General features: G+C 41.3%; 39 protein-coding genes (1 of these 39 only partly in view). 26 read left to right on the top strand and 13 right to left on the bottom strand.

Annotation, left to right across the window (positions count from 1 at the left end):
- The first annotated feature begins 457 nt into the window (after positions 1-457).
- From BCU94_RS11295 to BCU94_RS11280, 4 genes are all read left to right on the top strand, one after another.
- Positions 458-1,243, top strand: a complete 786-nt coding sequence (locus tag BCU94_RS11295; RefSeq protein ID WP_198590879.1) for a glycine betaine ABC transporter substrate-binding protein — start codon at positions 458-460, stop codon at positions 1,241-1,243.
- Positions 1,244-1,387: 144 nt separating this feature from the next.
- Complete coding sequence (locus BCU94_RS11290) at positions 1,388-2,413, top strand: zinc-binding alcohol dehydrogenase family protein (RefSeq protein WP_102322246.1); 1,026 nt, start codon at positions 1,388-1,390, stop codon at positions 2,411-2,413.
- Between the two features lie 27 nt (positions 2,414-2,440).
- Positions 2,441-3,061 (top strand): glutaredoxin 2, encoded by a 621-nt coding sequence (gene grxB / locus BCU94_RS11285; protein ID WP_102367604.1) that lies wholly within the window; start codon positions 2,441-2,443, stop codon positions 3,059-3,061.
- A gap of 843 nt (positions 3,062-3,904) precedes the next feature.
- Positions 3,905-4,516, top strand: coding sequence for a pseudouridine synthase (locus BCU94_RS11280; RefSeq protein WP_102476449.1), 612 nt, complete (start codon positions 3,905-3,907; stop codon positions 4,514-4,516).
- 244 nt (positions 4,517-4,760) lie between these two features.
- Here BCU94_RS11280 and BCU94_RS11275 read toward each other — a convergent pair whose 3' ends face one another.
- Positions 4,761-5,252 carry a MarR family transcriptional regulator gene (locus BCU94_RS11275; protein WP_102476445.1) on the bottom strand — a complete coding sequence of 164 codons (492 nt, stop codon included), beginning with the start codon at positions 5,250-5,252 and terminating at the stop codon, positions 4,761-4,763.
- Positions 5,253-5,715: 463 nt separating this feature from the next.
- Between BCU94_RS11275 and putP the strand changes: the two genes are divergently transcribed.
- The 5 genes from putP (at position 5,716) to BCU94_RS11250 (ending at position 14,096) form a co-directional block, all read left to right on the top strand.
- On the top strand, positions 5,716-7,212 hold the full coding sequence (putP, locus tag BCU94_RS11270; protein ID WP_102476444.1) for a sodium/proline symporter PutP: 1,497 nt from the start codon (positions 5,716-5,718) through the stop codon (positions 7,210-7,212).
- Between the two features lie 9 nt (positions 7,213-7,221).
- Positions 7,222-8,322 (top strand): glutamate 5-kinase, encoded by a 1,101-nt coding sequence (gene proB, locus BCU94_RS11265; protein ID WP_102476443.1) that lies wholly within the window; start codon positions 7,222-7,224, stop codon positions 8,320-8,322.
- A gap of 339 nt (positions 8,323-8,661) precedes the next feature.
- Positions 8,662-10,098, top strand: coding sequence for an MBL fold metallo-hydrolase (locus BCU94_RS11260; RefSeq protein WP_102476442.1), 1,437 nt, complete (start codon positions 8,662-8,664; stop codon positions 10,096-10,098).
- Between the two features lie 210 nt (positions 10,099-10,308).
- Positions 10,309-12,864 (top strand): MMPL family transporter, encoded by a 2,556-nt coding sequence (locus BCU94_RS11255; protein WP_133149787.1) that lies wholly within the window; start codon positions 10,309-10,311, stop codon positions 12,862-12,864.
- 560 nt (positions 12,865-13,424) lie between these two features.
- The gene (locus BCU94_RS11250; RefSeq protein WP_102437072.1) at positions 13,425-14,096 is read left to right on the top strand and encodes an oligogalacturonate-specific porin KdgM family protein; all 672 of its coding nucleotides are present in this window, start codon (positions 13,425-13,427) and stop codon (positions 14,094-14,096) included.
- A 182-nt stretch (positions 14,097-14,278) separates the two neighbouring features.
- Here the strand turns inward: BCU94_RS11250 and BCU94_RS11245 are convergent, their stop codons facing one another.
- The 5 genes from BCU94_RS11245 to BCU94_RS11225 all read right to left on the bottom strand — a co-directional run bounded on the left by BCU94_RS11245 (position 14,279) and on the right by BCU94_RS11225 (position 23,409).
- Entirely contained in the window at positions 14,279-16,693 is a 2,415-nt protein-coding gene (locus BCU94_RS11245; RefSeq protein WP_241904992.1) for an EAL domain-containing protein, read from the bottom strand.
- Between the two features lie 231 nt (positions 16,694-16,924).
- Positions 16,925-17,872: a diguanylate cyclase gene (locus BCU94_RS11240; protein WP_102476439.1), complete on the bottom strand. Its 948-nt coding sequence runs from the start codon at positions 17,870-17,872 to the stop codon at positions 16,925-16,927.
- Positions 17,873-18,550: 678 nt separating this feature from the next.
- The gene (locus BCU94_RS11235) at positions 18,551-19,690 is read right to left on the bottom strand and encodes a DUF917 domain-containing protein (RefSeq protein ID WP_102476438.1); all 1,140 of its coding nucleotides are present in this window, start codon (positions 19,688-19,690) and stop codon (positions 18,551-18,553) included.
- Between the two features lie 112 nt (positions 19,691-19,802).
- Complete coding sequence (locus tag BCU94_RS11230; protein ID WP_102476437.1) at positions 19,803-21,191, bottom strand: cytosine permease; 1,389 nt, start codon at positions 21,189-21,191, stop codon at positions 19,803-19,805.
- Between the two features lie 64 nt (positions 21,192-21,255).
- The gene (locus tag BCU94_RS11225) at positions 21,256-23,409 is read right to left on the bottom strand and encodes a TonB-dependent receptor (RefSeq protein ID WP_102476436.1); all 2,154 of its coding nucleotides are present in this window, start codon (positions 23,407-23,409) and stop codon (positions 21,256-21,258) included.
- A 229-nt stretch (positions 23,410-23,638) separates the two neighbouring features.
- On the opposite strand from BCU94_RS11225, the gene BCU94_RS11220 reads away from it, so the two are divergent.
- Positions 23,639-24,166, top strand: coding sequence for an Lrp/AsnC family transcriptional regulator (locus BCU94_RS11220; protein WP_102437084.1), 528 nt, complete (start codon positions 23,639-23,641; stop codon positions 24,164-24,166).
- Positions 24,167-24,287: 121 nt separating this feature from the next.
- On the opposite strand, the gene BCU94_RS11215 is transcribed toward BCU94_RS11220, so the two are convergent.
- A complete protein-coding gene (locus tag BCU94_RS11215) occupies positions 24,288-25,649 on the bottom strand; it encodes a leucyl aminopeptidase family protein (RefSeq protein ID WP_102476435.1) in 1,362 nt (453 codons plus the stop codon).
- A 272-nt stretch (positions 25,650-25,921) separates the two neighbouring features.
- Entirely contained in the window at positions 25,922-26,317 is a 396-nt protein-coding gene (locus BCU94_RS11210) for a hypothetical protein (RefSeq protein WP_102437087.1), read from the bottom strand.
- Between the two features lie 670 nt (positions 26,318-26,987).
- On the opposite strand from BCU94_RS11210, the gene BCU94_RS11205 reads away from it, so the two are divergent.
- From BCU94_RS11205 to BCU94_RS11195, 4 genes are all read left to right on the top strand, one after another.
- Positions 26,988-28,154, top strand: coding sequence for a N(5)-(carboxyethyl)ornithine synthase (locus tag BCU94_RS11205; protein WP_102476434.1), 1,167 nt, complete (start codon positions 26,988-26,990; stop codon positions 28,152-28,154).
- A gap of 276 nt (positions 28,155-28,430) precedes the next feature.
- The gene (locus BCU94_RS11200) at positions 28,431-30,614 is read left to right on the top strand and encodes an OsmC domain/YcaO domain-containing protein (RefSeq protein ID WP_102476433.1); all 2,184 of its coding nucleotides are present in this window, start codon (positions 28,431-28,433) and stop codon (positions 30,612-30,614) included.
- Between the two features lie 185 nt (positions 30,615-30,799).
- Positions 30,800-30,946: a hypothetical protein gene (locus tag BCU94_RS19590; RefSeq protein WP_157937396.1), complete on the top strand. Its 147-nt coding sequence runs from the start codon at positions 30,800-30,802 to the stop codon at positions 30,944-30,946.
- 188 nt (positions 30,947-31,134) lie between these two features.
- The gene (locus BCU94_RS11195) at positions 31,135-33,075 is read left to right on the top strand and encodes a S9 family peptidase (protein ID WP_102476432.1); all 1,941 of its coding nucleotides are present in this window, start codon (positions 31,135-31,137) and stop codon (positions 33,073-33,075) included.
- A 100-nt stretch (positions 33,076-33,175) separates the two neighbouring features.
- Here the strand turns inward: BCU94_RS11195 and BCU94_RS11190 are convergent, their stop codons facing one another.
- From BCU94_RS11190 to BCU94_RS11175, 4 genes are all read right to left on the bottom strand, one after another.
- Positions 33,176-34,786, bottom strand: coding sequence for an ABC-F family ATPase (locus tag BCU94_RS11190; protein ID WP_102476431.1), 1,611 nt, complete (start codon positions 34,784-34,786; stop codon positions 33,176-33,178).
- A 255-nt stretch (positions 34,787-35,041) separates the two neighbouring features.
- A complete protein-coding gene (gene mepA, locus BCU94_RS11185; RefSeq protein ID WP_102476430.1) occupies positions 35,042-35,911 on the bottom strand; it encodes a penicillin-insensitive murein endopeptidase in 870 nt (289 codons plus the stop codon).
- A gap of 279 nt (positions 35,912-36,190) precedes the next feature.
- Positions 36,191-37,345: an alpha-hydroxy acid oxidase gene (locus BCU94_RS11180; RefSeq protein ID WP_102476429.1), complete on the bottom strand. Its 1,155-nt coding sequence runs from the start codon at positions 37,343-37,345 to the stop codon at positions 36,191-36,193.
- A 10-nt stretch (positions 37,346-37,355) separates the two neighbouring features.
- Positions 37,356-38,288 (bottom strand): D-glycerate dehydrogenase, encoded by a 933-nt coding sequence (locus BCU94_RS11175; protein WP_102476428.1) that lies wholly within the window; start codon positions 38,286-38,288, stop codon positions 37,356-37,358.
- A 391-nt stretch (positions 38,289-38,679) separates the two neighbouring features.
- Between BCU94_RS11175 and BCU94_RS11170 the strand changes: the two genes are divergently transcribed.
- The 9 genes from BCU94_RS11170 to BCU94_RS11130 all read left to right on the top strand — a co-directional run bounded on the left by BCU94_RS11170 (position 38,680) and on the right by BCU94_RS11130 (position 51,814).
- Positions 38,680-39,408, top strand: coding sequence for a Crp/Fnr family transcriptional regulator (locus BCU94_RS11170; RefSeq protein ID WP_102476427.1), 729 nt, complete (start codon positions 38,680-38,682; stop codon positions 39,406-39,408).
- Between the two features lie 202 nt (positions 39,409-39,610).
- A complete protein-coding gene (gene ilvD / locus BCU94_RS11165; protein ID WP_102437105.1) occupies positions 39,611-41,455 on the top strand; it encodes a dihydroxy-acid dehydratase in 1,845 nt (614 codons plus the stop codon).
- A gap of 14 nt (positions 41,456-41,469) precedes the next feature.
- Positions 41,470-42,828, top strand: coding sequence for a GntP family permease (locus BCU94_RS11160; RefSeq protein WP_241904991.1), 1,359 nt, complete (start codon positions 41,470-41,472; stop codon positions 42,826-42,828).
- Positions 42,829-43,147: 319 nt separating this feature from the next.
- Complete coding sequence (locus BCU94_RS11155) at positions 43,148-45,739, top strand: TonB-dependent receptor (RefSeq protein ID WP_102476425.1); 2,592 nt, start codon at positions 43,148-43,150, stop codon at positions 45,737-45,739.
- 788 nt (positions 45,740-46,527) lie between these two features.
- A complete protein-coding gene (locus BCU94_RS11150) occupies positions 46,528-46,941 on the top strand; it encodes a GNAT family N-acetyltransferase (RefSeq protein ID WP_102476424.1) in 414 nt (137 codons plus the stop codon).
- 43 nt (positions 46,942-46,984) lie between these two features.
- Positions 46,985-47,563 (top strand): HD domain-containing protein, encoded by a 579-nt coding sequence (locus tag BCU94_RS11145; protein ID WP_102476423.1) that lies wholly within the window; start codon positions 46,985-46,987, stop codon positions 47,561-47,563.
- 191 nt (positions 47,564-47,754) lie between these two features.
- Positions 47,755-48,945, top strand: coding sequence for a porin (locus BCU94_RS11140; RefSeq protein ID WP_102476422.1), 1,191 nt, complete (start codon positions 47,755-47,757; stop codon positions 48,943-48,945).
- Positions 48,946-49,393: 448 nt separating this feature from the next.
- The gene (locus BCU94_RS11135; RefSeq protein WP_198590878.1) at positions 49,394-51,019 is read left to right on the top strand and encodes a hypothetical protein; all 1,626 of its coding nucleotides are present in this window, start codon (positions 49,394-49,396) and stop codon (positions 51,017-51,019) included.
- 201 nt (positions 51,020-51,220) lie between these two features.
- Entirely contained in the window at positions 51,221-51,814 is a 594-nt protein-coding gene (locus tag BCU94_RS11130) for a pentapeptide repeat-containing protein (RefSeq protein WP_102476421.1), read from the top strand.
- 99 nt (positions 51,815-51,913) lie between these two features.
- Here BCU94_RS11130 and bioA read toward each other — a convergent pair whose 3' ends face one another.
- Positions 51,914-53,272, bottom strand: coding sequence for an adenosylmethionine--8-amino-7-oxononanoate transaminase (gene bioA / locus BCU94_RS11125; RefSeq protein WP_102476420.1), 1,359 nt, complete (start codon positions 53,270-53,272; stop codon positions 51,914-51,916).
- A 111-nt stretch (positions 53,273-53,383) separates the two neighbouring features.
- Between bioA and bioB the strand changes: the two genes are divergently transcribed.
- The 3 genes in view from bioB to BCU94_RS11110 are tightly spaced (at most 34 nt apart) and all read left to right on the top strand, a layout consistent with a single transcriptional unit that may run on beyond the window.
- The gene (gene bioB / locus BCU94_RS11120; RefSeq protein WP_102476419.1) at positions 53,384-54,436 is read left to right on the top strand and encodes a biotin synthase BioB; all 1,053 of its coding nucleotides are present in this window, start codon (positions 53,384-53,386) and stop codon (positions 54,434-54,436) included.
- A 34-nt stretch (positions 54,437-54,470) separates the two neighbouring features.
- Positions 54,471-55,655 (top strand): 8-amino-7-oxononanoate synthase, encoded by a 1,185-nt coding sequence (locus BCU94_RS11115; RefSeq protein ID WP_102476418.1) that lies wholly within the window; start codon positions 54,471-54,473, stop codon positions 55,653-55,655.
- On the top strand, positions 55,655-56,117 hold the 5' portion of the coding sequence (locus tag BCU94_RS11110) for a methyltransferase domain-containing protein (protein ID WP_102476417.1). Its footprint extends 329 nt past the window's final position; the window shows 463 of its 792 coding nt (coding positions 1-463); it begins with the start codon at positions 55,655-55,657; its stop codon lies off the right edge, out of view. Before BCU94_RS11115 ends, BCU94_RS11110 begins: the two co-directional genes overlap by 1 nt.

The raw sequence follows: 56,117 nt of genomic DNA, 5'->3' as shown, positions 1-56,117 counted from the left end.
GACCTAAAACGACGACAAGGCGCAGCTAACTGTCAGCGCTGGTTGTGCGCTTAATAAATCATTTCTTAATCTCAAATAAAAGCATTTCCCACTTGATTGATATCAAGCTTTTCTGCTGGATTGAATTTAGTTTATGAGTTAATTTTGGTGATTAATGATGAAATATTCAGTCCTTTGGCAGGAATAATCCCATCAGTAAATGAATGTTGGTGTTGGCAACTCAAAATGAAAGGCGTTATGTTATAACTTCAAAATAATGGGTGGCTATGTATTACTGACCGTAGATAGACACGTCAATATAAAGCGTATGTATTTCATCAATGCATACGCTTTTTTATTAAGTGTAAATCGGCATCTATCAATTTATTTTTGATAATTATTCAAAAATTAGGCTGTTTTTGATTGCTCTAGAGCCTTGTATTATCAATCTATCAGCAACGATAAGAGCGAAAGAACAATGAATAAAAAAATCACAATGGGTGTAACAGATTTATCATTCCATCGCACGACAGCTTCATTGGTTAGCAATGTATTGAAGACCATGGGCTTCGAAGTTGAGCGAATCTTTTCCCCTCATCAGGAAAATTTTGAAAAACTGAAAGCTGGTGAAATCGATATGCTCTCTTCTGCTTGGTTACCATCGAGCCATGGTATCTATAAGTCGGACGTTGAAAAAGTTGAGCCATTAATCGAGCTTGGACTTCATTACGAACCTTACGCACTGTGGGGTGTGCCGGATTACGTACCTGAAGAGATGGTCGCTGAAGTGGCGGATTTATTGAAGCCTGAAGTCGTCGAGCAAATGAGACCTAAAATTCAAGGTATTAATCCAGGAGCTGGAATCACTCGCTTCTCTATCCAGATGATGGAAGAGTACGGTTTAAGTAAAGCAGGCTATGAGTTTTTTACAGGCAGTGAAGACGACTGTTTTAGTGCTTTTGAAGATGCCGTCGCAAATAAAGAGTGGGTCATTGTGCCGCTATGGAAACCGCAATTTCTTCACTATCGTTATGATATTCGCGAGCTTATAGAGCCGAAAGGGCTGCTTGGAATTGTAGACCGAGCTGTACTGTTACTGAGAGATGATAAGAAAAATCTATTTACTGATGAACAGCTTAAAACCTTAGATTCATTACGTTTCTCCAACGATATTATTGCCGAGCTTGATTATAAAGTGTGCCGAGAGGGTAAACCGCAAGATGAAGTGACGTATGAATGGTTAGCTGCACAAGGTGTTATCTAACTAGGTTAACAGGTAAGTATCTCAACACTACCCGGTCGAGCAGTGTGATTATCAAAAATATATTGAATGTAATTAAAAGATTAGGCGGTTTATCTAGGGTAAAAAATCTCTATGATGAAGGTGTCCAATCAAAGGAGAAACAACATGCCAGCACCAACAACAATGAAAGCAATTGGTTTTACTCAATCACTAGCAATTACAGAGCAAGACAGCTTATTCGAGTTTGAAACAAGCCTGCCAGAGCTAAAAGACAATGACCTGCTGGTAAAAGTGAGTGCGACCTCGATTAACCCAGCAGATGCAAAAATACGTATCCGCAACGCACAAGATAAAACCCTAGAGCAGCCAAAAGTATTGGGCTATGACGCGGTGGGTGAAGTGGTTGCTAAAGGTGGCAATGTTTCAGGCTTCGAAATTGGTGACCGTGTTTATTACGCAGGTGATGTGACACGTATGGGTGCGAATGCTGAGTACCAAGCGGTCGATTACCGAATTACAGCTCACGCCCCAAAAAGCCTTTCTGACGAATCAGCAGCCGTTATGCCTCTCGCTACATTGACAGGTTGGGAAGCCTTGTTTGATCGCCTACGCGTTCGTCCAGAAGAGAAGAAATCTATTCTGATCATTGGTGGCGCAGGTGGTGTTGGTTCGATTACGGTTCAACTGGCGAAACAGCTTACTAACCTAACAGTGATTGCGACTGCTTCAAGACCAGAGACCGAGCAGTGGGTAAGAGATATGGGCGCTGACCATGTTGTGAATCACCGCAATCTGGTGGAGTCGGTACGTGAGCAAGGCATTCAGCATGTGGACTACATCTTCAACGTTGCAGATACCAAAGGCCATTGGGATGCAATGGTCGAGTTGATTGCTCCGCAAGGCATGATCAGTTCAATTGTAGAATTTGATGGTGGTGTTGATCTATCAAAACTACAAGGCAAATCAGCTGGATTCATCTGGGAACTGATGTTCACTCGCTCACTGTTTAACACTGACGATCTTCAGAAGCAGCAAGATATCCTATTCCAAGCTGCGAACTTGATTGATGCTGGCCGCATTAAGTCTACACTCACCACCACATTGAATGGTTTTAGTGTTGAGACGTTAAAAGACGCACACCAACGCATTGAAAGCAGCGCATCAATTGGCAAAACTGCGATTAAATACTAATTCAGACTTATAAAAACGGGATTTTTGATGAAACTGTATATCTACGAGCATTGTCCATTTTGTGCCCGTGTTGTTTATGTTGCTAATGCACTGAAGCTTAACGTTGAATACCAAGTTGTAGATTATGCTGATGCGCAAACTCTGATTGATTTAATCGGTCAAAAAATGGTGCCAGTTTTGGAGAAAACGGATGGCAGCGTGATGGCGGAAAGCATGGATATCATTGCTTACTTTATCGAGCAAGCTGGTATTGATGCGGTAGCCGCACCATCAGAAGAGACGTTGGCATTTCAGCGTGAGGCATTCCCTTTGATTCAAAGAATTGGCTACCCTCGCTGGACGAAACTGAATCTAAAAGAGTTCGCGACTGAAGCAAGTGTTACTGCATGGCAAGCGAAGAAAGAGACAGAAGAGCTGAACTTTGTTCGCCTGTTAGAAAGCACAGAGCAGATTGTTGCAGATGTAAACGCACAGTTGCTTAACGCTGAAGCGTTGATCCAACCGAATGCGGGTAAATCACCACTGCCTCTGGTTGATCAGGCTATCTACTTCTCGCTACTGCGCGGCTTCTTTGTTGAGCCCACCGTTACTTGGCCGCAAGAGCTCAAGTTATGGCTGGAAACAAACAGTAATGAGCTAAGGTGCTAGTATACTAACTTTCTAGACTGGTTGGACGAAAGCGTATTAATTAGGCCCGAGTTATCAAGATGGTAGCTCGTTTTTTTTATTAATATAACCAGTCAAACTTAAAAATAGTAAAACCTGTGATTCCTTTTTACTCATTACTATTCCTCTTCCCCTAGAAGTAACCTCAAGGCAGGTTGGAAATCTTTACGACGTGATTTTCCATACCTGTAGTTATTCATTTATTTCTAATTTAGCAAAATCCCAAACACGAAAATGTCCATAAATGAGTTAGTAGCTTAGCTAATTTTAAGAATTCTATGCATGGAATTACCATGTTTAATCATTAAGAATGTTGACTTTTTTGCCATTCAGAAATATAGTCAATCTTAGTTAGCAATTGCAGCTTCTATTTACACTATTTGATTGCAAGTAATTGAAACTAAGCGACTAATCTTGAATTTAATACGGAAGCCTTGGGTTCAAATCCCTATCTCTCCGCCATATTCAAGACGAAAGGCTCATCAGGAATGATGAGCCTTTTTTCGTTTAAATCACTAAAAATATTGAAGATTAATACTATTAATTCAAAATTGCTTTATTGCCTAGTATTTAAAGTGCCTGTTTTATAATCACTTATTTGCCTTGAGAAGATTGACTCAGTCAATGTCACTGCTTTTCATATGAGCAAGCCCCCAGTAATGTTTGCTCAATATGTTTATCCTCGTTTCTTCTAGCATTTTATGCGCTGATAAGAACATTTGCTTTTAAGCTATGTGTATTGGGGGCGTTTTAGATTATGTGCATCATGCTAAGACTCACCGTATAATGCCAACCTATACAGTTTTTACGATTAAAAGCCATATTATGCCAACTACTAACCAAACGGGTTTGCTAGCGCCTGCTGATAAGAGCGAAATTCATCAGCATTTTAAAATATTTAAACCGTATGGTTTTTTAAGCCAGTTTGTACCTGAAACCCGTAAGAAGAAACATCTACTGGGTGAGCTATTTAATTTCCCCGATAAAACCATGGCCATTGGTCGGTTAGATCATGACTCAGAAGGACTGTTATTACTCACCACTGATGGCATGATGAGTCATAAGATCAGAAGTAAAGGTATAGCGAAAGAATACTATGTACAGCTGGATGGTGATATTACTCCTGAGGCGATTTCATTACTGCAAAATGGGGTTGAAATTGGCATTAATGGTACTAAATATTTAACCTTGCCTTGTAAGGCGTTCAAATTAGATGAAGAACCTTCGCTTCCCTCTCGGGGTCGTAAAATTCGCGACCCAAGACATGGGCCAACAAGTTGGGTTTCTATTACGCTTTGTGAAGGTAAGAATCGTCAGATCAGAAAAATGACCGCTGCTGTTGGCTTTGCCACATTAAGGTTGGTAAGAGTGAGAATTGGCGATATTCATATTGATAATATGGCTGCTGGTGATGTTGTTAGGCTAACTCATTTATAATGCCGTACTTAATTGCTACCACTTTGTCAGTAACCTAGCCGATATTCTTACTGTCCGATCAATTGACCTCGCATAATAATCCTTAAGCAAGAGTTCAACCTATTACGAAGGGGTGTAGCGGAAAGGCTAAAGCTGTTAATGATTAAAGAGTCACAGCTTAAATAACTTGATAGAGGGATAACATACATTCCATTTTATCCCTCTATTTATATTATTTAGTTATATTCTCAATCCATTTTGATGTTTAATCAGCAGGTAATTCAGTACTTTTATAAATGGGATCGACCTCAAGTACTGGCGCTGCATCGAGTTCGTTAGCATCCATCATTGAACCAATACGTTGCATTGATGATAAAAGCTGAGATTGTTCCCATTCTTCTAATGCGCAGAAATTTTGAATAAAATGCTCCTGCAATGGCTTAGGTGCTTCAAGTAAACAAGCCTTGCCCTCATCAGATAAATATAAACTAACCCGTCTTTTATCTTGCTCACTTCGGACCCTTTGAATCAAATTTCTGCTTTCTAAGCGGTCTAAAATGTTAGTCACAGTTGCAGCGCTCAAGTTGATATTTTTAGCCACTTGACTCGCTGTAACACCATTAATACCGGCGATTTCTTGCATGATCATTAATTGAGGCCCGGTTATACCAGACTTTTTATTCAACTGTTTTGAGTGCAAATCAATTGCTCGAATCACTTTACGTATCGATATTAATAGTTCTTCGTATTTTTCCATTGCTTCTTCTAGTTATTAGCCATGAGTGTAGGATAACACTAACCTTATTTTTTATCAGTCCATATTGTCTATTAGCAATAAGTCTTAGCTGCTTTCGAGTCGAATACTAACCATTTTCGCTTTTAAACAATAACCACTTTTCAAAAATGGGATTAACTCAAATGATTTATTTTCATGTCGTAAGAATTAGCGGCCATTAAGCTACTGTAAAATATCAGCTTGGAATTTGCTCGGTTGATCTTAGTGTAATAAGTCTATAACATAATAGTTAGAGTACTAATTATTAGAGGTAGAATTAAATGCAAGGCGAAACCAGTTCATGTGACAGTCCCAGTTATCTGCAACAATTAACAACACGTTCATTTGAAATAGCGAAACATACAGTGGGATTAATATGTTTATGGTTAATTCTTAGTACTTATATTTTTTATCCGCTAACTAAAATAAATAAGGCTGGTAAATAATGGAATATACCTATATTTCATTAGGGGTTTATTTTGTACTCATGTTAGCTATCGGTATCTACGCCGCAAAAACATCCACAGCTAATCTTTCTGAATATATGCTTGGCGGCCGCCAAGTTAGCCCTCAAGTGACCGCATTATCTGCTGGTGCATCTGATATGAGTGGTTGGATGCTAATGGGATTACCCGGTGCCATTTTTGTTTCAGGGTTTGATACTATTTGGGTTGCACTAGGCTTAGTGATTGGCGCATGGGCTAACTATAAACTTGTGGCGCCTAAGCTGCGTTTGTACACCGAAAAAACCAATGACTCGTTAACCTTGCCAGATTTTTTTGGTAAACGATTTGATAAAGAAAATGGTGTTATCCGCCTCATTTCAGCTGTAGTCATCATCATATTTTTCACTTTATACACCTCAGCAGGTCTTGTTGGCGGTGGTAAGTTATTTGAAACCGCGTTTGCAATGAACTATCAAACTGGCGTTGTTATTACCATGCTAGTGGTGGTGGCTTATACCTTGATGGGCGGCTTTTTAGCCGTAAGTATGACAGACTTTGTCCAAGGTGTGATTATGTTTATTGCCCTTATTTTAGTGCCTGTTGTGGCGTTCACGCATTTTGATAGTCCATCAAGTATGATGAATTATTCACTTGAGACGATTCCTTCTTTTAGTGAAAGCTTATCTGGTTTAACTCTGGTATCGCTGCTATCTAGCTTGGCATGGGGACTGGGCTATTTTGGTCAACCGCATATTATTGTTCGATTTATGGCGATAGACTCTGTTAAAAATATCAAAACAGCTCGCCGGATTGGTATGAGCTGGATGACAGTGACCATTATTGGCGCTTTAGCGACGGGTTTAACGGGGGTGGCTTATACGCGTAAATTTGAAGTCACGCTTGCCGATCCTGAAACTATCTTTATTTTCTTTTCTGAAGTGTTATTTCATCCTTTAATTGGCGGTTTTTTATTAGCGGCAATTCTAGCGGCGGTAATGAGTACCATTTCTTCACAATTGCTAGTGTCTTCAAGTTCACTGACAGAAGATATCTATCGTGCTTACAGCAAAAAAGCAGTATCTGATAAAACAGCGGTGAATATTGGCCGACTGTGCGTATTTGGTGTAGCTGTTGTGGCATCTTTTATCGCAATGAACCCATCGAGTAGTATTTTATCTATTGTCAGTAATGCTTGGGCAGGCTTTGGCGCGGCATTTGGTCCGCTGATTTTATTTAGTTTGTTATGGCAAAAGGTGACTTATGAAGGGGCCTTAGCCGGCATAATTACTGGTACTGTGACGGTATTATTTTGGATTTTTGCACCTGTATTAGCTAATGGTGAAACCTTAAGCAGTGTAGTGTATGAAATGCTGCCGGGCTTTTTCATCAGTGCAGTATCGATTTGGTTAGTGAGTTTAATAACCAAAGCGCCATCTGCTGAGATCCAAAAAACATTTAAAGATGTTAATCATCAATTAATTCAACAATTATCATAAGGTCTACTCATGTCTATTAAATCCAATCAACGATTGGTGATAAAGGTGGGTAGTGCGTTAATTGCCCCTGAAAACAACGGTTGTAGTTCGCATCACCTGCTGAGTATTGCGCAATTTATACTTCGTTGTCGTAAGCAGGGAAAGCAAGTTATTTTGGTTTCTTCGGGTTCAGTTGCTGCTGGTCGTCAATGGATTGATATTAAATCACCGTCAATTGCCCTAAAAAAGGCCATGGCAGCAGCCGGACAAACCAATATGATGGCAGTTTGGGATAAGTTATTTGACTTTCCCACTGCGCAAATTCTTCTGACCCATGCTGATTTATGTAATAAAGAACGCTATGCCAGTATTAAAGAAACCATAGAATCCTTATTGGAGCATGGGGTATTACCTATCGTAAATGAAAACGATACGGTGACCTCTGAAGAGTTAAAAGTTGGCGATAACGATAATCTCGCCGCTATGGTTGCGGCATCAACAGGGGCAGATGGCTTAATCCTTTGTACTGACGTTGATGGATTGTTTGATAAAAACCCCCAGCAACATGCTGATGCTAAATTGATTAAAACCATTGATGTTATTGACGAGTCTATTTATCAAATGGCAGGCGGTGCAACCAGCTCAATGGGCACTGGCGGCATGCAAACCAAAATTGAGGCGGCTGAAAAAGCTGTGGCTCATGGCATTGATACTTATGTAGTTAATGGCTTTAATCATCAAACTTTTAGCGCCTTGCTGCAAGATGAAAACCCAGGCTCGCATTTTGTGTCTTGTAAAACCCCGATGTCACCAGAGCAGCATTGGATGACTCATACTGTCCGCGAGCGAGGTGAGGTGGTGATTGAAGATCAACATGCAGCGATTAGTCAGCATGATGATGTGATCACCAGTGCTAGTATTCTTTCGGTAAAAGGCGAGTTTGCAGTGGGTGATACTATTTTAATCCGCACTGATGATGGCTCACAAGTGGCAAAGGCCACATCTAATTACAGCAGTTGTTTGCTTAACTATCTCACTCAACAAGCTAACACGAGTGAAAATGTAGCTAGCCAACCACAAAACAACTCAATCATTTCACCGATAAATCTCGCCGTTTTGGAGAGAACATGAGTTTAATCTTAATATTATCAGCCAATGTATATCACGCCGCTAGGGCACTATTGTAATTGATGCAGTTGATGCAACTAAGTAACTGACTTAAATTACAAAAATAGCCTTTATCGTTTGATTGTTGTAATAGATCCTATCGGGTTAAAGGGCTATTAATCACTTACTTTAAGTGGGTTGTTGCCTGTGTGTTTTTAACTTATTGACTCTTTCTCCATACTCACTTTCTTAGCACTTCTCTATCTGTTAATTATATGCACTTACCAATGGCTTATTCGCATCTAATTTATTGTCATAGTCTATGATTAAGGAACGACTCAAGGGAAAACCGAGGAAGTTACCATGGAAATGACACTGCGTTTTTTAGGGGCAACTCAAGAGGTAACAGGTTCCTGTCATTTATTAACTATCGACGGTAAACAAGTGTTGTTAGATTGCGGTTTAATTCAAGGTGGTAGAGCCGTTGAACTTCGGAATCATGAGCCTTTTGCTTTTGAGGCAAGCACTATCGATGCGGTGGTATTAAGTCATGCTCATATTGATCATTCAGGCCGCTTACCTTTATTGGCAAAGTTAGGCTTTGATGGCCCTATTTATACCAATAAAGCCACTGCTGAACTGTGCACTGTAATGCTAAAAGATGCCGCCATGCTGCAGCAGCGCGATAATGAACGGCTGAATAAGAAGCGTAAGAAACAACAGCTCGAACCAATCTCCGCTTTATTTGATCAACAAGATGTTGATAAGGCGATATCGCAGTTCGTGCCGCTCGATTACCAAGTCGAAAACCCAATCGTGCCACATGTTAGTGTAAGACTGTTTGATGCTGGGCATATTTTAGGCTCGGCTATTGTTTCGTTACAACTAGGTGAGGGCAGTCAGCAGAAAACCATAGTCTTTAGTGGTGACCTTGGCCGCGCAGGCATGCCGATTCTACGAGACCCTACCTTAATTGATAATGCTGATTTAGTCTTAATGGAAAGTACTTATGGTAACCGTTTACACCGTAGTTGGGATGAAACCATTGCTGAGTTAAAACAAATTTTTGCCAAAGCGATAACCGAAAGTCGCGGCAATATATTGCTACCAGCATTTTCGGTGGGGCGAGCACAAGAATTGCTGTATTTATTTCATTTGTATGCCAAAGAGTGGGATTTGTCTCGTTGGAAAATTTGCTTAGATAGCCCGATGGCTATTGAAGCGACCCGAGTGTATATCAATAATTACCCGTTAATGGATGAAGACTTTAAACGCTTTACCCGCATGCATCCAGGTGAACATCCACTGTTATCTAATGTTGAGTTTACCCAAAGCACAGATGAGTCAATGCTGCTGAACGAAGTACATAAGGGGCTGATTATCATTGCCGGTAGCGGTATGTGTAACGGCGGGCGAATTCGTTGCCATTTCGAGCATAATTTATGGCGCCCAGAATGTGATGTCATTATTTGTGGTTATCAAGCAGAAGGCACACCGGGCAGAGCGCTGGTAGATGGTCAGCCTGAACTGACTATTCGCGGAAAATCGGTTAAAGTTGCTGCTAAGTTGCATACCATAGGCGGCTTGTCTGCCCATGCCGATCAAGCTGAATTACTGCGCTGGTATCGTCATTTTAATCATCAACCACCATTGATATTAGTCCACGGTGAAACCACGGCGCAGCAAGGGTTAGTGGATGCAATACATCAAGATAAATCATCTGCCCCCCAAGCGCTTGCGATAGCAGCCCATGGCGATAAACTGGATTTAAATGGCCTACCACAACTGGTTTGGTGTTGAATGGCGTTATCCAGCGGTGCTGTAATTGAGCAATGCTGTCATTGAGCAATAGTGTTTTGTGCTGACGTTGACTGCGAATGCACATTAATACATATGTTCATTACAGCCTTTCCCAATGACAAATTATCATTGTTGTTGCTTATGTCATTGCCACATGGATGATTATCAAGACTATAATGTCGCTATCCACTTTATCTGCGAAGCTCACTTGTGAAACATTGGTTTTTTTCAAAACAAACATTGCCGTTTATATTGTCATTGCTCTTTATTGGGCTAATGACCACCATTGCTATTATCTACAGTAAAAATAATTTCGTGGTTGACTCCAACCTAGATCGTCTCGTTCAACAAAATGCCCCATGGAAGGACAACTTAACTAAGACGGTAAATGAATTTGGCGACTCTGAAAATGGTCTGGTCATTGTGGTTTCTGGTGACAATCATCAGCAAGTACAAACTATGACTGAAGCGCTACAAGCAGACTTTTCTGCACAGCCCTTATTTAACGACGTATTTGCGCCAGCAACCTTGCCATGGCTTAAGCAGCAAGCCTTGTGGTTATTACCCGAGCAAGACTTTATTGATTTTAATGTCAATGTTGCCAGCATAATGCCAAAACTTCAGGCGGTCATGTCAGTTGAAGCTAATGGCACTACTGGGCAAAATGATGCTGGGATACAATTATTAGCACAATTAAATCATGCTATTGAAACTGATGACATTAAAGCCGCGAAGCTGTTAATTAACGTATTAAACCAACTGGCGGCAAAGCAGGGCAGTGTTGACTGGTTTGAGGTATTGATGCCACCAAGTCGTGGTACTATTTATCAAATTATCACCTTAAATGCACAGCCTCAAAACGATCAAAAACAGCCGAATAAATATATCATCGAAACCGCACAAAATATTATCCATCAATACAGTGATAATGACGCAGTGCAAATTCGCATTACTGGTCAGACGGCGTTGGACTATGATGAAATCAGTGACGCCAATAATAGCGTAACCTTAGCGGGGACCATGTCGCTGATAGGCTTGATTGTAGTATTGGGATTTGGTATTCGCTCTTTGCGCATAATCGTTGCCAGCTATGTGGCCGTGATTATTGGGTTGGTGTGGACGCTCGCACTTGGATTATTTTTGGTTGGTTCATACAACACCATTTCCATTGTATTTTTGGTGATGTTTATTGGTTTAGGTGTCGATTTTGCGATTCATTTTTGTCTGCGATTACGAGAAGAGCAAGCACTACAGCCTACCAATTATGCCAGCTTGATTGCGGCAATTCGCGGCACTTTTACGCCACTTAGTTTGTGCGCATTAACCTCTGCCATAGGGTTTCTTGGCTTTTATCCTACAGCTTATACCGGGCTTGCTGAATTAGGGGTTATTTCAGCGGCGGGGATGGCAATGGGGTTGCTGGCAACCTTTATCGTTATTCCGACTTTTTTCTTTATTTGTGGCTATCCTCGAGCGCATGGTTTTAAGGCTAACATAGCGACTGAAGAGGGTGATACTCAGTTCCAATATGCCAGCGACGATGATTTCTGGTTGCCTAAACATCACAAAATGGTAGTTTTTTTGGCCGTGATAGCCTTAGCTATTTCTGGCTATGGTGCCAGTAAAATGGAATTTGATTTCTCGACTTTGGTATTAAAATCGGTGAAGTCTGAATCGGTTAGAACCCTTGAAGAAATTCAACAACAAGGCTTAACCTCAAGCTATCAAATGATGATGCTAGCGACATCACGACAACAAGCGGCCAAGTGGCAATCACAATTGTCTGGTTTAGCTGAAGTGAGCAATGTGATTTCAATCAACTCTTTTTTAGCCACTGATCGCGCGTCCAAACAGGCAGCATTGTTGCAAACATTAGCAGCCGCCAATGCGCCAATAGAGTCATTAGATAGCCTTGCAAGCTTGCAACAAAACCTAGTCAGAGCTGATTATGCCCAAGGCGTGATTGCGCAACGTACCTTAGATTGGCTTAAAAATAATGATGAATTCACCCTTGTGAGTCAAATTAATCAACATGCATTGGCGCCATTACAAGTTATGCAGCAAAGTTTAACTCAGTTATTGCAAGCTCCAATTCCAAGCTATGATGATATTCCTACGGTGTTAGCTCAGCGATATAAAAACGAGCAATATTTATTAGTGGTGGCTTACCCTGCTGGCGATATGCGTGATGTGAAACAGCTGGATAGATTTATTAAGCTTGTACAAGACGTAGCGCCCAATGCAACCGGAAGACCTGTAGCCGAGCAGCAAGTGGGTAATATTATTATTAACGCATTTTTGCAGGCAATCACTTATTCACTATTACTGATAGCCGTCATTTTGTTGCTAGCGCTAAAACATAAGCGCGATGTTATTTTGACTTTTATACCGCTGTTATTAACCACCTTATCAACTATGGCTGTTGCCCATTGGAGTGGACAGGCGCTAAATATGGCCAACATCATTGTCATTCCATTGATATTTGGCTTGGGGGTCGATAATGGTATTCACATCGTTGAGCGCTTTCGGGCGGTGGGATCTGCGAGGGCCTTTTATCAATCATCAACCCCAAGAGCGGCAGTACTAAGTTCACTAACCACAATGGCGACCTTTGGTTCTTTGTTACTGGCCGATCACCGAGGTATGTATAGCATTGGTTTTTTACTCACCATCGCCATCGGCTTTCTACTTTTCTACAGTTTAACGGTATTACCCGCTTTATTGTTTAGTGTGAAAAAGATGCAGCCCGGCTATTCGTTAAAATAAGCTTATTATGGTCTTTGCTTAAATTTTTATTATTTAAAAATGCTGATAGGGACATTGGCTTGTTTAATCCTGATGCAAATCTTAAGCGATACTCAATAATAGCTAGCACTTAAGCTAAAAACGTAAGCAAGCCATTTTCATCGCCAATATTTTACTGTCGAATTTCTACATATCACCAGCGTGTTTTTTACATGTTACTTTTGCGCTTTATAAATAACCTCTGTGCCTAAAATTGTAAAATTGTAAATTTGTAATACAAAAGGCTACTATTCCTAACAGTGCTGATAATAGGTTGGTAACAACTTGTGGCGCCTTTGCTTACATCTTAAGGGGTTTACGCTCTTATGTTGAACGAATGCGTAACATTCGCAAGCAAATAGGCGGTAAATTAGCGAGTTTTTGCTGTGGTTTATATCATTTTGATCTAGATCTCAATTTACAAATCTGTGCTATTTTACAATATTGTATTACTTATTAAGGCTGTTAATTGAATTTATACTGGGTACATGAGTGGCTTTTTAATTCGATGTATCATAGCTATGATGTGAGGGTTTATTGTAATGACTGCTAAAAATCTGCTTTTGTGTGGCTGTGTCGCTCTGTTTACTTGCTCTACCGTTTCTGCTGCATCATTTAACGTTCGTCAAGAATTTCGAGCTGAGTCTGGTGAGTCGACTCGGGTCAAAATAGGTAGCAGTATTGGTAATTTTAATTATAGTGGCGAGTTAAAATTTAAGCCTGTAGATGGTTCTGATAGGAAGTCTAGCCAAAATAATGGTTGGGAGTTAGGTTTAGATTATCGCTTTAAAATTAACGATAACTGGACCATAGTGCCAGGGATGCCCATTGAGGCCCGTGAAAAAGGAATGACCTATAAACCGCAAATTCGAGTAAACTATGCCGTTGACAGCATTCAAGGTTTAACCATTACAGCTCGTTATCGTCATGACTTTTATAGAAATAATTCCGATGTTGATAAGCAGCGTCATCGATTGACCACAGGTTTTGGTTATACCACTCACGATTGGAAATTTGGTTTTGAAGCTGATTTATATAAGGCCGTTGATTACAATATTTATGACAATGGTGATACCAATTATGAGTTGAATCTAACCGTAGCTCGTAAGATAGGCCAGTGGACACCTTATGTTGAATTTGGTGATATTAATGTCAGTAATGATAGCCCTGATCGTGAGCTACGTACTCGAATAGGGTTAACTTATAGTTATTAAGATATAATAATTTCATCCAGCGTTAGTGGTCATTTAGTTTTATCAATATATTCACTAAGCTTAGGAATGAAGGTTTATCTGCAAAGGTAAGCTTTCTGCAAACTGATATCGCTTTAGATAGTTATTGAAAAGTTAATTCCTATCACGACAGATAATTATTCTGATTAACCTTTAAAACTGAATCAGTTAAAAAGCGCGGTTAATGCTACTGGTGTTGATGACGTATCAGGTTGTGAAAATCGAGCTTCAAATTTATCGATAGTTTCAGGTTTGCCACACAAATATCCTTGATAGTGACTGCAGCCTTCTTTTGATAAAATCTGTCGCTGTGATTCATCTTCTACCCCCTCAGCTATCACGGTTAAACCCAAATTATGTGCCATTGCTATGATGGTGCGGACAATTTCTTGATCGCACTTATCTTCAACCAAACCATCGACAAAAGATTTATCTATTTTAAGTTGGAAAAGAGGTAATTTTTTCAAATATTGTAAAGATGAGTAGCCGGTTCCAAAGTCATCTAGTGAAAACTGAATGCCTAATGCAGCAATTTGGTTCATTTTTACTATGGTTTTATCGATATCATTTAATAGAATTGATTCGGTTAATTCTAGCTTCAGTAATTCAGGGCGAACCTTATGGTATGTTAATGCGGATTTTATTGTTGCGACAAAATTGTCTTGGAGAAATTGTCTCGCACTGACATTGATCGCTAAGGTGAGTGATTCAGTTGAGCTATTTTGCTGCCATAATTGCAGTTGTGCACAGGCGGCGTCTAATACCCAATGACCAATTGAAATAATCGAACCATTTTGCTCTGCAACGGGAATAAACTCTACCGGAGGAACAAGACTCCTGTTGGGGTGATTCCAGCGCAATAGCGCTTCAGCACCTAATGGATTGTTATGCTTGTCTACTTGAACTTGGTAATAAAGTTCAAATTGTTTATTTTCAATAGCATGATTTAATTCTGCTTCTAGCGCGACGCGATTAGAGATATTGGCTTGCATTTGGGGGTCAAAAAATCGCATTGAATTGCGGCCATCGTCTTTAGCTTTATACAAGGCGATATCGGCTTGTTTCAGTAATTCATCAACGGAGGTATTTTTGTTTTTAACTAAAGTAATACCAATACTGGTGCTAATGGAATAATCATGGCCATTTAGTTGATAGGGTAAATTAATTGAGGCGAGTATTTTTTTGGCAATATCTTTGCTTTGCGTGGCAGCTATAGTGGATTTACCACTTAATGCTTCAATTAAAATTACGAATTCATCGCCGCCAAAACGAGATACTGTATCGCTTTCTCTAATGCACTGTACCAGCCGTTTTGCCACTTTTTTTAGGAGTATGTCTCCCATATCATGGCCTAAGGTATCATTGAGGGTTTTGAAATTATCAAGGTCTAAAAACAGTAATGCCCCTTTTTGGTTATGACGGCTGTTTTTTAATAAAGAATGATTGAGGCGGTCCATAAGTAAACGACGGTTTGGCAGTCGAGTTAATGGGTCAAAATAAGCTAAATCGGCAATTTTTTTCTCAGCTTGTTTATTAAGGGTGATATCACAGATGGTGCCGACATAATTGGTAATGACAGAATTATTATCAGTGACCGCAGTGATAGTGAGCTTTTGTGGGTAGATATCGCCATTTTTTTTCTTATCCCAAACTTCACCCTCCCAATAACCGTGCTCTTTGATTATTTTCCACATCTGTAGGTAAAACGGCTTTTTGTGTTTGCCGGAAGATAAAATACTCGGATTTTGACCAAGGACCTCATCGGCATCATATCCGGTAATCCTAGAAAAGGCGCGATTTACGCGTAATATTTTGTTATTGGTATCAGTGACCAGCATGCCTTCTTGGGTTTCAAAAGCGGTTGCAGCAATCCGCAAATCTTCATGCGTTTTTCTCAGGCTACTATCACGGTTAAATAAGTTTCTTAGGACCATTGTGGCTGTAATGCAGCCTGACAAAATCGTAAATAGTGAAAATGCAGTAAATAGGATCCACAATGTAGTATGTGACTTTTCACTTCTTTGTTGAGCCTGTATTACTAAATTAGCCGCTTTGTTTGAAGAGTAGTCAACGATATAGTCCATTCTATTCATTAAAGCTTGATACAAGGGGGTAGCCTGATTTTTTATCAGTTTTTCAGCATTTGTAATGTCATGGTTTATAAGCAATTCAATAATATCTTGTTGAATGCGCTGAAGCTGTAAAGTAAATGAAATTGCCTCAGTGACTTTGGTCATATCACCTAAAAAATTTGTTTGGATGATGTTTAAATTATCAGCCAATGTAGTTTGTATTTTGTCGGTCTCAACAACAAAGGTGTCACGCCTAATATTACTTTGGTCAATGAGGCTATAGAGTAGCTGGTTTCTTAGGGTTGTAATTGATTGTCGTGAAATACGCGCAGCGGCGTTGACTTGAAAAGGGTGTTGGTAGATTTTATTGGTTTGAGAAGTAAAGTCATGTATCTCATTGTTTAATTGAAATGCGAATGACAGCAAACCGGCAAAAACAAAGGTATATCCTGACAATGTAATCAATAAAAGTTTGGCATAAGGCCTTAAAAATTGTCCTAATGACATAAAGCATCCCGAATCCATTCATAAGCTTATAATAAACTATAGTCGCAACTACCTCATTATGCGGGTAATTCACCAATAATATTTAAAAAACTCGAGCTAGCGCTTATTTGCATTTCAAAATCGCTTATATTTTCCTAAACCAGTGATGAAAAACTTAATCTAAATGAGCTTTATGCCATTAGTTATACTTTCTTATGTCCAACTATTCTGTTAAATCACAAATAATAACCACTAGGAAATATTGCTTATTTCTATGCTGGCGACTTGGTTTCTTCCATTCGATTTAGCAAGATACAGTTGCTTATCAGCAAGTTCCAATAACATACCTTGCTGCATTTCCTTATGAGGTACAACGGTAGCTACGCCTGCACTGATGGTGATGTAGTCTGATACATTTGAAAAGCCGTGTTCGATTTTTAGGGCGTTGATGTTATCGACAATTGATTTGGCTTTATGTTCAGCGCCACAAAAATCAGTTTGTGGCAAAATACACACAAATTCTTCACCGCCGTAACGTGCCACTAAATCACAAGGACGTTTCAGTGTCTGTTGTATTGTTTTGGCAACCTGGGCTAGGCAGTTATCTCCTTGCTGGTGGCCATAGTTATCGTTGTATTGCTTAAAGACATCAATATCTAACAGGATGATGGAAATAGGCTCTTTTTTACGAACACAATGGCGCCAATTTGCGGCAAAACGCTGGTCAAACTGGCGTCTGTTAGCGACACCCGTTAACGCATCGTACATGGCAAAAGAGCGCAATAAATCCGATTGCTGTTTGAGCCTCAATTGATTTTTAACTCGGGTTTTGGTGATGATGGGGTTAATAGGTTTATGAATAAAATCTACTGCGCCAAGTTGAAGTCCTTTTACCTCAGTGGCTTCTTCAAAATGAGCTGTAATAAATATAACGGCGATATTGGCCGTGAGTGGATTCGCTTTGAGTTGTTTGCATACTTCAAAACCATTTACTGTCGGCATTTCTATATCAAGTAATACCATATCTGGTTGTAAACCCATGCATACGTCGATGACTTGATCGCCATCGGTCGCCATGAAAATATTATAGTCTTCTTGCAATAATTTTTTAATTATTTTGACATTAACAATTTGGTCATCGACCACCAAAATTTTGCCTTTAACGTCATGTTGGGACACAATGAGGTCTGAAATTTCCATTTATAACCCTTCTATAATCCCATTTACGCGAACTAATTAGGGCTGCTAACACAGCGCTACTGTTAGTCGAGTAAATGCTGATTTTCTATTAGTTTAATAAGCTCAATCCTTGCTCTACTAAATTAATATTAGCAAACATCCTTTAAAAAGCATCAGCGTTAGTTATGTTTCGGCGAAATAGCGGTTTTAACTAATCCCATAGGAAGCGTGATGGTTTAGTTTTACCGAGTGGTTAGACTGTTGTTAGCTCTTTATTGATTAGTTCAACTGTGGTGACTTCACATTAGGTATCTCGAGATAGCGGTAATATCAGTAGCGATACTTTTTAGAACTTAAAGTGAGATAAAAATCCTATTTTTGAAATTATATGGGGTATTAAAAGCTTAATCCAATGGAGGAAATGCTTATCAATCAGTGAACGTTTTTGTACAGCTCAATAGACAGAAAAACATCTAAATCACCTTTAACTAGCAGGCAAAGTAGCAGAAAGTGGAAGATCAATTTGTCAGTGGCATTATTGCTTGGTAACAGTGGCAGTAATTGTGGTTATTGCTCTATTAAATGAACCTAATGATGGTTAAATGAATAGGTTCATTTCGCATATTTTCTATTTAGTTTTTATTTATGAGCATTTAAGCACTTAATTTAGCTAGAAATTAATTTAACCTGTTTAAGCATTTAGTCATGGTTTTCAAAATGAGTCGCTTGCAAAAAATGACGCTCTACCGCAGCTTGGTAGGGCGCATCTATGCCTACGTAAGCGGGACCAAAAGCCTGTAAGCCTTTTTCGGTGACAAACTCTTTTGGTGCTGGCAGTACTATAACGGCAACATTGACGCCATAACTGACATTGGGGTTAGTGATAGGGCTATTGCTATCCATGTCTAGGCAGCAAATTAAATCAGGAATAGTGACATCAACAACGCCATTTAAGCGGCTCACTAAATTCTCGTTTTTTACTTCAATATGGTAACGGTCATTGAGATGTTGGCCTGTGCCGTCAATAAATATGTCTCCAAGAGTGAAACCGTCTTGGGTTTTAAATTGATATTTGGCAACTGAGCCTCTAAAGGCCACATAGCCTCCACCATGGCTGGCAATGGCATCGGCGATATCTTGGTTGTTTTCTTTGGCTAACCGGTAGGCTTTACCTATTTCAAGTGACTTAGATATGGTGCCTTTAATCACCGCATCTTTAACCTGCTCTATGGGCATCGCATGATCGATAGCAGCAATGTCGTTACGGCTTATCATCGATAAGGCTCTTACCACGTTTTCGGCGCGTAAATCATCAATAACATTTTCACAAATAAAGCATTCGCCAAACTCGTTGGCGGTGACAATGGGCGCAGCAGGGATGTTATTGAAATAGTAGGTTGAATGGGTTATTTCAGGTACCGCACGACCTGCCACATCGGCGTCAATAATATAGCCATTAGCCATGGCGGCCACGTAAAACGAAATAGCGGTATTTGAGCCGCCTAATTCACAGCAAATGGTGCCATAAAACTCATCGCCAGTGTATTTTTCTAACCGTCTAAATGCGGTCATAATCGATGAGCTGCTGCTTTTAGGTAAGCGGGTATATTGCTGTTCTTCTTCAGGTGTCATTGGTGATAATGCCCCTAGCATATAGGGGGTGCAAATCTTTTTGCCCTGGGGCACATCATCAACACTAACAAGCTTAAATGTCTTACCTTCAGCCAGTGCTTTATCAATATAGTAAAAGCCTTCATCTAGCTCACCGCCACCGCCTGTGCCTAATATAGCGCAGCCGTGCAAGATATCTGATAGGTCAACTCTTGTTAGTGTTTTCATAAATAATAGCTCTTAAACTTAAACTTTTTATGGTGTTGATCTTATGCCAACGCTGCAAAATTTGTGTTCCATTTGTGCCGCGAAGCAAAAACATTCCTATGTATTTACTGGCTTAAGCAATGGATTTTTTTGCAAAAGCTTGCATCAATAAATAGTAGGTTGGCGCGGTGACTAAAATGGCGTCGCATACTTCAATACCTGTGATGGTGATTAGGCCATGATTGGTCAGCATTGAGGTTGCAATTCCCACAGCCCAGGCGATAACGGCAAGGTAATTAACCGCCGCAACTTGGCTTAATTCACTTAACAGGTAAGATTGTTTATTACGTACGATGAAAAAATCCACCACATAAATCGCCGCAACAGGGGTGAAGATAATCGATAGGCTAAATAAGAAGTCAGTAAAATTAGCCAGTAAATTAAATGAAGCGATAATCGTGCCTAATACGCCTGAAACCACGATGATTTTCCATTCTTTCCAGCTAATATTTATGGCGTTAAAACCCAGCGCGGCGCTGTATAAATTGACCACGTTGGTGACCCAGCTCGACATGATGAGCAAGATAAACGCTAAAGTGCCAATGCCTAATGTGAGCATGACAGCCAGAATATCACTTTGTTGCACCGCAATACCTGCCATGGCTGCAGCGATATAAACGAAGCTGTTGAGTACTAAAAATGGCAGAAATGAAGCGATAATGGTGTCATTGGTGGTTTTTGCAAACCGGCTAAAGTCAGGCATTAATACCACGCTGACAATAAAACTGCCGACAACGGCTGATACCGCTTCACCAAAGGTGAGTTCAATGCTGTTAAACTGAGTAACTGCATCTGGGGCGATGACATAACCGACACTTTTATAGAGCATATAAGCCACTAACATAAATAGAATCGGCACGAATAAACTGGACAGCTTTTCAATCAGCTTAAAGCCCCAAATAGTGGTGAGGGTAATTAACATTCCGGCTGATACTTCTAATAGCCACAATGGCACTGTCACAGTAAATAACTGTTGAAACAGGGCTTGAGAGACTTCGCTAAACAGATTGATGTTAACCCCATACCAACCCAGTAAAGATAATACAAACGCAAGGCTGAGCAGGTTTGCTCCTTTGCGGCCAAAGACAAATTTCATGGTCATGCATGAGGTTAGGCGGTTGTGCATGCCAACTAAGCCAGTGACAGTGCCAAGTACTGACAAAATAATGCCGCCAATAATAAAGGCGTAAATACTTTGGCTAAGGCCTAACGCGCCGCCAAGCTCAAGCCCGGTGATTAGACCCGGCACGGCAAATGCCAATCCACCGTTTATCATGCCAATGCGCACGCCGCCGACGGTTTTATCTTGCGGCACGGGGCGAGTGGCATAATCATCAAATAGATCATTGTTTGCACTATTTTTAGAGCTATATTCAGAGCTATATTCAGAGCTTGGCTTAGGGCTGTGTTCTTGGTTGTTTCTTGCGCAGTATTCAGCGCTAGGTGTCAGACGGTTAGGCATAAGTTCTACTTGTAAAAATAGGCCCCTAATCTAGAGGCCTGTATGGGAGTGACGATGTATTGCCTTAGAAATTATAAATCGCTTCGATACCATATGTTCTCGGTTTATTAGGCATGCGGGCTAAATCGGTTACGCCATCACCATAAAAGAAGATATCTTCAATGGTGCGCTCGTCAGTTAAGTTATTGACATATAGCTGCACTGTCCAATCGTCAGACTTCAAACCGACCCCAGCATTAATTGAGGTGAAGGTTGACGAAGTAACATGTGGGATTTCAATATCAAAATATTGTGGCCCTTGCACCTGAATATCAGCTCGAGATACCAGTGACCAGTTTGAGCTAATAGGGAAGTAATGATCTGCAGATAAACTATAAGTATATTCTGGCACCCATACTTGTGATTCACCTTCAAGCTCAGGTCTATCTGTAAACTCTTTTATTTCTGAGTCAATATAACCTGCATTAAAACGTACATTGAGGTTTTCTGTCGCAGCCCAGCCTAATTCGATTTCAGCGCCTTTAGTGAGCACGTCATCAATGGCGAGGTTTTCAAGGGTAAAGCTGTCGACATTAAATTGGGTAATTTGTGCATCAGATTGGGAGATGACAAATAACGCACCGTTTAAGGTCAGTTTATTTGAGAATAGGGTGGTTTTAAAACCCGCTTCGTAGCTGTCAGACACTTCCTGATTGTAAACACGGTTTATACCTTCTGCGGGCTCGTTAAAGCCTCCACTTCTAAAACCTTTTGAGTAGCCAGTATAAAGCAGCAACTCCTCATTCATTTGATAAGCTAAAGTCACCTTAGGTTGCCATTGGCTAAAGGTATCCTCTGCAAACGTATCAACAGGGAAGTTAGGGTCGTAAGACTCACGTTTGTCGCTATCAAAACGTAGCGCTGCCGTTAATTCTAACTTGTCAGTAATGTCGTAGTTAATTTGACCTGATAATGCCCAGGCTTTGCTGCTGTTTTTATCGGCGATGGTTAGATACATCATCTCATCGGTAAAATCGTTTCTGTCTAGCGGCACATCGCCTAAGAAGTCGTCAAAGAAGTTAATGGTGTTGTCACGTTTCTTGTCTTGATAGAAAGCTGACACTGCCCATCTTAAATCCTGATCACTTTGAGAAGTAAAGCGTGATTCAACCGTCAGTGATTTCACATCAAATAAGCCTTCAGTGCCAAAAGGGGCACGGAAAAAATCATCTTCATCAATAAAGGTCGGGTCGGCGGAGTAATCGCCATCGTAAAAGTGTTTGTTTTCAGAGCTACTGTAAGCAGTGATAAAGTCAAAGGTACCTAAGTCATAATGCTGGGTAAGTTTGGCGCTGACTTCATATACATCACGTTGGTCGTTATTACGGATGTTTTGCGAGGTGCCAATATCAAAGTCTTCCGCGCTGTCTTCAGTGACGCCTTGATAATAAGCAAAGCCGGCATCGCTGGTGGTGTAACGGCCGCGCAGGTTTAAACTGGTGTCGTCTGTGAGATCAAATTCAAGCTGGGCAAACACTGAGTCTTCTGAAAAGTAATCTGCTGGCTCATCTAAAAACACATTATCAATTAAGCCATCAGAGTTTTTGGTATAACCGCCAACACGGAAAAATGCGCTGCTGTCATCATTAAGCGCGCCCGATACCACGCCATTTAAATTATAGGTATTGCCGTTACCGTATGAGCCTTTAATGGTGCCTTCTAACTCTTCGGTTGGTTTTTTGGTGGTGACAATCACTGCGCCGCCAATGGCGCCTTTACCGTAAAGTGCACCCTGTGCACCGCGCATGACTTCAATACGCTCAATGTCGACTAAATCTTGGTTAATAAATTCTAAATCGGGTGCGGTGACCCCATCAACCACAAAAGCCAGCGGCGCATCGCCCACTTGCGGGGTAATTAAGCCGCGGATAGTGATACGGGCAAGGCCTGGTCTGAAGTTGTCCAACTGGCTTAAATTAGGCGTGAGATCGGCAACATCTCTGAAATTTTCAATACGCTGGTTTTGGATCATATCAGCACTAAACGCGGTTACCGAGTCTGGTACATTCTGTAAGGTTTCTACACGGCCACGAGCACTAATCTCGATGCGCTCTATTCCGCTAGTGGCTTCAACAGTTTGTGGCTCATTGTTCTCAGCGTGGGCTGAACTAACAAGCGATAAACCCACCGCAGTGGCTAATATTGATTTTGCGAAAAAACGACGATTAGTATGACTCATATTTTGGCCCTCATAGGCTTCCTTGCATAAATATGTAGTTATTATGCATTTGTGTGATCCGTTATAACCATTGTGGGACTTTGGCGGAAAATAATATTTTGTAATGCAGCAAAAATGCAGTAAAAATTTGTCGCTTTGAGAGGAAACACGGGACATTTTGCAAATTAATCATGGATAATCCACTATAGGTAGCGAAAACCATAGATAAAATAACACTAGGTTTCTGAAAATGAAAAAGAAAGTAAAGATTGATAGTTACAACAAAAAAATATTGGCGACCCTACATCTTGAGGGGGATTTGACCAATATTGAATTAGCTGAAAAAGTAAACCTTTCACCTAGTGCTTGTTTTCAGCGAGTTAAATCGTTAAAAGAAGCCGGCTATTTCAGAACCTTTCATGCGGATGTGAATTTAGAGCAGATTTGTGAGCACGTGATGGCCTATGTGGAGTTTACCTTAACCGATAACACAGCACCGTCGCGGCGACGCTTTGTTAGTGCTATTCAAGATATTCCAGAATTTATGGATTGCATGCAGCTTGCTGGTGATGTGGATTATATGTCGTTAAGTTGCTTTCCCAATATCAAAAAACTCAATGAGATCTGTACCGAGCTTTCAGACAGATCAGAGCTAAGTATCAAAAATATTAAGACCCGTATCGTACTTGAACGCAGTAAGTGGTTTTTAGGCTATCCGTTATCAAGTTTGAAGTGGTTAGATGATAATGGTCAAGATGTAGACCGTGGCGCTGAGTAAGCTTAATAGCTATGCAGTGTTTTTTGTTTGCTATATAAAACAGTGATAAAAGTATCATGGTTTTAATAAAGAAAAGGCCTGTATCGACAGGCCTTTTCGCTAATGAGGTTTTGGGCTTAGTTTACTTATCAAATCGATTTTGCAGGTAATCAAATACCGCACGAATACCAAAGGCTTCACCACCCACAGGACGACCCGGTAATTTACGGTTATTCCATGCCATCACATCGAAGTGACTCCAGCTAATATCTTTATCAACAAAGGCCTCAAGATAAAGTGCTGCGGTAATTGCGCCGCCAAATGGAGTTTTGCCGCAGTTGGCTAAGTCAGCAATATCACTACAGGTTAAGTCATAATAAGATTTATGCAGTGGCATGCGCCAAACTGGGTCGTCTACAGATAAACCCGATGCGGTAATATCGGCGGCCACTTGGTCATCGTTACTAAAGAACCCCGGCAGCTCGGTGCCTAAAGCAACTCGCATAGCCCCTGTTAAGGTGGCAAAATCAATCATTAGCTCAGGTTTGTCGTTATTGGCTTCAGCAAGGGCATCACACAATACTAAGCGGCCTTCGGCGTCAGTATTATCAATTTCAACGGTCAGCCCTTTGCGGGTAGTAATCACATCACCGGGCCTAAAGGCATTGGCTGAAACGGCATTTTCAACCGCAGGAACCAATACCCGCAGACGAATAGGTAAGTTGCTCGCCATAATCAATTGCGCTAAACCAATAACATGCGCTGCGCCGCCCATGTCTTTTTTCATAAAGCGCATGCCGGCGCCGGGTTTTAAATCAAGGCCACCAGAGTCAAAACACACACCTTTACCTACTAGGGTCACTTTAGGAGCCGATTCATCACCCCAAGTTAAGTCGATTAAGCGCGGAACATTTGCGCTGGCGCGGCCAACCATATGAATGGTCGGGTAGTTTTGCTCAAGTAGTTCATCACCGACAATTTGGTTGAGCTTAGCGCCAAATTCTGTCGCCATGGCGCTCATGGTCTCAGCTAAGTGTTGCGGCATCATATCGGCGGCGGGTGTGTTAACCAAGTCACGGACTAATGACACTGAGCGGATGAACTTATTAGCTTCATCAGCTTGCGCACTAGTCGGCACAATAAGCTGTGGAATTTGCTTGTCGCTTTTTTTGTAGCGATCGAACTGATATGCCCCTAAACCCCAACTAAATGCGGCGGTTTTTATCTGCTTGTCATCCGCGTTTAATTGGTATTGACCTGCGGGCAGTTGATTAACCAGATCACCACACAGCCAATAAGAGTCATCTTGGTTACTCACAAAAATAACTTCAGCTAACTCACCTTCGGTATTAGGAATTAAGCTCATGCCTTTACCTGAAAACTGGGTGGTGGTGAGCCAGTTAGTAACATTTTTAGACTGCTTATCGCGCCACTGTGCAAATGTTTCGCTATTGAAAATAGACAGGGGAATGCCTGAAACACCTGAAATAATGATATTGCTCATAGTAGGACTCGTTGATTGCGATGAGTTTAAGGATATCCCTAAGAGTATCAGGCTGATTTGATTCTAGAAAGCATAGAGATGGTTTTAGTGTGCTTGTTTGCTGCAATAGATGACTATAGTGGAATGGCGCGACTGAAATAGGCGGTTATGAGCTGAGGTTACGACTACTTTTTGGCAAAGTTATTAGGATTGCTAAAAAATAACCGTGGTAGTTGCTTATTAGTTTAGCTACTGGCTATTGTCACTTATCAGTTAGGCTGTGGCTATTTGGGTTAACTGGTTTTGTTAATGGCGTTTTTTCGAGCATTGGCTTTGCGTTCGGACATATTATTGAATGAGCTTGGCAGCACGTCAACGCCTACCATTTTGCCGAGTTTTAATACCAAAGGAATAGTAATAGGGGCAAAAGGTAACACCGCGAAAACCCCTAAGCCCAAACCTTTGAGTAAGTCGGCAAATTGTTTATTGGCTTCGGCTAATTCATCCTTGTTGGCTTGCTTGCAGGTATAGCGTTTATAAGTCACCAGCATGGCTTTGGTTTCTTGCTTTTCTTGGGCTAAGGCCTGTTTTACCACCAACATATCCAGTTTTACACGTAGCCAAATGCGCCGTCTTCCAATACGGATAACGCGAATAGGGGCCTTGTGTAATAGCTGGTAGATACTCATGGGCGCGATTGTCGCATAGTGGCTGTAGTTAACCTATTTATTAAAGTGAATAGTTACATTTAGCTGATCTCGATGAGATCAGTGTAGTTGTTTTTAAGCATAATCTAATAATATAGACTGACTTTTTTAAAGATTATGCAAAAGTAGGCCAATTTAGCTGGCTTGACTTATCTTGTTTAAATGCGAGCCTATATTTAGCAGCCGCGGTTTTAACAGGACTAAAGCTGCGCATTTTAACTTTAGCGGGCTAATTTATGCTAAAGTAAGGCGCTTATCTTTTTTATCTTCTTCGGTAAATAGACAACCTCATCTTGTGCTATATGAGTTTTCAAAAGCGTTAGCAATGATTAATTCATTAAGTGCTCACACTGCTAGTTATATGAACTTCCCATAATTCTGTAGCTAAAACCTTCGTAGTGGATAAATGAGTATGCAATAAATTTCCCCTTCAAATATTGACACTTTATCGTCTGCGACGCTTTTTTAAGCTCGGTCACCGTAAAGTTCTTCCATTTATAAAACTCTATGTTAATTAGGCCGCGTTGTTTACGACTGTCGCATTAACCAGAGCAGATCCCACCTCTAATCATTAGAGCAACTGGCCATTGGCGAAAATAAACATTCGTGTATGCAGTCACATAGATCCATTGATATAACAAGGAACGATTACATGAACACGTTAAAAGTAGGAGTCATAGGGACTTCAAGAAAAGTAGACGAAAAACGCTTTCCCATTCACCCAGGACATTTACTGCGCATTCCGCAAGCGCTTCGAAAGCAACTCATATTTGAGCAAGGTTATGGCGAACCCTTTGGGATCTCAGATGCTGAAATTGCTGCATTAACTGGCGGTATTGCCACGCGTCATGATTTACTGGCAAATATTGGTACGGTAATTATTGCCAAGCCGGTGTTAGAAGATTTACAAGAGCTGCGTGAAGGCGGCACTTTATGGGGTTATGTACATTGTGTGCAGCAGCAAGATATTACTCAAGCAGCGCTAGATCGCAAACAAACCCTAATTGCTTTTGAAGATATGTTTATTTGGTCGGCAACGGGGCAAATGGGTCGTCATACTTTTTATAAAAATAATGAAATGGCTGGTTATTGTGCGGTGCTACACTCATTACAACTTAAAGGCATTGATGGCCACTATGGCGATCAACGTAAGACGATTATTTTTGGCTTTGGCGCCGTGAGTCGCGGCGCGATTTACGCCCTTAAAGCCCATGGTTTTAAAGACATTACCATTTGTATTCAGCGACCTGAAGAGCAAGTGCGTGAAGAAGTATTAGATTGTAACTATGTCCGTATTCGCGCAGGCGAGACGGGCGAAGCCCGAATGATGGTGGTTGAGCATGATGGCAGTAGCAGGCCATTAACAGAGCTCATCAGTGAAGCCGATATTATCGTTAACGGCACTTTTCAAAACACTGCCAAGCCAACTAATTTCGTTATCGAATCTGAAGCAGAGTGCCTAAAACCCCATAGTTTGATCATTGATGTCAGTTGCGATGAAAAAATGGGCTTCTTTTTTGCTAAGCCGACCACATTTAAACAGCCAATGTTTAACTATAAAACGGTGGATTATTATGCGGTGGATCATACCCCGACTTACCTTTGGGAAAGTGCTACTCGGTCGATTTCAGCAGCGCTGATTGTGTATTTACCTGCAGTGCTAGCAGGGCAGAGCGCTTGGCAGCAAAATGAAACCATTCGCCAAGCGATAAACATTGAAGAGGGCGTTGTTTTAAATGAGGCGATTTTATCGTTTCAGCACCGTGAGGCAGAGTACCCTTACAAGATTAAAGATATTGAATTAAGCCTCGCCGTTTAACTATGGTCATTTAACTATAGTCATTTAACTATAGTCATTTAACTATGGCAGATGTCATAAATAAATCTATATGTCGACTTAATCAGCAATAACTTAGCTGGTCATGTGCAAGCATGGCCAATGCTAAGCCTTTGATTATTGTTTAATGCAGGGGAAATTTTTCAGCTAATTAAGCAATAGTGACAATTAACCCAAGACTATTGCGCTAAAAACACCGATAATTCACCTCATTAGATATACCCGCCAATTTACAGCGCACGACTCTGGAACTATTCAATGGAAATCAAAGTTAATTTTCTCGACAACTTAAGACTTGAAGCCAAGTTTGACGACTTTACTGTTACTGCCGATCAGCCTATTCGCTACAAAGGTGATGGGTCAGCGCCAAGTCCGTTTGATTACTTCTTAGCGTCGTCAGCGCTGTGTGCGGCTTACTTTATCAAGGTGTATTGTAAAGCCCGTGATATTCCTACGGAAAATATCAAGCTATCACAAAACAACATTGTTGATCCTGAAGATCGTTATAACCAGATTTTTCAGATCCAAGTTGAATTACCAGATGATATTTCTGAAAAAGATCGTACCGGTATTTTACGTTCTATCGACCGCTGCACGGTTAAAAAAGTGGTGCAAACCGGCCCTGAATTTAAAATCGAAACCGTTGATGATTTAGCCGCTGACGCCAATGCCATGCTAATGGGTCAACCTGAAGGCGATACCAGCACCTACATCATAGGTAAAGACTTACCCCTTGAAGAAACCATCACCAACATGACTGCCATGCTAGCAGAGCTGGGGATGAAGATTGAAATTTCTTCATGGCGTAACATTGTGCCGAATGTGTGGTCACTGCATATTCGTGATGCAGCATCACCAGCCTGTTTTACTAATGGTAAAGGCGCGACGAAAGAGAGTGCGCTGTGCTCTGCATTAGGTGAATTCATTGAACGTTTAAACTGTAACTTCTTTTATAACGACCAGTTCTTTGGCGAAGAGATAGCTAATAGCGAGTTTGTGCATTATCCCAATGAAACATGGTTTGAGTTAGAAGAAGATGACTCGCTGCCAAGCGGCATTTTAGATGACTACTGTTTAGAGATTTATAATCCAGATGGTGAGTTAGTCGGTTCAAATCTGATAGATACCAACTCAGGTAACTTTGAGCGTGGTATTTGTACCATTCCTTATACTCGTCACTCAGATGGCGAAGTGGTTAATATCCCGTCTAACTTAATCGAGAACTTATTTTTAAGTAACGGCATGAGCGCGGGTAATAACCTAGCTGAAGCCAAGGTGCAGTGTTTATCTGAAATCTTTGAACGCGCGGTTAAACGCCAAATCATCGAGCAAGAAATTGTCCTGCCAGATGTGCCAATGGCTGTACTTGAAAAGTACCCAAGCATATTAGCGGGTATTAAAGGTTTAGAAGAACAAGGCTTCCCTGTTGTGGTTAAAGATGCCTCACTCGGTGGTCAATTCCCTGTAATGTGTGTCACCTTGATGAACCCTAAAACTGGCGGCGTATTTGCTTCATTTGGCGCCCATCCGAGTCTTGAAGTGGCGCTTGAGCGCAGCCTGACAGAATTATTGCAAGGTCGAAGCTTTGAAGGCTTGAACGATGTGCCAAAGCCGACGTTCAATAGCATGACAGTGACAGAGCCTGAAAACTTTGTTGAGCACTTTATTGACTCTACAGGTGTTATCTCGTGGCGTTTCTTTAGCAGCAATCATGATTATGATTTCTGCGAATGGGATTTCTCTGGTACTACGGAAGAAGAAACTGAAAGCTTATTTGGTATTTTAGCGGATATTGGCAAAGAAGCTTATATTGCTGAGTTTGACCAATTAGGCGCTGCGGTTTGCCGTATCTTGGTGCCTGATTACTCAGAAGTGTATCCAGTTGAAGATCTTATTTGGGACAACACCAATAAAGCGCTGGATTACCGTGAAGAGATTTTAAATCTGCATGTGTTAACCCATGAGCAGTTAACTGATTTAGTTGAGCGCTTAGAAGAAAGCCAATTGGATAATCAAACCGATATACCAACCTTAATTGGTATCGTGTTTGACGAAAACACCCCTTGGGGACAGTTAACCATCATCGAGCTTAAAATCTTAATCTACCTTGCGATAGGCAGGCTTGAAGATGCGATGGATTATGTTGGTGAGTTTTTACAATACAACGACAATACAGTCGAGCGCGGCTTGTTCTATCAAGCGGTTAATGCGGTATTAGAAGTCACCTTGGATGACGGTTTAGCGCTTGAGCACTTTATCAATAACTTCAACCGTATGTTTGGTGAAGACAATATGAAAAACGTTGTTGGCAGTGTCACTGGTGAGGTGAAGTTCTTTGGTTTGACTCAAACCAGCATGAAGCTTGAAGGTATCGAGCCGCACCTTAGATTGATTGAAAGCTATAAAAAACTGCATCAAGCACGGGCGAATGCCGCTAAATAACGAATACAGTTAAAACCAATTTAACAAAGCCCATTTCATGATGGGCTTTGTTGTTTTTGTCATTTGTATAAAGGTAATAGCATTTATCAATAACACTATATGAGCTCATTCTGTTAACTTATGGCTGAAATATGATTGAGATAAATCGTATCAGTCAGTTAAAAGTGAAGGCTAAAGGAACTTAGATGGCAACATTATTTAGGCTATTAATGATTATCACCGCAGCGTTTGCAATTACCACCTTAGTCATTTTTGTGATGTCTACTTTAGTGGGTTTGGGCGTTCCAGAGCATGCAAATAATACCTTTGGCTATCTCATTTCAACTTGCTAGTTAATGTATTCGCATAATCGTTATTTTATTTAAATGTTATAACGTTCCGCTTCAACTTCTGTTTTATTGATTCTCATACGGCTAGCCAATATTAGCATCTCCTGCTAGGTTGAATACTGTACTCAATAATTCATCGCTACTTTTTGAATTATCTCGTTTAAGTTCTCGGACATAATAAGGATATTTTCATGCTTAAAACCCTCATCACAACTGCTATCACAACAGCCATAATGGCGGTTGCACTAGGTGGTTGCTCGAATTCCAGTAACTCCAATGATGTTAAACCACAAGCTGATCCAATTGATTTAGTTGCCAGTAATTCAGTGGCATTTGAAACTTACAATGCTGAAGAGTTTTATAAAACCACCAGTGTATTTGGCTCTTCAATTAACCATTTAGGTAATGCTGTTTTAGTCAGTAATGATAAAAGCGGTATTTTCAATGCTTATCGTGTGCCTGTTGATGGCAGCCCGTCAAAACAACTGACGTTTTCAACTAAAGAATCAGTATTTGTTGAGTCGTGGTTTCCAAAAGACGAACGTTTTTTATATAGCGCGGATAAAGGTGGTGATGAACTTAATCATCTTTATGTCCAAGAGTTAGATGGCACTGACGTGGATTTAACCCCAGGCGAAGGCTTAAAAGCGTCAGTAATGTCATGGCATGAAGATGAGCAATCTTTCTTTGTGGTAACCAATGAACGAGATGCTAAGTATTTTGATGTTTATCAATATAATACTGAAGATTACAGTCGCCAATTAGTGTTTAAAAATGACTCTGGTTTTAGTGTAGAAAGTGTGAGTCCAAATGGCCGTTTTATCGCGCTGAGTAAAAGCCATTCAAACAGTAACTCAGATCTTTATTTAATCGACCTTAGATTGAAAATGGCAAAACCACGCTTGCTCACTGAACATAGTGGTGATGTGTCTTATTCGGTTGATACTTTTTCTAAAGACAATAAACGCTTGTTGTATGCCACCGATGAATTTGGTGAGTTCAATCAATCATGGGCATATGATTTAGCAACAGGTGAGAGCACCTTAAGCTATAAGGCAGATTGGGATGTCAGTTTTAGCTACTTTTCAAAAGATGGTCGTTTTCAAATTACCGGTGTCAATGCCGATGCGCAAACACAGTTGATTATTACTGATTTAACCACTAATTCTGAACTGCAATTACCGACCTTACCCAGTGGTGATTTACGCGGGGTAAATTTCTCTGATGATTCAAGTTCAATGGTGTTTTACATTAACTCAGATACTTCACCATCAAACTTATATACCCACAAATTAGGTACAGACTCGATACTTCGATTAACCAATTCTGGTAATCCAAACATAAAAGAACAGAATCTTGTTACCGGTGAAGTGGTGCGTTTTAAAAGCTTTGATGGTTTAGAGATTCCTGCGATTTTATATAAGCCTAAACAAGCTAATATGAAAAAAGTGCCCGCATTGATTTATATCCATGGTGGTCCTGGCGGGCAATCTCGCAAAGGGTACTCTGCAACAGTTCAACATCTGGTGAATAACGGCTATGCCATCATTAAGATTAACAATCGTGGTTCAAGTGGATATGGTAAAACGTTTTTTCACTTAGATGATAAACGTCATGGTGAAGATGATTTACAAGATGTGGTGTATAACAAAAAATACCTTCAAACCTTAGATTGGGTTGATGCCGATAAGATTGGTGTTATGGGTGGCAGTTATGGCGGTTACTTAACAATGGCTGCGATGGCATTTACTGATGAGTTTAAGGTCGGAATTAATATCTTTGGCGTTACTAACTGGGTGAGAACCCTTGAAAGCATACCGCCTTACTGGGAAGCATTTCGTAAAAGTCTTTATGACGAGTTAGGGGACCCAACGACAGATAAAGAGCGCTTACACAATATTTCACCAGTGTTTTTTGGTGAACAAGTGAAAAGCCCGGTGTTGGTGGTGCAAGGGGCAAATGATCCCCGAGTACTAAAAATTGAGAGTGATGAAATGGTCGAGTCAATCCGCTCGGGCGGCACTTATGTTGATTACCTTGTGTTTGATGATGAAGGCCATGGCTTTAGTAAAAAAGCTAACCGCATTAGTGCTTCTAATAAATACCTCGAATTTTTAAATACCTATTTATAAGTTCCAAAGGTTGGCATAGCGTAAAAACAAAAAAGCCATTTGAATATTCAAATGGCTTTTTTATGACTGCGATATTACGAATAATCTTCGTTAATAAGGCTTATTTTTTTATCAGCGCTGCTGCTTCAGCTTGGCTTGCCATGTACTCATCAAACGTACCGTGGAAACTTAATAACTTTTGGTCTCTCACATCAATGATGTGAGTTGCAAGCGATGATACAAATTCTCTATCGTGGCTAACGAAAATCAAGGTGCCTTCAAATTCTTTAAGGGCATTGTTCAGCGCTTCAATGGCTTCCATGTCCATGTGGTTGGTTGGCTCGTCCATGATGAGTACATTTACATCCATCATCATTAACTTACCAAATAATAGACGGTTCTTTTCACCACCTGAACAGTTACGGGCTTTCTTGTTGGCATCATCTTCAGTAAATAGAAGACGGCCTAACATACCACGGACCATTAAATCGTTATGTCTTGGGGTGCGCCATTGCGACATCCAATCAAATAAACTTAGATCATTATCAAAGTCTTTGCTGCTGTCTTGCGGGCAGTAACCGATAGCGGCATTTTCAGACCACTTAACCACACCTTCGTTATTGGTCAGATCGTTAACTAAACAGCGTAGCAGGGTAGTTTTACCGACACCGTTTTCACCAATAACAGCAAGCTTTGCGCCTGCTTCAAGGATAATGTTACCGCCTTGGAATAAGGTATTATCTTCAAAACCATGGCCAACGTCTTCCATGATAAGCGCTTGACGATGCATTTTTTTGCTTTCGTCAAAACGTAATGAAGGCGTCATGCGACTAGATGATTTAACTTCATCTAGCGAAATTTTATCAAGCTTTTTAGCACGAGAACTGGCTTGCTTCGCTTTAGATGCGTTAGCACCAAAACGGTTAACAAAGTCTTGAAGTTCAGCCATTTCAGCCACTTTCTTAGCGTTACCTGCTAATAACTGCTCTTGGATTAAGCCTGCAGCTTCAAGGAAGTATTCGTAATTACCAGGGTAAATACGCAGTTCACCGTAATCGATATCAGCCATATGAGTACAGACAGTGTTCAAGAAATGTCTATCATGGGAGATGATGATCATGGTGCATTTACGTTTGTTTAACTCATCTGCTAACCAACTAATGGTATGTATGTCCAAGTTGTTGGTCGGTTCATCAAGCAGCAAGATATCAGGGTTTGAGAATAAAGCCTGTGCCAGTAATACACGTAGCTTTTTACCGGGAGCGACTTGGCTCATTAAACCAAAGTGATATTCTTCATCGATACCGGCTTCAAGTAAGATTTCACCAGCGCGGCTTTCTGCACTGTAACCGTCCATTTCAGCAAACTCACTTTCAAGTTCACCGACTCTCATTCCGTCTTCTTCAGTCATTTCAGGCAAAGAATAAATGCGTTCACGCTCTTGCTTAACTTCCCACAGTTTTGGGTCACCCTGAATGACAGCATCGACTACGCTGTACTGTTCAAAAGCAAACTGATCTTGACTTAAGGTACCGACTTTTTGGCCCGGAGTAATAGACACGTTGCCAGAAGTCGGTGCAAGTTCACCACTTAGAATTTTCATGAAGGTTGATTTACCACAACCGTTGGCACCAATTAAACCATAACGGTTTCCGTGGCCAAATTTAGCTGAGATGTTTTCAAACAATGGCTCTGGGCCAAACTGCATGGTGATATTTGCGGTAGAAATCAAAGGAATATCCTGAATGGTTAAGTATGCAAAACAAAGCTCGATGTACAATAAAAAGGTACTTTGAGTTCAGCCAAGCTAAGCAGATAAACGCTGACCTTAAAAAGGCAGAGCATTTACGTAGGTAAAACAGCCGCGGATTATACAGACATAACTGCTCATATGTCGAGCAGCCAATGCAGTTAAAGTATATTTTTGGCCTGTTTAGTGCAATTTAACGGGCAAATGCTCAATAGTGAATGTTTTAAGAGGGGGGAATTACTGTTTTGCCTGTAAGTTTTTAACTAGTGGTTCACAGGAAAGCGGTTTTTGTTTTAAAGGCTTTGGCTTTGGCGCCGCTGCCGTTTTAGGTTGTTTAGCTTGTTGCTGGCTTGCCGCTGCACGCTTAAGTTGCTGGGTCCACCAAGTTAGTTCTTCACAGCCATGACCTGATTTAATGGGCTGCTGCGCTTTACATAAGCTATCAGTTTCAGGGCAATGCAAGCGCACATGCATGTGAGAGGTATGGCCCCACCAAGGACGAATTTTTTGTAGCCAAGTATCCTTGTCGCTTCGTTCATTACACAGCTGCTGCTTGATGATTGGATTAACAAAAATCCGAGCGACCTGATTATTCTCTGCAGCGACTTTGAGCATGGTTTTATGTTGTTTTGACCATGCTTGATTAACGGTTAATTTATCAATATCAACCACAGACAAATGACGTGGATTTTGTAATTCTTGGGGCTTGAGTGGCGCCTCGGTTAGTTTTAGCCAAATATCCACATCTAAGCCTATTTGATGGCTGCTGTGGCCAAAATCAAATTGACCGCCGCGGGGCATCGACATATCACCGATGAGAATATTATTGATCCCTTGCTTAGTTAGCTGCTTTGAATAGTGACTGACAAAATTCACGAGATTAGGGTGGCCATAAAAACGCTGCCGCTGACTACGAATAACTTGGTAGCCGTCACCCGTTAACGGCAGTGGCTGTGCGCCTGATAAACAACCATTAGCATAGCCGCCAATAGCTGCAACTTGCCCTTGATAGATGCTGGTGGCGAGCTCCCAAGGATTGGTTCTGGCCTGCAGTGGATAAATGCTTAACAAACTTAATAGCAGTAATATGGTGCTTAATCGTGTCATTGATAAAATTACTCCTACAAGACTGTGAATTAAAGGTATAGGACATGAGCGAGTTAATTAGCGAATGCTTGATAATCAAATCACTTATGAGCTCAACAAAAGTATAGAAGGCGATAGGAATTAGGCGAGTGAATAGCGCGGATTAGTTTGAATGCTTAAATTCTTTTAAGTCGTAGCATTATGACACTAGAGCATCAGGCCTGCGAAGGGGGGGGAGCTCGCAGGCCTGATGTTGTTCTAACTTAATATTATCTCACTTAAAGGGAATGAGGATGACCGTTAACGCTTACGGATCATGCTGGTGTTAATATCCTTAAGGCTTTGACAGCCTGCCAAGGCCATAGTACGGACCAATTCTGTTTTGAGTATACAGATGGCTTTTTCTGCACCCGCTTGCCCGCCCGCAGCTAGGCCATAGGCGTATGCTCTGCCAAGTGATACCGCATTAGCGCCTAAGGCTATCGCTTTAAAAATATCGCTGCCGCGCCTGATGCCGCCATCGACGATGAGCTCGATGTCTGGACCGACTGCCGCTCGAATGTCAGCCACCATTTCAATTGGCGCAGGGGTGCAGTCCAGCTGTCTGCCGCCATGATTTGAAATCATAATGGCCGATGCGCCAATGTGTTTAGCTTTAACTGCATCATCTACCGACATAATGCCTTTGATGGCAAAAGGGCCGCCCCATTGTTTAATCATCTTGGCGGCGTGATCCCAAGTGAGATTTCGCTCCAATAGATTACCCATATACTTAAGGAAGCTTTCGGTATCGCCTGTTGAGGGGGCTGCATTTAGATTAACTAAATCTTTGCCACCTGACATAAAGTAGTTTTTTACCCACAAAGGATGTTTAGCAAATTCCAATAGGCTTTTTAGGCTGAGGTTCATGGGTATGGTTAAGCCATTTTTTATGTCTCGCTCACGATTGCCGCCCACCACGGTATCAACGGTTAAACACATGGCTTGATATTTTGCCGCTTTTGCCCGCTGCATAATTTCTTCATTTAATTGCGGATCCGTCACGACATATACCTGAAACATTTTATTGCCATAACTACTGCTGGCGACCTCTTCAATGGTTTTGGAAGAGAAAGTGGATAAGGTAAACAAAATATCCTGTTTTTCAGCGGCTTTAGCGCCAGCGATATCTGCATCAGCATGAAACATGCGCTGCTGACCCACAGGTGAAATAAAAAATGGTGCCGACATGTCACAGCCCAGTATATGGCTGTGGGTATTGATGTCGGTGACATTAGTGAGACACTTAGGAATAATCTGATATTGATCAAAGGCATTAACATTGTGACTCAAAGACACTTCATCGTCAGCACCGCCTGCCATGTAGTCATACACAGGTAGGGGGAGGTTTTTATGTGCTTGCTGATGTAACTGCTCAATGTTAAAGCATTTTTCTAAAGACTTAGTTAATAACATAGTGGCGGCTCTATACAGGAGTTGATAACGGTTTGCCTTCAAGCATCGCAATAACATTTTGTAAGGCTTTGCCTGCCATAGCTTGACGGCATTCAGCCGTTGCGCTGCCAATATGCGGAGTTAAGGTGACATTTTCAAAATCAAGATAGCCAGAATGGAAATCAGGCTCACCATCAAATACATCTAATCCAGCTGCAGCAATTTTACCGTTTTTTAGTGCATCGATGAGGGCGTTGTCATCAATTAATCCGCCGCGGCCGGTATTGATCAAAATGGCGCCATCGTTGCAATTGGCTAAGCTATCAGCATTGATTATCTGTTGTGATTCAGGGGTGAGTGGGCAATGTAAACTAATGATATCTACAGACGATAACAAGCTCGCCAGACTGTCACAATAATGGGCTTGATAGTTTGCTTCGGCTTCGAGAGATCGTGAGCGATTATAATAATAAATATCCATATTAAAGGCTTTGGCGCGGCGCGCAACGGCTTGGCCTATGCTACCCATTCCCACAATGCCTAACTTTTTACCGTGGACTTGATTTCCCATCATGGCCATTGGGGCTTGTTTAGACCATTTACCGCTGCGTAAAAAGCGCTCATTTGCGCCAAGTCGGCGGCAAGTGGCTAGCAATAACCCAAAGGCTAAGTCGGCAGTATCTTCAGTGACCACCGGGGTGTTAGTTACCGAAATGGAGCGCGCTTTAGCGGCGTTAAGGTCAATATTATCAACGCCAATACCAATATTGGCGATTAATGTAATGGATGTCGGCAAGGTATTAATAAAATCAGAACTAACGGCATCTAATGCCGTTGTTAAGTACACCTTTGCACCTGTAAAAACAGCGTAATCACCTTCAAATACCCGCACTTCGATTGCGGAGCCATTAGCGCTAATTTGCGGTAGAGGTAATGGGCGAGAAAGTACAATAATATCAGTCATTATCTTGTCCTTTTTATTATTTTTATGGGCAATCAATTGGTTTTAGGTCACGCCATTTCTGTCATGATTTTTGAAGCTAGTGATTGTTTAGAGTGCCAGTAGCGATGGTTTGTTTCCGCAACAAATGTTGCATTTGAGATGCTTTATGGTCGATATCGATATAAAATTTATAAGCTTAATTGGCTTGCTTTTGTGAACGATAATAACGTGTCTACTATAAATATCACTATTAATCGGTAGAAGAATAGTGTTGTAAAGTGGATAAAACCCTAGGCAGTATTTGTTGCTAGCGTGTGGTTTTTTTAGCCTTTGCCTTTGTAGGGACTATCACTTAATCTAGCCATGATTGACCAATAATAATAAGTTCGAATGAACAAGGACTCTCTGCACTATGTTAACAATTCAACATCTACATAATTGGCGCGCTGAATTACCCAGCGAAATACAGCAGCAAATATCCCACAGGCTTAGCTTTAAAAAATTTCGTAAAGATGAATTTATTTACAACTCTGGTGAAACCTCAAATTGTGGCTTTCAAGTGGTGTCAGGTAAAGTCAAGATTTGTAATTACAATAAAGAAGGTCGAGAGTTAATTGTGGCCATTTTGCATGCAGGTGATTGCTTTGGGGATATCGGATTAATCACCCGCTATAATCGACCTAACTATGCTGTGGCATGCACTGATGTTGAAGTTAATGTATTGTCACATAAAGACTATTTACATTTAAGTCAGCACTTTCCTGAAATGTCGATAGCACTAAACCGCTTTCTATGTACCCGCATTCAATACACTTTTGCCAGTTTAAATGAAGCATTATTACTGCCACTTTATGAAAGATTAGGTGCAGCAATTGTCAGGCTTGCCCTAAGCCGCGGCGCTAAAGAACTTGAAGCTGTCTCTTTACCTGATATATCACAAGAAATGCTCGGGCAAATGGTGGGGGCAACACGGCAAAGCGTCGGGCGTGAATTGAAAAAAATGCAGCAAGAAAACCTGATTCAAATTGAGTACGGTAAAATTTTTATTAATGATATTGATAACATGATCAAATTGTTTGATTTGAATTTGTCACATCAAGCCATAGTGCCGCTTTATTCGACAATGGCAGATACCGTCTAGATATTTGATTTTATTATATTTTATCATCTATTGTGTTAACAGTGCCTCGCAAGGTCTTATGGCTGATATTTGCTACACCTGTCATTGCAATTGAGTTTCGAACCAAACTCAGTGCTTCGCCTTAATTGTCACAAATGTGACAGAAATTAACAAATCATCTATGACAAAGTAGTTAACACTAATAATAAAAACGAGAGTTAACATGCCTAAATTAAGATCATCAAAAGTTGTCGACGGTAAAGGTGCAGCTGCAGCACGTGCACTTTGGTTAGCAGGGGGATTACAGCAAACAGATTTTGGCAAGCCCATGATTGCCGTGGTTAATTCATTTACCGAGTTTGTCCCAGGCCATGTACATTTACAAGACGTCGGCCGCCTAGTGTGTGAGGCTATTTTTGAAGCGGGCGGCATTGCCCGTGAGTTCAATACCATTGCTATCGATGACGGCATTGCCATGGGTCATGACGGTATGCTTTATAGCTTACCGAGCCGTGAAATTATTGCTGACAGCATCGAATATATGATTAATGCTCATTGCGTTGATGCGATGATCTGTATTTCAAACTGCGACAAAATCACCCCTGGCATGTTAATGGCGGGATTAAGGTTAAATATTCCAGTGATATTTGTCTCAGGCGGGCCTATGGAAGCAGGCCGCGTAGTTGAAAAAGATAAAGTTCAGCGTTTTGACCCCATTGATACCTATATTGCCGCTTTCAGTAGTCAGGAACTTGATGGTAAAAGTGCTGAGTTTTTAGAAAATCATGCCTGTCCTACCTGCGGCTCTTGTTCTGGCATGTTTACCGCCAACTCAATGAATTGCTTGGCTGAAGTGTTAGGGCTCGCACTACCGGGCAATGGCTCATTATTGGCGACTCATTCCGATCGTAAAGACTTGTTCACCCGTGCAGCTAAGCAAATCGTAACCAACACCAAAAAGTTCTATTTTGAAGATGACGACTCGGTGTTACCGCGCTCGATTGCCACTCGCGAAGCGTTTTTCAATGCGATGAAAGTGGATATTACGATGGGAGGTTCTACCAACACCATTCTACACTTGCTGGCTATGGCCCAAGAAGGCGAGGTGGATTTCAATCTCAGTGATATTGATGGCTTATCCAGAAAAGTGCCGCACCTTTGCAAGGTGTCACCAGCCACCAAAGATTACTATATGGAAGATGTTCACCGTGCTGGCGGCATGATGGCAATCATTGGCGAACTAGAACGCGCCGGATTAATTGACACCAGTGTTAAATCGGTTGGCGGCGGGACATTAGCGGAAATGCTAGCCTATTGGGATGTATTACGTACAGATAACCCAGAAGTGCATGAGTACTTTAAAGCCGCGCCTGGTGGCAAACGCACCATTAAGGCCTATGGCCAGTCACAGCGCTGGAAAGAGTTAGATTTAGATCGTGAAAAAGGCTGTATCCGTAATATTGATAACCCTTATAGCACCGAAGGTGGCTTGGCCGTTTTGTACGGTAATATTTCTGAAAATGGTTGCATAGTGAAAACCGCTGCAGTGTATGAACATATGCTGGATTTTACCGGAACGGCAAGAGTATTCAATCAGCAAGAAACGGCATTAACCGCCATTGATAATGGTGAAATTCAACCTAACACCATCATCATTATTCGCTACGAAGGCCCGAAGGGCGGACCTGGCATGCAAGAGATGCTTAAACCAACCATGAGCTTAAAAGCTCAAGGGTTAGATGCTAGCTGTGCACTGGTGACAGATGGTCGATACTCTGGTGCATCTGCGGGTCTGTCAGTGGGTCATGTTTCACCTGAGGCGGCTAATCAAGGTGCTATCGGGTTAATTGAAGATGGCGATCAAATACGCATCGATATTCCTAATCGTTCGATTAATTTACTGATCTCTGATACGGCATTGCAGCAACGTCGTGATGCCATGAATGCGTTGCCAAAGGATCAAGCTTGGCAGCCCAATGAACCAAGAACCCGTGTGATCACCCGCGCGTTAAAATCCTATGCAGCGTTTGCTACCAGTGCCGATCGCGGTGGATATCGTGAGCTATAAATGGAGTTATTGATATGGCTTTAGGAATTATTGCGGCATTAGCTGTATTTATATGGATGGCGATGCGCGGCTATAGCATTGTGCTGGCCTCGCTAGTGTGTTCCACCATAGTGATTATCACTAGCGGCATGGCATTTGATAAAGCCATGCTGGAATATTTTCCAACCGGGGCACTGGGGGCATTTACATTTGCGGGACGGTTCTTTTTACTCTTTGCCGCAGGTGCGATGTTTGGTCGTTTATTGGCGGCAACAGGAGCGGCCAATAGTATTGCGAATAAGTTAGTCGACACCTTAGGCGCTGAACGTGTGCTAATTATTACGGTATTATTTTCAGCTTTGCTCACCTATGGTGGCGTGGTGTTGTTTGTGGTTATTTTCACTATGTATCCGCTTGGGGTGCAGCTATTGCAACAAGCGAATGTGCCTAAGCGGTTATTTACTGGTGCCATTGCCTTAGGTATTGGTACGTTCACCATGACCGCTATGCCAGGCTCACCGTCAATACATAATGTGATATCTTCGGTATCGCTAAAAACCGACTTATTTGCCGCAGCGGGATATGGCCTATTCAGTAGCGCCATTATGTTGTCTTTGGGGCTGTGGTATCTTGAAAAGCAGCGTCACATAGCCAAGGCCAATGGTGAGGGTTTTATCCCTTCTGAAAAAGATAAACTGATTTTAGCCAACAATAAGCAAATGGCGATGCCATCTTGGTTTCGTTCAGTCATTCCCATTGCCGCTGTGGTAATTTGTATTGTCTCTCCAAGGATCATCAGTGCTTTAGGCGTTAACGGCATTGAGGTTGTTGACTATGCCAACAGTCAGCCGATAATTTGGCCTTGTATGGCACTCTTGATTGGTATTATTACCACCATAGTGTTGTTTCCACGTATTCTACCCCGCAGTATTACCGAGCTTGGTCAAGGCGCTGAAGAGTCTATATCGCCGTTAATCGCGACTTCAGTTGTCATCGGTTTTGGTGGCGTAGTGAGCCATACCGAAACGTTTGCGCAGTTTTCCCAGTGGATCACCACCTTAGATGTCCCTGTGCTGCTGTCAATTTTTATTGCCGCAAGCTCAGTGTCTGCAATTGTGGGTTCGTCATCAGGTGGCTTGCAAATCTTTTTAGGGACTATGGCGCCTGTTTATTTAGATAAAGGCGTCGATCCAGAGATCTTACATCGGGTTGCTGCTATGGCCAGCGGCGGGTTTGATAGTCTGCCTCATTGCGGCGCGGTAGTAGCGATATTGGCAATAACAGGGCAAACCCATAAAACGGCTTATAAAGATGTCGGAGTCGTGACTGTGGTGTTCCCCGTCATTGCCTGTTTAACCACAATTGGGAGTTATTGGCTGCTTAACACGATATAAGCAGTGGCCTCATAAGGTATGTTTATACGTTATGAGGCTAGGTTTTATGGCTTAATCTGTCTTTTGGACATATTGAGCCGAACAATGCCATTATCTTGAATTCATGACAGCCAAAGCTTGCAAAATCTTTTTAGCCAACCCATTTTAATAAACAAATCCTCGCTATAAATTAGTTGATATTTTATCCCACAGATATCCCAACCGAACAAATGTGGCAGTTTATTGTACAGCGCTAGCGTTACCCTCAAATTAACCCGTATTTCTTTACAAATAATTAACATGGGTTGAAAAATAATAATAGTCAATTTGGGGATTAACTATGTCACATGTTCAAGCAAACGGAAATTTTAAAAAGTCGTTAATTGCGACAGTGCTGCTATCAATAATTCATGCGCCAGTAATGGCAAATGAGCCACAACAAGAACAAACTCAGTCAGAAAAAAAACAATTTGAAGTGATTGAAGTGACCGCGCAAAAACGCAGCCAGTCTATTAATGAAGTGCCTATGTCGATTTCGGCCTTTAATGCCGAGACATTAGATGAAATAGGTATCGATGACACCACTGATTTAGCCAATATTGTACCTGGGTTTAATTTCAGTGATAGCGCATTTGGGGCACCGGTTTATACCTTACGTGGGGTGGGTTTCAATGAGTCAAGCGCTCAAGCGACATCAACGGTTGGAGTGTATGTTGATGAAATTGCAGTACCATTTCCTATTATGACCAAAGGCACTAACCTTGACGTCGAACGGGTGGAGATTTTAAAAGGGCCACAAGGCACGCTTTATGGCCGTAACTCAACGGCTGGCGCGGTCAATTATATTGCGGCGAAACCCTCTAAGGATTTTGAAGCCGCCATCAAAGCGAGTATTGCTTCTTATGAAACCATTTCTGCTGAAGGTTACGTGACAGGCGGAATTAGCGACATGGTAAGTGGTCGTCTGGCACTTAAAACGATTCAGTCAGACGAGGGCTGGCAGGAAAGCATTAGCCGTGATGAAACCTTAGGTCGACAAGATAAACTGGCTGTGCGTGGTAGCTTAAACTTTGACTTCAGTGAGGCAACTCAAGCATTGCTGACTATCGGTTATGCTAGCGATAATTCAGAAACAATTGCGCCGCAAAATATTGATTATATTCCCGGTAAAGCAGGAGGCGCGCCGTTTACTGTTTCGATATATCAAACCCAGTTAGATATGGCACAAAATCCACAGAATTTTACCGGCTTAATGGATGATAATGCCAAAGCAGATTGGACTGCTGGGCGCACACCGAGCCTTGAACACACCAGCACGAATGTGTCATTGAAAGTTGAGCACGACATTAATGATCAAACCTTATTTACCTCGCTGACTGGCTACTCAAAATTTGAAGATGATGGTTCAGAATACGAGCGAGCTGGTTTTGCAGGGGAAACCATTGCTAATATTAAAAATAACCCACTGAGTGCCGCTACTGAACAAGCCTTTGGAGCAGGATTTGACGGCTACTTATTAGGTCGTTATCAAAATGCCGCCGATTCCGAATACGTTACCATGGACTATGTTTATCAAAATGGTGAAATTGATTCCATATCCCAAGAGTTTCGAGTTAGCCAACAACTTGATAGCCTGGTGTGGATTGCAGGGCTTTATTACAGTAAAAGCGAAGTCGATTACCAAACCCAGCAGGATTGGGGCATAAGTAGTAACGTAAATATTCTGCCAATCCCTGGCTTTGGCTTTAATATTGCTGAAAATGATATTAATCAACAAACCACAACCGCCTCAGTGTTTGCCAGTGCTGACTGGTTTATTACTGATCAATTCACGCTTACCACCGGCTTGCGTTATTCAAAAGATGAAGCGGATTTTACTGGCTGCTCAAGAGATGTTGATGGCGGTTTAGCTGATACTTTTTTTAATTTCTTTTTCGGAACAACGCCCACTAGTGACGTCATCAAAGGTGATGGCTACAACGCAGGCAGTTGCGTTACGGTATTAGATTTTGGAACGCCAGAGGCGAGTGTTGGGGAGGTTAGTGACACATTAAGCGAAGACTCACTTTCATGGCGCCTAGCTGCTAATTATGAGTTTAATGATGATTTATCAGTCTATGCATCTTATAGCCGTGGTTTTAAAGCGGGTAGCTTTCCTTCTTTAGCGGCAGTGACTGATCAACAGTTAGTTCCCGTTGTTCAAGAGCAACTTGACGCTTATGAAATAGGTTTTAAATCAAGCCTAGCCGAGCGTACTCTGCAGTTAAATGGCGCGGCTTTTTATTATGATTACCAAGATAAGCAACTGCTTACCAAAAAAATCGCCCCAGTATTTAACACCGTATTTACCCTAGGTAATATGCCTAAATCTTCGATCACAGGGGTTGAACTTGATGGGCGCTGGTTAGCGACAGATAACTTGACCTTAGGCGCTGCCTACGGCTGGTTAGATTCACAGATTAAACAAGGTGTCGGCTATAACCAACCAGGGCAATATTTAGACTTTAAAGGTTCGCCACTGCCTTTTACGCCAGAGCATCAGTTTAATTTATTTGCCCGTTTTGACTTTGAAATTTCAGCCGGGCTGCAAGGCTTTGTTGGCGCAGATGTAGCATATTCAAGTGAGTCACATGCCGATTTTGAAGGCTCAGTTGATCAAACTCTTGCCGTGTCAGATTTTGTTGGTGAGCCTTATGCCGTTGAAATACCAGCAACCGATTATGAGTTTGATGAGCGTTTTATTAACCCGTCTTATACCCTAGTGAATTTACGTTTTGGGGTTGAAGCTGATAGTTGGAAAGCCTTTGCATGGGGTAAAAATATCACTGACGAGTACTACACCAATACCACAGTCAAAAATAATGAAATGTATGCCAAATACCCAGCAATGGGCGCCCAATACGGGGTGACATTTGAATACACATGGTTTTAGTTAAGTATGAGTTAATTGTTAATCAGGCTTAATGCCGAACTAAAGTCATCTCAACAATTACTGCGTTTTGGGATTTTGTTGGGGTGATTTTTAACTTTTAGCAGCGCTAATTTTTACATCACAGTTTTAGGGCGGGGTATAACAAGTAAGTATCGCGAGGGAAATGTTGGTAGCTATTCAGGCCACCGAAGGAACTCGATGGCCACATCTTGCTTAATGCTCTAGAAAACCTTTGTTAGCTTTCTTGGCAGTCTTTGCTGCTTTCTTTTCTTTTGCAGTTAAAAGTGGTTGCTTTTTAGTGTTTTTCTTACTGTCTTGTCCTTTGCTCATGATACTTTCCATTTGTTGTCATGTAACACACCTGAGGCTAGTTTTAATCAACCGGAGGACCCTGTTACTAGTACATTAGACTCAATTGTCGAATATATAAGTAACCATCTTAGTATGGCCCTATAGCAGGGCAATTGATAGTAATAGTTGATATACACTCAGTATATTAACCCCTTTATGTGTTGCTAGGGGGTAGATAAAGCTGTTTGCGTTAAAGTTGGGCCGTAGATATTTTAGTAAACGATGGATCTAACAATTTGATAACCAAGCTTAATGTGTAAAAATATTGAAGACTGCTATAAACAAGGACATGGAGTGAGTCAGTTGCAAAAATGAGTTAAGTAATTACAGGTGTATGGCTTTAAGGCGAGTTTCAGTGGCAATAAAATTCACATTAAATTCGAAGGCTAAGCTAATTTAGTTTGAATAACCCAAGATATTGGCTTGGAGGCCAGCAAATGATGTTAGAAGTAAACCATCAAGAAGATAGCGTTATTTTTGACACCCTAGTCGCAGGGGTTAGAGAGCACAAATATGAACATATGGGGCCAGAAGAAACCAAGCCCTTATCTGTGGTTTGTCGTGATGAACAAGGCACTATTATAGGTGGGATAGCAGGGCGAACTATATACAGAAACTTTCTTATTGAAGTGCTCTGGGTCGACAAAGCAAGCCGAGGCTCAGGTCTTGGCCGTCAATTAATGGCATCGGCAGAACTGGAAGCCAAGAAAAGGGGTTGTGTTGTTGCCCAACTGGATACCTTAGATTACCAAGCGCCAGAGTTTTATAAAAAGCTGGGTTTTAAAGTTGTCGGCAGTGTGGCAGCTTTTCCTGGTAGCCCTGAAAGGATTTTTCTCACCAAAGAATACTAATGCTCACTGAATATTATGGGATTCATTTACAAGGAGGTTAGGTTTGAATGAGATCAAAGGCATTGTTGAATTTATTGTAGAAATAGAAAAGTTAAAGTCGGTAACACCTAATACTAAACCTGTAGGTTTAGAACGCTATGAGAATTCAGCTGAACACAGCTGGCATGTGTGCATTAGTGCGCTGATGTTAAAAGAGTTTGCTAATGAACCCGTTGATATCAATCGGGTGATTAAAATGCTACTACTGCATGATCTTGGTGAAATCGATGCAGGCGATACCATAGTTTATGCCAGCAGCAATACGCATTCGATTGCGGAGCAGCAAGGAGTAGAGCGGTTATTCAAAACCTTGCCAGAATATTTAGCTGACGAATATTTACAGCTTTGGCTTGAGTTCGAAGCAGGTAAAACTGCCGATGCTATATTCGCTAAAGCCATTGATAGAGTGCCGCCGTTACTGCATAACATTCATGGCGGTGGTCATAGTTGGAAAAAGCATAACATTTCAAAGCAGCAAGTCATGTCATTGAATGGTGATCGAATCGCTAAAGGTAGTCATAGTCTATGGACTGAGCTTGAAAAACAGTTAATCAGCGCCGCTGAGCAAGGTTTACTTAAATAGCGCTGGCTCGCTTTAGGTAACAACCGATAATTTTTTCTCATTACTCTTATTACTCTTATTCTCATCGCTCTTCTCACGACTTTTATTGAATAAAAAATAAAAACAATTTCTTGTGTATCTTTATAGTTGCGAAAAATTAGCTACATTTATAAAGAGGCGAAAAATTAGTCACAGAGAAGGATTTCGCCAAAATGACTACAAATGGGAGTGTCATTGAGATGATGAAAAAATTATTAGGGGCTTGCTTACTGGTAACCGTGTTACCGCTAGAGGCAGTTGAAGTTTATAAGTCTGATCTATTAAATTTAGACGTCGGTGGCAATATTCAATTAGGTGTTATCAATAGTGACACTAACGATGGTGACAATACCACCACTGTGTTTGATAACGGCTCTCGATTACATTTTGATTTTAGCAGTTCGGTAAATTCAGACCTAAAATTTAGAGGTTTTTTTGAGTGGTATATTAATGCGGTAGCCCGCAATAGCATTGATAGTTACAACGTTGGTCATAATGCAATCTCGCTAAGTGATGGCAGGAATGAGTTTATGTCACTCAGGCAAGGTTTCTTTGCTGCTCAGCACACTAAATGGGGAGAGCTGTCTATTGGTAAAAGAATAGGAGCTTATTCGACAGTGACCTCGGTAACCGATAGGTTTAATGTTTATTCGGCGCTGGCATCATCAACTTATGTATACGGTGATGGTGGCTTAAGTGGCACGGGTCGAGTCGATAATGGTGTTTTCTGGAATAAGCCGTTCGATTTCGATAATCATAGTTTAACGGTTAACCTTCAAGGGCAGTTTATCGACGACACCACAGTGCTTAAAGACGATGAAGATATGCCAGTATTAGATGATGACGGTAATGAAGTCACTCTAACAGCTAAAGGCGGTGAAGCGGCCAGTGTTATTTATGCTTATGATGTAGACAAATTTACCTTTGGCTTAGCGTATGTTAATGACGAGGCTGAAGGGAAAGGTATTAGGATCAGTAACCCTAGGGCCATAGCAGCTTCTTTTAGTTCAACCATGGGTGACTGGTATTTATCTGCGGTAGCCGCACATTCAGAAGGCATGTATCAAGACAACAGTAATCAAATTTTTGAAGGTAAAGGCTACGAAATAGCACTGAGCCGAGACATAGGAAATTGGACTCCAATGATCGGTTGGAACCATATCGAACCGGATAATTACGATATTGCAGAGCAGAGTCAAGCTAGCCAATATGAGCTTGATTTGTTTATCCTTACCCTTAATTACAATGTGCCATCGTTGGGGTTTTTTGCCTTTATTGAGGGAGTGGTCGATAACGGTAAAAATGCCGACGGCAGCAATAGTAACGACGACTATATTTCAGTGGGTATGTATTACCCTTTTTAAGACAAAGAGGATACTCGCTTCACTCTACCATTGATGCTTTGAGCGTGGTAATGCACAGGCTCAAAGCATTGTTAGTTTGCCTTCAAATACCTTTAATAACGCCTAAATTCTACCGATTATTACCCGTAAGCATTTCCCCTTGTCATCGTTTAGCGTGTGGGTTTTAGTCACAGTTTTACCTTTATCGTTCAGCTTAATTGTTCTATTAGAACAACAGCTAATACTGCCAACCAGGTAAATGTAAAAAAATGTAGGTGAAACTTTGCAGTTTTGTTGTTAGCGCGTACAATTTACCTAGTAGCTCAATAAAAATGACTTTATGCATCAATTAGGTAGCGCTTATATGGATACTAATAAAAGATCGTTAAACGGAATAACGTTTAATTATGTTCTAGCAAAGGTGGGATTTTTCAGACTTAACAAGGTAATAAAAGTTTCAAGTTTAGTTGTGAGTTCATTGTTACTAAGTAATGTGGCTTTTAGTGAAGAAATTGCTAGTGAAGATATCAATAATTTAGAGTTTATTAGCGTCCCTAAGGGGGTGAATGTATTTGAAAAGTATGGTCTTTCTGATGACCTCCCAAAATTTGGAATGAGTTCGTTATCCCAAGGTGAAAACCTGGTTGAACATGCATCTCGAATCACCGAATATGAAGGGAAACAAACAACGTCGGACATATTTTTAGTCCAAAGTACTGACACTAAAGGCAATATTGATTTAAGAATTAAATATGACCCAATTAAGTTAGATAAAGACGAAGATGTCATTGCACGTATCGAAAGTATGACTAAAACCGAGTACCTTTTGCGCCAATACGCTAAAAGCTATGATGAGTCATCAGTTAAGGTGGCAGAAAAGGCTAATGGAGAAGTGGTGATTCGTTTTAACTACTCCAAATACCAACTTCCGCAAAACATTGCTTATTTTCGTTTTATGCAGGTATCCATCACGGCTAAAGACGGCAAGCCAATTAAAATGGAGATTACCAATTCAAAAGACTTCGATTACGAAGGCGTAAAAGTTAAAGACTATTCGCAAACGATTTATTTTACTGAATTGGAAAACGGTAAGCCTTATATCAAAAAGAAAATTGAAATTGCCAAGGGCACTAAAAAAGACAAACCGATCACCTTAACTACAACGGTTACCACAATTGCTTTATATGATAATCAAGATGCCGTGGTGGTGATTGATGCTGACTTACTCGCAACGGTTTCAGATCCGCGCATGCGAGAAGAAAAAGTAGAGCTACAAGCGATGTTCCCAATACTTGCTGACTTGGTGCGTCGACAAGGGATTGATGTGCCATTACCTTACGGTATTTCAGTCGCCTATCGAGATCAAAGTATGGATGTAGGTTTCACTTCATTTGATATTATGGGGTTGGAGTTAGACGAGTTTTTTGACCCAGAAACCACCTTCGGAACCGTAGACGCTAAAAGTGTGTCCCTAAGGGCCGATTTAAATATTTTTCCATTTTGGAATGTGTATGCATTAGTCGGTAAAATTAAAGTCGATGCGGTTATCGATGCCCAGTATACCGGTAATATTCGTGATGTGTTTGTCGATAAATTAGGCTCAGAGTTTAAAGCTGATATTGCTTGTGCCTTTGCTGCTGAAGTCGGAGTACCACTTTGTGAGCCAACCCGTTTTGATGTTCCTTTGGAACTTAATTATGATTTAGTGGGCGCAGGTACCACACTTTCGGTGGGTTATAGGGAGTTTTTTGCTTCAGTTACAGGTACCTATTCGTTCACTAAATTAAGTGGCCAGGATTGGGGCGACGGTATTCTCACCGTGCAACCTATGTTGGGTTACCAGTTACTGGATTACCGTGCTCAGTTTTTTGTTGGTGCAGAATATCAAGCATTAAAAGCTAACATGGAAGGTAATTTAGGTTTTGTTGAAGAGTTGAACCGTGAGTTTACTTTCGATGTAGGTGTTAAGTTGAACCAATGGGCTTATCTAGTCGGCTTTAATAAGCAAATTGGTAAACATTACAATTTAAGTGTGCTGTATAACAAAGGTGAAACCCGTGATGCATATACAGTAAGCTTTAATTATCGCTTCTAAATTAGATAAGTAAGTATTCGGTATCAAGGTAACCGATAGTGAGTAAGTTTTTTACTTAACCACTATCGGTTTTTTGCTTATTTTTAGTGAGGCCGTAGCAATCAGTGGGGTCTTAATAATATTTTTGCGCTATTTTCTCTGTTATCAGGGCAAGTGTTATAAAATACGCCTCAAGTTTGAATAATCGAGCATGGGGTTTTAATGAGTCAGATCGTCACACATGAGCAGTACTTTGATAAAAGCTTCAATAAACAACCCATAGACTCAACTGAGGGCTGTGAATTTGAAGAGTGTGAATTTAATGATTGCGACTTTACTGAAGCAGTATTAAAAAATACTAAGTTTTTAAGTTGTACGTTTAATCGCTGTAATTTGAGCTTAATTAAGGTGCCCCGTAGCCGTTTTTTTGAGGTAGATTTTAATGACTGCAAAATGGTGGGTATTGATTGGACTAAAGCGGATTGGCCGTCATTTCATCGTGATGCACAATTAAGCTTTAGCCGTTGTATTCTTAATGACAATTCATTTTTTGGCTTAGTACTAAATGAGTTAAAGCTGATTGAATGCAAGCTGCATGATGTGGATTTTCGTAATGGTGACTTTGCCAATTCCACCATGACTTTTTGTGATTTTACGAATAGTATTTTTATGAAAACCAATTTACAAGCTGTCGACTTTAGTGATTCAACTGACTTTACTATCGATGTGCTACAAAACCGCATTGCCCAAGCTAAGTTCTCACGTTTTGAAGCGCTAAACTTACTTGAGAGTTTAGCTATCGAGCTGGTGGATTAATACAGAATATAAAAAGCGCTATGAGTACACTCTCACTGTCATAGCGCTATCAGTTTTACACTGCTTTTACGTCAATCAACCAGCTTATTTACACCCCAACTAACCATTACTAAAGCTATCTGCAGCGGCTTGCTCTTGAGTAATATTTGCGGCAATAGTTTTCATGGCTTGGGTTAGTGTCGTCAGTTGCTCTTTGGTAACAGTATAAGGCGGAGTAATGTATATCACGTTGGCAAAAGGTCTTATCCACACACCTAACTCAATAAAGTCTTGCTGCAATTTAGCCGTGTTAACCACGCTATCCATTTCAATTACGCCTACTGCGCCTAATACTCTGACATCCACCACATGCTGATAATCAATAGCTTCAGCAAGTTCAGTCTTCATTTGCAACTCAACATCGCTGACCTGTTGTTGCCATGCGCCAGTTTGTAAAATACTCATACTGGCACTGGCTGCAGCGCATGCTAGCGGATTGCCCATAAAGGTTGGTCCGTGCATAAACACACCAGCAGGGGAGTCACTGACGCCTTTGGCGACTTCATCACTACATAGTGTGGCGGCTAAGCTGATGTAACCGCCGGTTAAGGCTTTACCTAAACACAAAATATCGGCTTCGATATTGGCATATTCATAAGCAAATAACTTGCCGATACGGCCAAATCCCGTAGCGATTTCATCAAGTATGAGAAGTACATTGTATTGATTACATAAGGCTCTAATGGCAGATAAATACTCGGCTGAATAAAAATGCATCCCGCCAGCAGCTTGCATCACGGGTTCAATAATAATGGCGGCAATATCTTGATGATGCTCTGCTAAAATCGCCTCAAGCGCATCAGTATCACCTTGCTTTAAAGCTTCACCGAAAACAGATAGTGGCGCTGGGGCAAAAAGGTGTTCAGTAACCGCTGCGCTAAACATGGTATGCATGCCATTATCAGGATCGCAGACGCTCATCGCGGCAAAGGTATCACCATGATAACCACGCTTAACGGTTAATAAACGCTGCTTTTGTGGTAGCTGTTTACCTTGCCAGTATTGCATGGCCATTTTAATGGCCACTTCAACGGCAATAGAGCCAGAGTCGGCTAAAAAGACTTTGGTTAAATTGGGGCTGGTCATCGCCACTAATTGCTTGCAGAGGTTAACTGCAGGGGCGTGGGTAATACCGCCAAACATTACATGGCTTAGGGTCGTGAGCTGCTGCTGCATCGCTTCAATAATTTCTGGGCGGTTATAGCCATGAATACAGGCCCACCAAGAGCTGGTGCCATCAATGACCTTTTGGCCGCTGCTTAAGGTCAGTTCACACCCATCGGCACTATGGACTCCAGTTACGCTGGCAGCTTGACTCATCGAAGTATAGGGATGCCAAATATGCTGTTTATCAAACTCAAAGTCTATAGCTTGAGAATCGATTGTCTGGGATGCTTGCTGATAAAATGAGTTGTTCATATTTTAACCGTTAGTCAAGGTGTAATGCGCGATAGCATTGACAGTTTACGTGCTGAAGGTATCCTAACCCAATATAAAGTGAATATAAAACGAATAACAAAGGATTAATCAATGTCATCATTAGCCATCCGTCATGACTGGACCAAAGCTGAAATAGAAGCGTTATTTGCTTTACCAATGAACGATTTACTGTTTAAAGCCCACAGTATTCATCGTGAGACGTTTGATCCTAATGAAGTACAAATTAGTCGTTTATTATCAATTAAAACCGGTGCTTGTCCTGAAGATTGTAAGTATTGCCCTCAAAGTGCCCGTTACGATACCGGTCTTGAAAAAGAGCGTTTATTGGAAATCGAAAAAGTCATCACCGAAGCCAAAAGCGCGAAAGCAGCGGGAGCATCACGTTTTTGTATGGGCGCTGCATGGCGTAACCCTCGCGAGCGCGATATGCCATATTTAACCCAAATGGTTAAAGATGTAAGAGCATTAGGCATGGAAACCTGTATGACACTGGGTATGCTGTCAAAAGAACAGTCTGACGAACTTGCCAAAGCAGGTCTTGATTACTATAACCACAACCTTGATACCTCACCTGAATATTATGGCGATGTGATCACCACCCGTACTTATCAAAACCGTATTGATACTTTAACCAACGTGCGTCAGTCAGGCATGAAAGTGTGTTCTGGCGGTATTGTCGGTATGGGCGAAAAAGCGACAGACAGAGCAGGTTTATTACAACAGCTAGCTAATTTAGATCAGCATCCTGATTCAGTACCGATTAATATGTTGGTTAAAGTTGCAGGTACGCCATTTGAAAAGATAGATGACTTAGATCCCTTTGAATTTGTGCGCACCATTGCCGTTGCACGTATTATTATGCCTAAATCTCGAGTGCGTTTATCAGCTGGGCGTGAAAGCATGACTGATGAATTACAATCTATGTGTTTCTTTGCTGGTGCTAACTCTATTTTCTACGGTTGTAAGTTACTGACGACACCCAACCCTGAAGAAAACGATGATATGAGCCTATTTAGACGTTTAGGGCTACATCCTGAGCAAGGACCATCAGCTGACATTGAATCTGACACTGCGTTATTGGCTAAAGCCAATGCAAAAAAAGATAAAGCAACGCAACAATTCTTTGATGCCGCGGCGTTATAAAGCGATGCACATTTGTCAGTAGAAGGCAGTATTCATGGCAAATCACCCAATATCATCACGAATAAGTCATCGTTTGCAGCAGCTGCAAACCGATGGCTTGCTGAGGCAAAGAAAGTTAGCTGAGTTAGACAAGGCATCGGCTAACAACTTAGCTCCAACAATTCCCAATATTATTGATTTCAGTCACAACGATTACCTTGGGCTGGCCAATGATCCTGAGATGATTGCCGCTATTCATGCTGGCGCGATAAAATATGGTGTTGGCAGTAAAGCATCGCCATTAGTATCTGGATACAGTGAAGCCCACCTAAAGCTTGAACAAGGTTTATGTGAGCTGACCGGTCATGAAGCAGGGCTATTATTTTGCTCTGGATTTAGTGCCAATCAAGCGTTAATCAAAACCTTATTTGAAGCAGGCGATGTGATTATTGCTGATAAGCTTATTCATGCATCAGTGATAGACGGTGTAAAAGACAGCGGCGCTGCACTTAAGCGCTATAAACACAATGATATAACCCATGCAGAGCAGTTACTTAATCGATTTCCTAATAGCGCCTTATTTACCGAAAGCGTTTTTAGTATGGATGGCGATCGTGCGCCATTAGATGCGTTATCGAACTTGTGTAAGCAGCATAATAGTTGGTTAGTGGTTGATGATGCCCATGGTTTTGGAATCAATTATGAAGAGCTTGCTAGCAATCGCTTTAACGTCAGCAGAGCGGCAGTTACACCACAATGCGATATTCAAGTCATTACCTTTGGTAAAGCCCTCGGCTGCCAAGGCGCCTGCGTTTTAGCGTCACAGCAAATTATTGATTATATGGTGGCGCAATCACGGCATTACATTTATTCAACCGCACTGTCACCTGCCAGTGCTCATTTAGCGTTAACAGCGGTTAATTTAACTCAGTCGCAACCTGATAAAGCATCAACATTGTTTGCCAATATTGCCTTCTTTAGGTCGCTTTGTAATGCTAAAAACATTCCGCTAACAGAGTCAACAACCGCCATTCAGCCTGTAATTATCGGTGACAGTGAACGAACTTTAGCAATAGCAAAGGCATTAAAGCAACAAGGTTTACAGGTCGGGGCAATCAGGCCGCCAACAGTGCCTAAAGGGCAGGCAAGGCTGAGAGTGACCATTAATGCCAGCCATAATGCCGAGCAAATAACCCAATTAGTTGATGCACTAGCAGTGCAGTTACCAAGAGAATATTAATGAATCTAGATAACCCCGTAGCGGTTAAATTCTCCCAAGCTGCAGCTACCTATAAACAACACGATGTATTACAGCGCATCACGGCTAGCAGGTTAATAAAACTTGCTAATACTGAGCATAATGCCGATAAAAAAGCAGGTTTAACCGGGCATTTATTGGATTTAGGCTGTGGCCCAGGTACTGACTTTGAATCAAATCACTGCCAGCTAACTAAGGTCACGGCAGTTGATTTATCGCCTCAAATGCTAAATGTGGTGCAGCAGTCTTTTCCGCAATATCACACTGTTTGCGCCGATGCGGCAAACTTACCTATAACTGCAAATAGCATGGACAGTATTTATTCAAACTTAGTTCTGCAGTGGTGTGATGAATTAACCCAAGTATTTAATGAACTTAATAGAGTCATAAAACCTCAAGGCCAAGCCTTTATTAGCGTGGTGAGTGATGGCAGTCTTTCACAGC

The organism is Shewanella sp. 10N.286.52.C2, from assembly GCF_002874545.1.
Taxonomy (GTDB): domain Bacteria; phylum Pseudomonadota; class Gammaproteobacteria; order Enterobacterales; family Shewanellaceae; genus Shewanella.
This window is presented reverse-complemented; position numbering and strand designations above follow the sequence as displayed.

What these genes read in the sequence shown, in the direction of transcription:
- BCU94_RS11295 (WP_198590879.1), top strand. Translation starts at nt 458, where the DNA reads ATGAATAAAAAAATCACAATGGGTGTAACAGATTTATCATTCCATCGC.
- BCU94_RS11290 (WP_102322246.1), top strand. Translation starts at nt 1,388, where the DNA reads ATGCCAGCACCAACAACAATGAAAGCAATTGGTTTTACTCAATCACTA.
- grxB (WP_102367604.1), top strand. Translation starts at nt 2,441, where the DNA reads ATGAAACTGTATATCTACGAGCATTGTCCATTTTGTGCCCGTGTTGTT.
- BCU94_RS11280 (WP_102476449.1), top strand. Translation starts at nt 3,905, where the DNA reads ATGCCAACTACTAACCAAACGGGTTTGCTAGCGCCTGCTGATAAGAGC.
- BCU94_RS11275 (WP_102476445.1), bottom strand. Translation starts at nt 5,252, where the DNA reads ATGGAAAAATACGAAGAACTATTAATATCGATACGTAAAGTGATTCGA.
- putP (WP_102476444.1), top strand. Translation starts at nt 5,716, where the DNA reads ATGGAATATACCTATATTTCATTAGGGGTTTATTTTGTACTCATGTTA.
- proB (WP_102476443.1), top strand. Translation starts at nt 7,222, where the DNA reads ATGTCTATTAAATCCAATCAACGATTGGTGATAAAGGTGGGTAGTGCG.
- BCU94_RS11260 (WP_102476442.1), top strand. Translation starts at nt 8,662, where the DNA reads ATGGAAATGACACTGCGTTTTTTAGGGGCAACTCAAGAGGTAACAGGT.
- BCU94_RS11250 (WP_102437072.1), top strand. Translation starts at nt 13,425, where the DNA reads ATGACTGCTAAAAATCTGCTTTTGTGTGGCTGTGTCGCTCTGTTTACT.
- BCU94_RS11245 (WP_241904992.1), bottom strand. Translation starts at nt 16,693, where the DNA reads ATGTCATTAGGACAATTTTTAAGGCCTTATGCCAAACTTTTATTGATT.
- BCU94_RS11240 (WP_102476439.1), bottom strand. Translation starts at nt 17,872, where the DNA reads ATGGAAATTTCAGACCTCATTGTGTCCCAACATGACGTTAAAGGCAAA.
- BCU94_RS11235 (WP_102476438.1), bottom strand. Translation starts at nt 19,690, where the DNA reads ATGAAAACACTAACAAGAGTTGACCTATCAGATATCTTGCACGGCTGC.
- BCU94_RS11230 (WP_102476437.1), bottom strand. Translation starts at nt 21,191, where the DNA reads ATGCCTAACCGTCTGACACCTAGCGCTGAATACTGCGCAAGAAACAAC.
- BCU94_RS11225 (WP_102476436.1), bottom strand. Translation starts at nt 23,409, where the DNA reads ATGAGTCATACTAATCGTCGTTTTTTCGCAAAATCAATATTAGCCACT.
- BCU94_RS11220 (WP_102437084.1), top strand. Translation starts at nt 23,639, where the DNA reads ATGAAAAAGAAAGTAAAGATTGATAGTTACAACAAAAAAATATTGGCG.
- BCU94_RS11215 (WP_102476435.1), bottom strand. Translation starts at nt 25,649, where the DNA reads ATGAGCAATATCATTATTTCAGGTGTTTCAGGCATTCCCCTGTCTATT.
- BCU94_RS11210 (WP_102437087.1), bottom strand. Translation starts at nt 26,317, where the DNA reads ATGAGTATCTACCAGCTATTACACAAGGCCCCTATTCGCGTTATCCGT.
- BCU94_RS11205 (WP_102476434.1), top strand. Translation starts at nt 26,988, where the DNA reads ATGAACACGTTAAAAGTAGGAGTCATAGGGACTTCAAGAAAAGTAGAC.
- BCU94_RS11200 (WP_102476433.1), top strand. Translation starts at nt 28,431, where the DNA reads ATGGAAATCAAAGTTAATTTTCTCGACAACTTAAGACTTGAAGCCAAG.
- BCU94_RS19590 (WP_157937396.1), top strand. Translation starts at nt 30,800, where the DNA reads ATGGCAACATTATTTAGGCTATTAATGATTATCACCGCAGCGTTTGCA.
- BCU94_RS11195 (WP_102476432.1), top strand. Translation starts at nt 31,135, where the DNA reads ATGCTTAAAACCCTCATCACAACTGCTATCACAACAGCCATAATGGCG.
- mepA (WP_102476430.1), bottom strand. Translation starts at nt 35,911, where the DNA reads ATGACACGATTAAGCACCATATTACTGCTATTAAGTTTGTTAAGCATT.
- BCU94_RS11180 (WP_102476429.1), bottom strand. Translation starts at nt 37,345, where the DNA reads ATGTTATTAACTAAGTCTTTAGAAAAATGCTTTAACATTGAGCAGTTA.
- BCU94_RS11175 (WP_102476428.1), bottom strand. Translation starts at nt 38,288, where the DNA reads ATGACTGATATTATTGTACTTTCTCGCCCATTACCTCTACCGCAAATT.
- BCU94_RS11170 (WP_102476427.1), top strand. Translation starts at nt 38,680, where the DNA reads ATGTTAACAATTCAACATCTACATAATTGGCGCGCTGAATTACCCAGC.
- ilvD (WP_102437105.1), top strand. Translation starts at nt 39,611, where the DNA reads ATGCCTAAATTAAGATCATCAAAAGTTGTCGACGGTAAAGGTGCAGCT.
- BCU94_RS11160 (WP_241904991.1), top strand. Translation starts at nt 41,470, where the DNA reads ATGGCTTTAGGAATTATTGCGGCATTAGCTGTATTTATATGGATGGCG.
- BCU94_RS11155 (WP_102476425.1), top strand. Translation starts at nt 43,148, where the DNA reads ATGTCACATGTTCAAGCAAACGGAAATTTTAAAAAGTCGTTAATTGCG.
- BCU94_RS11150 (WP_102476424.1), top strand. Translation starts at nt 46,528, where the DNA reads ATGATGTTAGAAGTAAACCATCAAGAAGATAGCGTTATTTTTGACACC.
- BCU94_RS11140 (WP_102476422.1), top strand. Translation starts at nt 47,755, where the DNA reads ATGACTACAAATGGGAGTGTCATTGAGATGATGAAAAAATTATTAGGG.
- BCU94_RS11130 (WP_102476421.1), top strand. Translation starts at nt 51,221, where the DNA reads ATGAGTCAGATCGTCACACATGAGCAGTACTTTGATAAAAGCTTCAAT.
- bioA (WP_102476420.1), bottom strand. Translation starts at nt 53,272, where the DNA reads ATGAACAACTCATTTTATCAGCAAGCATCCCAGACAATCGATTCTCAA.
- bioB (WP_102476419.1), top strand. Translation starts at nt 53,384, where the DNA reads ATGTCATCATTAGCCATCCGTCATGACTGGACCAAAGCTGAAATAGAA.
- BCU94_RS11115 (WP_102476418.1), top strand. Translation starts at nt 54,471, where the DNA reads ATGGCAAATCACCCAATATCATCACGAATAAGTCATCGTTTGCAGCAG.